Source organism: Chitinophagales bacterium (genome assembly GCA_040877935.1).
In the GTDB taxonomy this organism is placed as follows: domain Bacteria; phylum Bacteroidota; class Bacteroidia; order Chitinophagales; family CAIOSU01; genus JBBDNB01.
Genome location: JBBDNB010000045.1, coordinates 1 through 57671 on the forward strand (window position 1 = coordinate 1; position 57671 = coordinate 57671).

Below are 57671 nucleotides of genomic sequence, written 5' to 3' on the forward strand. Positions count from 1 at the left end.
TTATATCAACATCTTTTTTGTTGATATCCAACCCTTGATTCGCATTAATAATAAAAATAGGCATTCAAAAATACCTTTGTGGCTATTTGGATTTTTGTATTGAATGTTGTGTAACATCTGAGCCAAAAGCCATTCGACTTATTAGACCGTCAGAATCAGAAGTGAATTTTTCTATTCAATATCTGTTTCAGTTGATTCTTGTTGCTTTTCCCCTTTAGAGAAATGGATTAAATACAGAAACATAAAGAAGTCGAACAAAAAGTGGGCAACAATGGCTGCATGTATTCCAAAATTATCAAACAAATAACCCAGCCCGGCACTTACTACCACCATTAAAACTCCGTATAGCATCAAGGCCAGGTTGCTGAAACTGAGATAACCGTGCAATACAATAAACAAGATCGCTGTAGGCCATATGCCGAGGTGTGGCTGAATGGCGCCCCGAAATAGTATTTCTTCGCCAACTCCAGCACACATTGAATAAAAACAGATTTCAAGGATATTGGGCTTTAGTTTTTGGATCATGTTGCCAAAAAAATCCTTTGAGTGCCCCAGCCATTTCATATTGATCAGCCAAATGGCATTGGCCACTGCCGTGATTCCAAAAAGACTTCCGTAAAGCAACTGCTTGTGAATAGGCGCACCGGCACTGAGAACGGTAAGCGGATCAACATCCAGGAACAGGTAGATCAGCAAAAAACCAACACCGCTAAAACCAATCAATGTGAGCAGGCTCAGGAGAAAAAGATTCCTTTTGTTCAGTTGCATGGCGCCAAAGTTAAAAGATTGAGGGGGCATTCTTATCTTTACCCCATGTCAAAAAAAGAAGAAAAACGTACCGAAGTAAATGAACTGGGCGAATTTGGCCTGATAAAGGTGTTGACCAGCCGCTTTAAAAACCAAAATTCATCAACCCTTACAGGTGTTGGAGATGATGCCGCAGTAATTAAGTGTAGCAAAGATAAAGTTGCAGTAGTGAGTACCGATATGCTGATCGAGGGCATTCATTTCGATTTGATGTACACTCCTTTAAGGCATTTGGGCTATAAATCAGTGGTTGTTAACCTCTCGGATATTTATGCGATGAATGCAGTCCCTGAGCAAATCACTGTTTCCATAGGCATATCCAATCGTTTTTCTGTGGAAGCCCTGGAAGAATTTTATGAGGGGGTGAAAGCCGCCTGCGATTTTTACGAGGTAGATTTAGTAGGTGGAGATACCAGCTCTTCTATCAAGGGCTTTATTGTTAGCGTGACTGCTATTGGGCAGGCAGAAAAGAAAGCACTCTGTTATCGCAATGGAGCTAAAAAGGGGGATTTGATTTGTGTGAGTGGCGATTTGGGCGGAGCATTGCTGGGTTTGCAACTTTTAGAAAGAGAAAAACAAGTTTATAAGGAAAACCCTGAAATTCAGCCAGACTTGAACAATCAGAAATATATTGTTGGCCGGCAGTTAAAGCCCGAAGCCCGGAAAGATATTATCGAACTCTTTAAAAAAGTGGGCATAAAACCTACTGCAATGATGGACATATCAGATGGGCTTTCTTCTGAGCTGATGCATATTTGCACGCAATCCAGGGTAGGCTGCTATATCTACGAGGACAGTGTGCCTATTTTAAATGAGGTGTATGAATTTGCACTGGAAATGAATCTTGAGCCGATTACCTGTGCCATGAATGGGGGAGAAGATTATGAGCTGCTTTTCACTATTGATCCCAAAGACCGCGAAAAACTTGAAAATATTCCCGGTATTGCAATTATAGGAGATATTAGACCCGAAGATAAGGGCTATTATATAGAAAGCAAACAAGGCAAAAAACACGAAATCAAGGCGCAGGGCTGGGATAGTTTTTTGAAAGTATTGAAATCCCGGGATTGATTTCTAAGTAAAAAGCCTTATTTATAAATGCTGCTGAAACGTGAAAAAATAGCCAAAATGCCCTGTTTACAAGCTTTCAGGAAAAATATTACAATAAAATATCCACATTTTATAAACTAACGATCGTTAGGATGTTTTTTATAAGTTGCTGGTTATCAATATGTAGTGAGGTTTTGTTGTTTTGGAGATTCCTGTAAGCCTTAGTTATCAACACTTCCGCTCAATTTAAATTTTGTTTAATTCAGCGATCGCTCTAAATTTGTTTCCACACGATGAAATTATTTTTTAATTCATAAAACTCAATTGACATGAACAAAGGAGATTTAGTAACCAAAATTGCAGAAGATGCAGGTTTGAGCAAAGCTCAAGCAGGAGATGCTTTGAATTCAGTATTGGATTCAGTAGTAAAAACATTGAAAAAAGGAGATAAAGTAACCTTAGTTGGTTTCGGAACATTCTCCGTTTCTAAAAGATCTGCCAGAACTGGCCGTAACCCACAAACTGGTGCAGAGATTAAAATCCCTGCTAAGAATGTAGTGAAGTTCAAAGCTGGTAAAGAATTTGCTTCTGCTGTTTAAGTAAAGCAATTTTCAAAACAAGAGCCGTATCATTCATTTGATGCGGCTTTTTTTTTGTTGGGATTGAACTTCAGCAATTCGGTTTGGTCAATCCACCGGAACAAGCACCGGAATTTTATACCGTTTTACCTACTTTTTTTACTTTCCAAAGTCCTTTTCCCAACGGTATAGGCATAAGCAGCAGCGGGCAGGTACTGAAAAGTTTTGTCTTTGTATTCCACCACTCCTTCCCTATCTATAGTAGTGATTAAGGGATAGTTTAAATCGTTCTCTACGCAAAATTTGTAGAGGCTTTTTAGTTCATTGGGTTTATCAAAATATCTATTGGACCATTTGATTTCCAATGCCCAGGTTGGTTTTAAAGAAGATTCGCTAATCCCCACCATATCAACTTCTCCGCTTGTCCACCTGGCATACCACGGAGTAAACCAGTCCCTGTGCATCCACTGGGCGTAAACAGCGGTTTCCACCATGTTCCCAATCATTTCATCGGTGCTGGTAATGGGTGAAAAAAGTGCACTTCTAAGAGAAGGATTGGTTAAATAAATCTTAAAAAAATTATCGCGCTTAAACCTTTTCCCGCTTTGATCTACCCGTTTCACCTGCCTGATCAAATAAGCAGCATCAAGGTATTCTATATACTTCTTCAAAGTGTTTTTAGGCACCTGGGATTGTTTGCTCAGTGCCTCAAGTGAAAATTCCCCTCCACTATTGTAGGCAATACTTGTAAAAAGGGAATTTAGCTCCCTTGTATCGGAAATGCCGTATAAACTCGGCAAATCCCTGAGCAGCACCTTGTCAATAATATCCTGCCTAATGTACCTGCCCGGATTGGCCTGTATTTTCTCGGAAAATATCACTTCTGGATAACCGCCAAAATTGATATAATCTATAAAATGTTTGTTCAGCTCATCGAGGTGGGTAGAGGTGAAAAATTCAGCATTTTTACCTTTCCATTCCAGATTTATGGGTTTGATCAATTGCCCCAATCCTTTCAAGGAAATATATTCGTTGAAAGTAAGGGGTGGCAGCATAAAATCAGTGAATCTGCCGGCACCACTTTCCGTACTTGCAAATTTCAAGGCAGCGGCAGCAGAGCCGGAAACAATAAACTTATCTTTTCTATAGCTATCTACCAGGGACTTCAAATGCACTTCCCAATCCCTGCAATATTGAATTTCATCGTAAATGATATACCAGCCATTCTTGTCATCTAGCCCTGTAGCTTCTTTGGCATAGGAGAAAAGTTGTTCCAGGGAAATATTATTGTAAATGGGGTTTTCAATGCTTATGAAAATGATTTTTTTCGGGTTCACTCCCTTGCCGATCATGTCCTCTACCATATGATAGAGCATTACTGTTTTCCCAACCCTTCTGGGGCCCATAAGCACAACGGCTCTTCTGATATCCGATTCATATACCAATGGCTTGAACAGGTCGAAATATAGTCGTCTGGGCATTTGGCTAAAATCATCTTCAATCTTTCCGTCTATCCACCAAGGATTTTCAAACCTTATGCGGTTTAAAACTTGCTTTTTAGAAATTTCTTTGATCATTATTTTCTTATTTCAGCAATAATACTAAAATAAGATTAAATAGTTGACTTTATTTTGGTTTTAAATTCCTTTTAAAAGATTTAATGGATTATTAAATACCATTTCAAATTCTACAACTTATAGATTTTGCGAAAACATTCTTTCGCTTCTACTTAAATATTAATGAGCCCAAGCCTCGGAACAAGCACAAGACTTTATTGATTTTTTGTACCAACAGCATGTAAGTAATAAATCCTCATCCAAAGGAAATTCAATAGCTGAAAATGATTTTTTTGGTATCTGGAAGGATAGAGCTGAATTTGCTCATAGTAGCGAATGGGTGAGGGATATAAGGAAATCTCAATGGGTCATTTGACAAAATGTTGTTTCTCCTCAATACCCACACTCCAACTCAAAACTAAAAAAAAACCTTGTCCATAGACTGTAGCAAAGCAATGCGCTGCGCGCCTGTGGAAATGTATAAATTGTGCTTGTAGACTTAAATCCTTAATCCCTATGCGCTGGACATCCTTTAGGCTATGGATAGTTTGTGGGTGTTATCAATTAATGAATATGAGGAATAAATACCCGATTTCAGTTAGTGTTAGAAGTACAGCACTTAAAATTATATAAAAATTGTACTCATTCATTTTTGATAATGAGCTTAAATCTTCTTTTTCCCAATTTTCTAATTTATAATATGCTGCTCCCAATATTCTTAAACCATAAAGTTGATAAATTAGAATTAATAATACTGTACAAAAGGGAAGAATGTTCAATATTTTGACGTCAAAGGATTTTATATCTAATTGAAATAAAACTAAATATGTAGCGCTCAATAATGTATTTAAGTTGAATAGTTTATCAAGTAAGCTTTTCCTTAGTTCATCACCTTCCTTCATTATAGAGTCTTGTAATTTATTTTTTTCAAGTTCTTTATTTTTCATTCAGTTGATTTAAAATTCAATCCTAATAATTCTTAAATTATCTACTAACTTGCACAATATAACTGAAAAGTTCAGTTTAATTTATTCCTTATTTTTCAAAGAGTAGACGGTTTTTGTCAAATTATACATAATTTACTTATATGATGGCGTCACATTTATATATCACATGCCTTTTTTTAACTTAATGTATTGATAAGTAAATGGTTATGGCAAGTGCGGATAATGAAAGCAGCTTCTAACAATTATAAGAGGTTTTATAGCAGCATGAAGATAATTTTTTTTAATCTGAAAAAAAACTTGTTAAGTGTAGCGTGTTTTATATGTTTCCTAGTTTTGCAACTCTCCATGTCGCCCCCTACTATATCCTTAGTCTTTAGCTGTGCGACTATGGAATCAATACTAAGAATGGTTTGTATAGATTGTGATTGTAGACTTAAATCCTTAGTCCTTATGTGCTGGACATCCTTTAGGCTAATGATAGTCGGGGGCTGCCTACTCAATTGTATCCTGTTACTTAAAAGTTCGATATGTTAGGAAGTTTCCACCATCCAGAATTCCAGAAAGTTCGTTTGTTCCTTCTAATGGGTTCGCTGGAAGGACTAGCCATTCATCATCTCTCTTGGCTTTTGCTTTAGATTCTTCAAACCCCTCAAATTGAGAAAGATAAGTTTGAACATCAATCAGTAAGACTTTGCAAAAATCTAAGTTCCTGAATTTTAGTAAAGTTGGGTTGTATTTTCCAGCATAAACTCCTTTGTCTAAAGGCTCTAAATTCAATTTAGGAATTTCAATTTTGAGAATCGCAAATAACCAATGCTGTTCAGGTCCATTTGAGTATATCTCTGAAAATGTATCCAGTTTTCCTTCTAATCCATTTGGTTCACAATGAATTCCAAATCTAAATGCGGTATTTAGATCAGTTGAGAAAGATAAAAAATGAGTAGTTACCCAATCTTTGGAAACATGCTTGTCAATCAAATCAATAATTGGTTTTTCTATCATTCGACCATCTCCACCAGTTATTAAGTTAGATTGGATTTGGTAATGGTGTAGATTGTATTTTAATCCTCTTTTCCCTTTCGGGTCACTGTCTCCTCTATATAGGTAATCTGGGATCATGGTGAAAATGGGCTACAACGTTCCGGCTCGTATGTTTACATAAAGTAATAATAAAGGCTAAAATAACTAAATTGTCATAGAATAATAGTAACCTCTATCCATAGTCTATAGCAAAGCATGAATGAAAATGTATGATAAGAATTGTTTAGTATAAATTTCGTTTGTAGGCTTAAAATCCTTAGTCTCTATGCGCTGCCCATCCTTCAGACTAAGGATAGTTTTGGGTGTTGGTTTTTTTATTTTGTATATCTTCCCAACAATTTGAAAATAAGTAGATGTTCGTTCTATATTGTTGAAGAAAATATCAGCATGTTGATTCAGTATGAAATAGTTAACTTTACATTACCTTTAATAGTGAATAAATAAAAATATTAAAATGCATAAACTTCTAAAGATTTTACTCTACATTCTCGCCATGTGTAGTATGAATATATCTTATTCCCAAACAAATTTCCAGAGGACATTCGGAGGGGTTGGTGAGGATAATGGTGGGAATTGCATTCAAAAAACGGTTGATGGGAATTTTATCATAATAGGGTTAACAGCAAGTTTTGGAACTATAAATCCAAATGGTTTTAATTTTAACAACACATATGTAATCAAGGTGAACTCAAGTGGGGATACCATTTGGACAAAATCATACGGAAGCCCTAATAATATCGATAATGATAATGGATTATTTATAACAGAGACCTTAGACAGTGGTTTTATATCAACTGGTTACACAAGTAGTTTTGGTGCAGGAAAAAGTGACGTTTATTTAATAAAGACTAATAACGTAGGTGATACTTTATGGACAAAGACTTATGGGGGAACTGAAGGTGATATAGGAAGTTCAGTTCATCAAACTAGAGACGGTGGATTTATAGTTTGTGGTGGCACAAGTAGTTTTGGTGCAGGAAAAAGTGACGTTTATTTAATAAAGACTAATAACGTAGGTGATACTTTATGGACTAAAACTTATGGAGGCACAGATACAGAAAGTGGAAAGTCTTTAATTATAGATTCAGATGGAGGATTTGTTATTATTGGTAATACTTGGAGTTTTGGTACAGGTAGTTCAGATGCGCTTGTGTTAAAAACTGATTCTTTAGGAAATGTCCAATGGTCGAAAACATACGGTGGTAATTCATATGAGGAAATGTCATCTGTGTACTTAACATCTGACGGAGGATATTTATTTGCTGGTGAATCTTCAAGTTTCGGAGCTGGAAATGAAGACATATTAGTTTTCAAAACGAATTCATTAGGAAGTCTTGAATGGTCAAAAACTTATGGAAACAACGATAGCGATGGTTGTAACATTATAAAAGAAACAGATGATGGCGGAATTTTAATAGCAGGTTATTCTTATAGTTTTGGAGCAGGTAACAGAGATGCATATTTAATTAAGACTAATAATATAGGTGATACTTTGTGGACTAAGTCATACGGTGGAACTGGGTCGGATAACGTAAATGACTTTTGCGAGATGGAAGATGGCAGATTTCTAGTATTAGGAGAAGCTAGTTTTTTTGGATTAGGCTCAACAGATGTTTATTTATTCAGTATAGACTCATTAGGAAACAGTTCATGTAATCAAAGTTATGGTACTACTATAGTAGGAACACCTAATATCATTGAAAGCAACCCTAACATTAACGTTAGTTATGGTACAATTATCGGTAAAACTAATTTTGTTACAAGTACTACTAACACTCATGATAGTTTAATTTGTGAGGACTGCACTAAACCAATTGCGAACTTTGATTTTGATTTAAATAACTATGACTTAATTGTATTTGACTCATCACAAAATGTTAGTTTAAGATTATGGGATTTCGGAGATTCCAGCTCAAGTAATCAATATTCTCCGACACATATATATACCGACACAGGTTCTTATAAGGTTTGTTTAACCGTTTATAATGATTGCGGAATAGATTCTACTTGTAGAATTATAGAGGTAGAAAACATACCGACTCATATTGACAGAAAAAACTACTTATAAAATATTGATATATACCCTAACCCATTCTACATATCTACCAAAATTCACTACAACAATCCAAATGGGTTACCTTATGATCTATTAATTTATAACATCCATGGTGAAACCATAAAAACCATTAGAAATATAAAATCTAATGTTATTTCTTTAAATAGAGAGGGATTAAGTTCTGGAATTTACCTAATAGTGATAAAAAATTCAGACGAAATTGCATTCAAGTCTAAACTTGTAGTTAAATAACTATTAAAAAAGGAAAATTAAGATTGTTGCAATTGTTGCAAAACCAAAAATACAACCAAACACCTTATACCTAAAGGGTTAAATGGTGTCATGATTACAGTTTCGCTACAAGGTTTCAAATACCAATACACATACTTTTTTGTGCAGAGCTATTACATTGCCTTAGAGCTAGTAAGCTCAGTAGTACCTTAAACGGCTTGGCTATGAGCTGTAGCAGCCCATAGGGTTTTGTTGGGCTCAGTTTTCTCCTTTCGTTTGATCTTTATCTACAAAGGATTCAAAAGAAAAAGATATATTATGGTTTTCTCCTGACACTTTTTCAGAAGAAGTCAGATTTAAATTAATAAACCGCTCTTGACCAAATTGTTCGAGGTGAGAGTTATCAATTAGAAGTGGGGCGATGGGATTGTCCACTTTGTTTCCTTGTAAATGTTCGTCAGGTTTTCCAAATGGGAGAGCAATTTGGAATTGATAGCTACTGTAATAAAATATGAGTTGATAGTATGGGATCAGTTCATTACTCAGTTCAGGTTTCCTTTTAAATAGTTGGACAAAGGGCTTATTAAACTTTGGAGGTCCTGGGATGAAATATCCGAGTATTCTCAAAACTCCAAAGTTTTCAAAACGCTTTTCTTTTTCGGTGTTCAATAAGAACTTTCTTGTTATTTCGTAATCTTCAAGTTCTTCATCCAAGAGCATTGAGAAGCCAATCTTAATTAGTGTTTTGGTGACGTGAAGTGGTATGTATCCCGGCCTTTTAGTTTTTAGTGTGAATGATTTGTTCTCTTTATCAAAATCGAAAACATCTGTTCCTTCTTGAAATATCATTTTGAGACCAGTCTCCGATAGCTCTATTTCCAAGCCAGTTCTAGGGTCTTTATATTTTGGAACTTTGTTCCCTTTTCCTTTTATCTGTGATACTGTTCTTGATACTCCAATGAAGTTCGCAAAAGAATCCTCGTACTTTGAAAACTGTTGATTACATTTATCACATTCGAAATAAGAAAGGAGCTTATGGCTGCCCATTAATTCAGGTATAATATGTGCATCCATTTTGAATGTCACATCTGGTTCCTTTCGATTACAAAATCTACATATTCTGTCGTTTTTGTTGCCAAGAAAAAATTTCGATTCTGTATCTCCAAGCATCGAAACCATGTCATACTTGCTGAAAAAATTCAAAGCTTTACCATGTTGAATTTCGTTCAAGTTTAATGTAATATTTGTTGTCATAGTTTTCGATTAGAAAGTAATTTAGTCCTACGGTTTGCATATGGCTTGTAGCGGTTTCGAAGCACGTTCCTGCCCAACGAAACCAAAGCTGATTACGGAGCGAAAACCTTGAGGGCAAAAGCTCACCCGGTATAAGCTATATGGTGTATAAACAATACATACGTTTATACACCATATAGCTTTAGTTTAACTAAGATTTTGAAATTCAATTGTTTATGTTGATTACAATTGGTCAAAATTACTTTTAACATTTGTCAGAGATTTTTTCAGAAGTATGAAGATAAGTTTTTTTAAATTTGAAAAGCTAACTTGTTATGTATAGGGTCTTTTATTTTTTTTCACAACCCTCCAAGTCGCTCCAAATCCAATCAAGTAAGTTCGTCTACCCTCACTCAACCTCCCCCAAAATCACACCGCTCAACCTCAACAATTCAGTTTCGGCTTCCAGGGCATTGTAGAGGGCTTCCAGGTTATTGCTGGCAATGCGCAGATAATCGGTCTGGATATTGCGGAAATCCAGCGAATTGATGCTGCCGTTTTTAAGCCGTTCCTCCGCCATTTGCAGGTTGAGCGCAGCCGATTGTTCATTTAGGGCAGTAACGGCCAACATGGTTTTTTGTGTAGCATAGAGCTTCAGTGCCTTTTCAATATTCACGTTCATTTCCTGCTCCATTTCATCCACCTGAATTTCGGCAATGCGCTCCTGTACTTTGGTATTTTGTATGGCCCTGCGTACTTGCAGATTATTAAAAATATTAAAGCTCAGCGTAAAATTGGCATAATAATTCAGCGTACTGCCCGATGAATTGATGGTGGTGGTCTCCCCCTGCGGTATGGTCGGATCGCGCAGGTAGGCGGGAAACTGATCGGTATAAAAATAATTCTTGTTGTAAGAAACGCCCCCGTTCATATTCAAGCTGGGCGATTGCGCCCTTTTGGCCAGTGCCAGTTCTTTCTGGAAAATCTGTGCATTGATGTATTGATTGCGCAGCGTTTTGTTGTTGTTTTTCAATTGCGATTTCAGCAAATCCAGCTCATATTCCCGCCCCTGAAATTGCAGGGAATCGCTCAGCGTAAATTCCGCTTCCTCCTCTTCGGCCATAATCAATTTGAGCTGCAAGAGGCTATTGTCATAAGCCACTTTTTGCGAGAGATAATTGGCAGAATCGCTCAAAAAAGCCGTTTGGAATTGCAGCGCATCAAAGGAAGTGGAAGCGCCCAGTTCTTTGCTTTCCTCGGCATAGCGGTAGCGATCTTTGGACAATTGTAGCACAGACTTCTGAACTTCCAGCTTTTCCTTTTGCAGCAATGCCTGATAATAAGCCAGCAACACCGCCTGGACGGTATTTTCCACCACTATGGCAGCATTGCCCTCGCTTTGTTGATGCAGCAATGCCAGTCTATCCTTTTCGGCATACACGCGCAAGCCATTAAACAAAGTCCAGTTCAGTTCTACCTGTCCGCCCACATTGGTGGTTCGGGTCGGGAAATTCTGAAAGGGATTGATGGGGTTATTGGGCTCGGAATAATTGATACCGCCACTGCCCCCTGCGCTCAGCGAAGGAAACATGCCCGTTGCCAGCCAGGAGTTGTTGCGGTCGGTAATTTCCGTCTGCGCCTGCACGATATTGATTTGGTAATTGTTTTGCAGGGCGCGCTGAATGGCATCTGCAAGCGTCAGGTTTTCCTGGGCAAAACCCGGAAAATACCAGAATAAGAAAATTCCCAAAAAGAGGCGTTTACAATTCCAATTCATTTTCTATAAATCTTTTGCGTTCCTGCCAGGCCGGCTCCACTTCTTCGCGGCTTGGCCATTTACCGTACCAAATGCGGTGGATAAATCTTCTAAAATCATTGATGATCATAAGAAAAGCAGGGAAATAAGTCAGGATAATAACGGTGCCAAAAAGAACACCATAGGCTACCGAAATGGCCATTGGCACTAAAAACTGTGCCTGTGTGCTTTTTTCCAAAATCAGGGGATACAATCCCGCAATGGTGGTAATGGAAGTGAGCATTACGGCACGAAAACGCATCACTCCTGAATCAAATGCAGCTTCCCGCACTTTTGCCCCATTCCTGATCAGTGAATTAAAACGATCGAGCAGTACCACCGCATCATTGATGATTACACCGGACAACGCAATCATGCCGTAAAAGCTCAGAATGGAAACGGGTTTTTGCTCAATGCCATGTCCTAATATGGCGCAGATAACACCAAATGGTATCAGCGAAAGAATCAGAAAAGATTGCGAAAAGGAGCGGAACACCAGCGCAATCAAAATAATGATCAGGATTAAAATGATTGGGAAAATTTTCATCAGCGAAGCACCCATTTTACTGCTTTCCTCTTGCTGTCCTTTGAATTCATAAGTAACACTGCTAAACTGCTTTTGAATGGCGGGCATGATTTCCCCTGATATTTTCGCCAGAATATCCGGCACGGGTTTGTTGGGATTGTCCAGATCGGCAGAGACGGAAATTTCACGGCTGCCATTGAAGTGATTGATGGTAACAATACCCCTTTCTATTTCAAAAGTCACCAGGTCTTTGAGCAGGTATTCGTTGCCGTTCAGTGTTTTGATGCGCATTTTCTCCAGCTTGTCAATGCTGCTTCGGCCTTCCTGATCGTAGCGAGTCCAAACTTTTACTTCATCGGTGCCAATTTGCAATCGCTGTACTTCATTGCCGAAAAATCCATTTCTAATCTGCTTGGTAATTTCACCATGATTCAGTCCCAGTAAATAAGCCTTGTCTTTGAGTTTTATGTGGATTTCGCGCTTGCCCAGTACATCATTGTCACTGATATCCCGCAGGTCGGGAAATTCTTCCAGTTCATTTTTCAGCATTTCCTTGGCAGCATTCAGCTCCTTGAGGTTTTTGCTGCGCAGGCTTACATTCACAGGTTTTCCAAAAATAGCCCTGGTCCCCACCAGCAGCTTTTGCGCTTCGGGAATTACACCAATTTTGTTGCGAATGGCAGAAGTGACTTCATAGGCACTTCCATTTCTCTTTTCACCATCCAGCAATTTCACATTCAGTGTTGCAGCATGTCCGCCTGTTTCACCTCCGCCACTACCAATATCTATCTTAGTGGCCAGGATCATGTCCATGCTGTCGGGCTGATCGAGCTTCATTTCCTCATTGACCTGCCATACTTTCTCTTCTATTTCCTGCAAAATTTCAAGCGTAACATTTTCACGAGTTCCCGGAGTCAAAACCAGTTCCACACTCACATCATCGCGGTCGATGGGTGGAAAAAAAGTGTTTTTGATAATGCCACCATTGAACATGCCCATTACTATGAATGCAAAAAAGAAACCGGTGGCCACTGTAATGGGGTAATAGCGGATACATATTTTCAAAAAGCGGCCATAGATTTTATGACGCAAAAAGTCCAGTGCATTGTTCAGTGCCGATCTTATTTTTCCCGGTTTTTTCTGTTCCAGTCCACCGGAATAAGCCAGGTGGCTGGGCAGGATAATCAGTGCTTCTACCAGTGAAAAACCCAAACAGGCAATGGCAACAATAGCCATTTCGGTAATAAATTCACCGAGGGTGCCGTCCAGAAAGAATATAATGGCAAAGGCAAGCATAGTAGTACTTACAGAAGCAAAGACTGGTCCGATTACTTCCACACAGCCATCTATTGCTGCTTGTACTTTGGACTTGCCTTTTTCAAAATGGGCAAAGATATTTTCAGCCACCACAATGCCATCGTCCACCAAAATACCGATCACCAAAATCATCCCGAAAAGGGAAATCATATTGATGGTGATGCCGGCCAAGGAACCGATGAAAAACATGCCCAAAAAACAGAAAGGAATGGCAAAAGCCACCCATGCCGACAGGCGCAAGCTCAAAAACAGCCCCAGTGTGATGAGCACCATGACCAAACCAATTGTACCGTTGGTTACCAGCAGGTTGAGCCTTTGCTTGAGAAAATCCGACTGGTCATTCATGATATAGAGTTCGTAATCCTCATTATCAGCATTGAAATCTTTCAGGTATTCTTTGATGTAATCTGAAATGGCCACGACATCTTCCTCGGCCAGTTTATTGACTTGTATAGCCACCGCATTTTTTCCGTTAAACAGGGTTTGGTTGGGCGTTTCGGAAAAGCGCAATTCCACATCTGCCAAATCTTTCAATCGAATAATGCTGCCGTCCGGGGTGCTGCGCACAATGATGTTTTCAATTTTCTCAGGGTCAATTTTTCGGGCATTGGAGCGGATCAATATTTCCTCATCACTGGTTTTTATGCTGCCACCCGATATGTCGCGATTATTCAGGGCAATGGCATTGCTGATTTCCTCAAAGCGGATTTGATAGGCCAGCAATTGTTTTTCTTTTACATTCACCGAGATTTCCAGTTCGGGAATGCCTCTTAATTCTATCTGGGAAATCAATCCTGAGGCCATGAACTCGTCCTCAATTTTTTCGGCCATTTCCTTGAGCTTGATCAGTTCCCTGTCCCCACTCAATATCAGCGAAACAGCGCGGTCGGTTCTTTTTTGCAGATAGACCACCGGCTTTTCGGCCGCATCGGGAAAGCCATTGATCTTATCAACTGCATTTTTTACCTCGGAAAGGAAATAATTGGCATCATAACCCTTTTTGGCTACTGCTGTAATGGTGGCCGTATTTTCAAAAGACCGAGAAGTGACCTCTTCCATGCCCTGGATGCCCTTGAGCGATTCCTCCACTTTGGTGGTTACGCCCTCTTCCATTTCCTGTGGGGAAGCACCGGGCTGTATCACTTCAATGACTACTGAGCGGGATTCCAGTTCAGGGAAAAAGGATTTGTTCAAGGAAAAATAACTACTGAGTCCCAGCACAATTACCAGAATAATGACTGCATTGGACCAGACCGGATATTTCACAAAAAAGCTTACGAGTGATCTCATTCTTGCTGCGGGCTGTTTTCTTTTTTAGGCAAATATTTGTTTTCCTTTCCCGGATTCATCAATGCTTCGCTAACAACCCAAGCCCCTTTTTCCGGTCCGCGGATCAGTGCTGTTTTTTCGTTGGCTTTTATAATTTCCGCAGTTTTTGGTTGAAGCAAGGAGTCTTTCAAAACATATATCTGGTTTTTGTTGAAAATTGCAGCGCGCGGAATTTCAAATACGCTGTCAATTTCAGGGCCTTGCAGGAGTACATCTACATACATACCTTCGTAAAAATGTCCCGGGTTTTTGAATTGCAAATAAACATTTACCGATTGGGTGCTGGCATCCAGGAATGAAGCCATGCGTTTTACAGTTGCCGGGTATTGCTTGCCTTTGCTGTCAATGATTTTCCCTTTGGTTCCGATTTCTACCCATTGGATTTCATCCGTAGCAAGCGGCATTTCTATTTCCAAATCGGCACTTTCTATAATTTCGGCAATCTGTACACCGGGGTTTACAATGGTTCCCGCCTCTAACATTACCCGGCTGAAAGAACCTGAAAATGGGGCGAAAAAGCTGTATTTCTCTATGCGTACTTCAGCACTTTTGATGTTGTAATACAGGCTCAAAATATTTTTGACCGACAAAAGGGTTTTTAGTTTTGAATCCTTGAACGATGGCATTTCTGCTATTTTTTTATCTATATCGATGTCATCGAAATAGGACTTCCATTTGGGATAATCATCGGGATAATCTATTTTAATATCCGGCAAAATTCCGGCCAGGGCAGTTAGGAAATTGCTCTTTTCTGCTTTCAATTGCAGACGGGCTTCGGTATCGTCAATTTTAAAAAGCAACTGTCCTTTCCTGAAACTTGCACCTTCCTTCAGGTTGACATCGCCTTCCATGAGCAACCCCTGCACTTCGGGAGAAAGGATTACGCGCTTGCCTGCCTGTATCCTGCCGTTTCCCGGTATGGTGCTCGCTTGTGTTGAATAGCTGACTTTGGTTACTTTGGCATATTGCTGCATTTCGGGCAGGCTTCTTTTGGGCGGGTCTTTTTTCAGGCTGCTCAAATATTTATTGGCAAAAAAACCGACTACTAAAATGGCAATGGCCACTGCGGTAATGATGATTTGTCTTTTTTGCATTTTCTATTCTGTGGTTTCGAGATTTAAGGCATTATTTGAATTGATCATTACAGTGCGCAATACATTTTTACAGGTTTCAATATCTTCCTCATTTTGACCTTTCAGAGCAGTTTGAATGGTTTTATCAACCTGATCGAGGAGTTTTTGTTGAAGGTCTTTGGCCGTTTTTGTAAGAAAGACGCGCTTGTTTCTTTTGTCGTTGCGGTCGGTTTTGCGCAGTAGCAATTTTTTTTGCTCCAAACCGGCAATGATGCGTGCGGTGCTGCTTTTGTCCTTTCTGCAAAAAACGGACAATTCCTGTTGGGTACTGCCGTCATTTTTATAGAGCCCCACCAACACCACCCATTGGTCGATGCTGATCTCACAACCGGCTTCCTTGAAATTGCGCTGCAATAGTGTGGAAAGCGAGCGGTAGGATTTACCGATAAGCGCACCAATAGCATGTTCTATTTCTTCAATGTGCAAGGCAGAAAAATTTTAGTTGTTGCATCAACCATTCAAAGGTAGAAAGGAAAATCGAAATGACAAATTGTGGGGGTAAATATTTGAAGGAGAAGTGGTCAGACTCAAAGTCCCAATACAAAAACCGGAGACGAAAATTTTCACTCGCGAGATGTGAGCGTAGGCTAAGAATTTAAACCAAGCGGTTAAACGGAATATTGATATATTCCCAAGTGATTTTATGTTTCAACTCACAAAAAAAGAATGGAGTGTGATGTCATCACAAATTGTGACGACATACCCCATAAAACGACCTAAAAGCGCATTGCCATTAGCTTTCAAAAAGTATGGAGTGACTATGCTGCATTATGATTTGGCCGAGTTGTATGAAACTGAAACTAAATACATCAAAAGAGCTGTCAGGAATAATATCAAAAGATTCCCTAAAGACTTTATGTTTGAATTGACCAAAGATGAATGGGAAGCTTTGAGGTGCAATATTAGCACCTCAAACAAGAAAGGAGGAATCAGATACATGCCATTTGCATTTACAGAACAAGGTGTAGCTATGCTTTCTGGGGTTTTAAACAGCGATAAAGCGATTGATATGAATATATTAATCATGAGGGCTTTTGTGATTATGAGGCAGTTTGCATTATCACACAATGAACTTTCATCCAGACTAAAAAAATTAGAAGAAAAGTACAACAGAAACTTCGAGGATGTTTACGAAGCCATCAATTACCTTTTGGAAAAAGATAAAATTGAAATAGCCCAAAAAGAAAGAAGAAGAATTGGATTTAAATAATCAGACGACATTGAATTACCTAACCAGTTTGTAGTTACTATTTATTTTCATCTCCTAAATCTAGTTCATCAAAGCCATCCTCTTCTGATTCTTTCTTCCCAATATCATTTTTGATTCTTTCCAGCACACGCCCCAGTATATTCCGGATAATACGGTTTAGCTCTTCATCGCGCTTGTCCTCTTGTATAGCCTCTTTTTGATCTTCTGTAAGTGCTGAATCCAGCGTGGTGTGAATGGAATCTTCTATCAGTTTCCCGGTATCTTCGGCAGTAACTTGTTTGAACATACTATCGATCAATTGATAAGTGATATCGCTAAGCGAAACGGAAAGCGTTTGGGTGATTTGCTTGCCCACCAGTGGAATTTGCTCTATTTTCTTCATTTCCTCGCTCTGTTCAAAACCGTCTTTTACCACCGTATCTATACGGAGTTTAATCTCGTCCTTATAGCTCTCATAATTGTTTTTTGCAGTACGCTGAATCCTTTCCGAAAGTAACTTTGCCAATTGTTCCTGATCTGGCCTTACTGCTTCTGCCAGCGGACTGCCCTTGCTTTCCGGGCTGCTTTCCTTGGTTACCTCACGCTGTATGCCCGATACCAAATTGATCAAAACCTTGTCGGTAATCCGGTCGGTAAATGCTTTGTACAGGCTGTATGCATTTTTATAAAGTATATTCTCGCGCAAATCGATCACGCCCATTTTGTGCAGGCGCAGGAGCATGGACAGTACCCTGAAAATCCTGAGCCAGCGGAATACACCCAGCGGAATACAGCCCAACACATCATACCAGTGGATGAGCGGGTAAAACCACCAGCGGCTGTAGATTTTGTTTTTAATGGCAAAGCCCCAGCTGATCAATAATTCTGAAACAAAAATTACCACAAAAATCAGATCGTAAAGTAGAAAGTTGGGATGGATTTCATCGCGGTAAAATTCAAAGAAAGCCGGAGAAATATTATTGAGAAAATTCTGAAAAAAACGGAAATTAAAATGCCAATCGAAAGTGATAAACATCAGGTTGAGCACCACTGCCAACAGCATAAAAATATCATCGGCTAGCTTCAGAATGCCACGTCTTTGCCTTAAATCGGACCAGTCTATTTTTTTTGTCATGTGTTGAGTTTAGTATAGAATAAAACTGAAAATTAGATTACAACTGATTTTTATAAATTAATGAGTTGTTTGGAAACTACAAAATTTCGGAATTAAATTAGCCTTAATTTTACAACATGCCCTACCATATCACCATCTCTGGAGCGGGAATAGTCGGATTATCTACTGCCTATCAATTGCTGCAACAAAAGCCCGATTTGGAAATTGCCATTATCGAGAAAGAAGCGGATGTTGCCCAACACCAAACCGGGCGCAATAGTGGCGTAATCCATTCAGGCATTTACTACAAACCGGGAAGTCTGCGGGCTGAAAATTGCATTCGCGGCTATCGCTACCTGCTGGATTTTTGCTATAAACACGAAGTGGATTACGAAATCTGCGGAAAGGTCATCGTGGCCACTGAAAAAAGTGAAGTACCCGTATTGGATGAAATCCTGAAAAAGGGCAAAGCCAATGGGCTGGAAGGCATTCAAAAAATCGATCGAGCGGAAATTCTGGAGAAAGAACCACACTGTGCAGGCATTGTCGGTATATGGGTGCCTCAGGCCGGCATTGCAGATTATAAGGGCATGGCGCAAAAGCTCAAATCACTTTTGCAGGAAGCGGGTGTTGCATTTTATTTTGGAGAAAAAGTATTGTCCGTAGAAAAGCAAAGTGGCGCAAAAGTTCTGACCGACAAGCAAAAGCTTGAAAGCGATTTGTTTATCAATTGCTCGGGCTTGTACTCCGATAAAGTGGCCAAAAGCAGCGGGGCCGATGTGCCTGTTCAGATTTTACCCTTTAGGGGCGAATATTTCAAAATCAAAAAAGAGCGGCAGCATCTGGTCAATAACCTTATCTACCCGGTTCCCGATCCCGATTTTCCATTTTTGGGCGTGCATTTCACCCGCATGATCGAGGGCGGAATAGAAGCAGGACCCAGTGCGGTATTGGCTTTTCAACGAGAGGGCTACCACCGCAGCGATGTAGATGCCAAAGAATTGATGGAAATCCTGAAATATCCCGGTTTTCAAAAGCTGGCTTTTAAATATTGGAAAAAAGGTCTGGGAGAGCTTTACCGCTCTTATTCCAAAGCGGCATTTACCCGAAAACTGCAAAAACTCATTCCCGATATTCGCCAAGAAGATTTAGAACCCGTTCCTGCCGGAGTCCGTGCCATGGCCTGTAGTCCCAATGGCGAATTGCTGGACGATTATTTATTTTTGGAAGATGAATTTGTGCTGAATGTCTGCAACGCCCCCTCCCCTGCCGCTACTTCTGGATTGGCAATTGGGGAAAGTGTGGCGGTAAAGGCTTTGAAGAGTTTTTGAACTAATTTCAATTGTCTATTATTTATTCAGCTATGTACCATATATTTGGTACTATAGAATAGTAAAGCTAAATTTGTAATAACAGTACACACCACGCTACATCATAAGAACAACGTCCCAGGGTGTGTCTTTTGCTTAAAATATTTTGATTTACCCACATACAAAGTGGTTTAATGGAATAATTTGAAGTGAAAATATCTAATGATTTGTTTTATTGTTGAAAGCTGTAAGCCGTTATGATAGAATTAAAGAACAATAAGAAACCAAGTTACTATATGAGAAAACCCAATTTTTGGGACGGTCTTGCAAGTTTATTTGATTTGTATAATGCCCGTAGCATTAAATTAGACCTCTCATTTGATGAGGATATCAAAGCAATGAAATCAGATTTTGATATGGTCGGACACGACTTATGGTATGCGGTTAAAAAATTTGATCACCTTAATGAAAAGTTGTTAAAATCAAAAGGCGATAAAATTCCCACAGTTTAAAACATCTGCTGCGTTATGAATAAAGCTTTTAATAAAGGTGAAGATAGCTCGCAAAAACTTAAAAAGCGAGATTCAGAAGACGCAGAAATATCCGAGGTTGTTCAAGACCTCAAGAAAAACCCGAAATTTAAGGATTTCACTGATGAGCAATTAAGGGCAGTTGCAGAGACAGCTGTTGTTGAAGTACGTCAGGAATTTTTAGAAAGCAGTTTTTCTGGCCCACTTCCTCCTCCTGGAGTTTATGCCCAATATGAGCAGATTCTCCCAGGAGCCGCAGACCGTATTTTGGTCATGGCGGAAGAAAATGCTCAAGACAGAAAAAAGATCAACACTAAAATAGTAGATGCTGATATTAAGCGGTCTTTAACTGGACAAATTTTAGGTTTTATATTGTCAATTTTATTTATTGGTGCTGCAATCGTCTGTGCTTACTTTGACCAGCCGTTTCCTGCCAGTGTTTTAGGAGTAGGAGGATTTTCATCCATAATATCAATCTTCGTTCTAGGTAAAAAGTGAAATCAACTTAATATTTAATCATTGCTCCAGAAAATTCATTTACTCCGAGATTGAAGGCTTTATTTGAGAAGTACCCAAATGTAGATCCAAAAGCATTGGGAATGAAAGATGAATGGCAAAACGAGCCGCTTTGGCTGAAATAGCATAAATAAGCTTTTCATTTACAACACCACTATTTACCTTAACTTTGCGCACACATGAGCGGGCAAAGAAAAAAAGATCATATTGAGCTGGCGTTTCAATCGCAAGTGCTGAATGGCGAGTTGGACCAAAGGTTTTATTACGAGCCGCTATTGTCCGCACATCCCAGTCAAGCTTTGCCAAAATTTGAATTCCTGGGCAAGCAAATGCACGCACCAATCTGGATTTCAAGTATGACGGGCGGAACTGAAATGGCAGCCAAAATCAATCAAAACCTGGCAAAAGCCTGTGCGGAATTTGGGCTTGGAATGGGGCTGGGCTCCTGTCGTCCGCTATTGGATAGCAATAAGCGCTTTCAGGATTTTAATCTCAGGACTATTATTGGAAATGACCTTCCCTTTTTTGCCAATCTGGGTATTGCGCAAATAGAAGAGCTACTTTCCCAAAACCGGGCAGAAAAAATTTCGGAGTTAATTGGGAAATTAAAAGCAGATGGATTGATTATTCATGTCAACCCGCTGCAGGAATGGTTGCAGCCCGAAGGCGATCGTTTTAAAAAGGCGCCAATAGCGACCATTCAGGAATTGCTGGAAAAAACAGATTTCCCCATTATTGTAAAGGAAGTGGGGCAGGGCATGGGCTACAACAGCCTGAAAGCACTGATGCAATTGCCCCTGGCGGCCATAGATTTTGCAGCAAGCGGAGGTACTAATTTCTCCAAACTAGAGTTATTGAGGGGATCAAATGAAAACTCCAGCCAGTTTGAAGCCTGGACTAACATTGGCCATACAGCAGAAGAAATGTGTTTGATGGTAAATGAAATCAATCGAGAACTCGGTTCCGCTGTACAATGCAAGGAAGTGATTGTTTCCGGTGGAGTGAAAAACTTTTTAGAAGGCTATTACCTTATTAAGCTGCTGAATCAGAATGCAGTTTATGGCCAGGGTTCTGCTTTTTTAAAACATGCCAGGGAAGATTATAAAAGTTTAAGCAACTTTGTAAAGCAACAAATAGAAGGCCTGAAAATGGCCAAGGCATTTTTGCAAATAAAAACCAACAGACCATAGCAATGGATTCTAAAACCAAAGCACAACAATTTGTAGAGGGCTTTTCCAAATTGTCCAAAACAGAAAAAATCAATTGGATCGTCAAGCAGTATTTTGATGGAGATCAGCAGGTTTTTAAAGAATTTGAGAATTATTGGCACAAAGATCCCAGTCAACAAAAGCTCTACGATGAATTCAGTGAAAATACACTGACCAATTACTATATGCCTTTTGGTGTAGCACCTAATTTCCTGATCAATAATGAAGTATATACTTTGCCTATGGTGATTGAGGAAAGTTCTGTGGTAGCAGCTGCTTCAAAGTCAGCTAAATTTTGGCGCGACAAAGGTGGTTTTCATGCAGAAGTGCTCGATATACAAAAAATCGGGCAGGTGCATTTTATGTATTCCGGTGACAAAGCCATTTTGCAGGAATTTTTCAAAATGCTCAAACCCAAATTGATTAGGGATACGCATTCTATTACCCGCAATATGAAAAAGCGCGGTGGTGGAATTTTGGATATTGAGTTGATTGACAAAACCAATGACCTGGAGAATTATTATCAGCTTAGGGCTTCCTTTAATACCTGCGATTCCATGGGTGCTAATTTTATCAATTCCTGCCTGGAAAAATTTGCCGAAGTCATGAGGGCTGAAGCGGGTGAATTTGCTCCTTTTGATATTTATAAAGAACCTGTCGTAGATGTGGTGATGTCAATTTTGTCTAATTACACGCCCGATTGTATAGTTCGAGTAAGCGCTTCCTGTACTTTGGAAGAATTGGTGGATGCTGTACCCGGAATGGGCGGACGTGAATTTGCCGACAGGGTGGTGCGTGCCGTAAAAATTGCGGAAGTAGATCCATACCGGGCAACTACGCACAACAAAGGTATTTTCAACGGAATCGATTCCGTGATTTTGGCCACAGGAAATGATTTCAGGGCAGTGGAAGCCTGTGGGCATACCTATGCAGCAAGAAATGGAAAATACAGCTGTCTTTCCCATGCAGATATCAATGGAAACATATTTACTTATTCTTTGGAAGTGCCGCTTTCTGTGGGCACGGTTGGTGGTTTGACCAATTTGCACCCGCTGGTGAAACGCGCCATGAATATGTTGGGAAATCCCAATGCCGAAAAGTTGATGATGATAGCAGCTACTGCCGGATTAGCCAATAATTTTTCAGCCATAAAATCGCTGGTTACCGATGGCATTCAGAAAGGACATATGAAAATGCATTTACTCAATATTCTGAAAACTATGGATGCTTCCTTTGAAGAAGTAGAAGCTGCCAAAAAATATTTCACTGATAATGTGGTTTCTTACCCTGCGGTGCGCAATTTTCTTATTTCCGTAAGAAGCAATTCCTGAAAGGCAATGGATGTAAAAAAACGCAGATTTTATGCCCACGGTAAATTGTTGCTCAGTGGGGAGTATGTGGTGTTGGATGGAGCTCGGGCACTTGCTTTGCCAACTATACAGGGACAGATTTTGGAAGTGCTGGATTCCGATTTGCCGCAACCTACGCTTACCTGGATAAGTCACCATCCCAACAAAAAAGTGTGGTTGAAGATCATCTTTTCACTGCCCGATCTTGAGATTATTGGAGAAGAAGACCATCGCGCCTTGCGATTGCAGGACATTCTTAAATCTGCACGGAAACTCAATCCCGGTTTTTTAAAGGAAGAAAAAGGTTATGTGGTACATACCTTTTTGGAATTTCCGCTGGAATGGGGTTTGGGAAGCAGTTCAACGCTTATTGCTTCTTTTGCACAGTGGGCGGGTGTAGATCCTTATCAGTTGTTGGAATTGAGTTTTGGTGGTTCCGGCTATGACCTTGCTGCTGCCGTGGCAGACGGGCCCATATTTTTTCAAAAAAGATCAGGTGAAAACCTGGTTGAAGCTGCTCCCTTTGACCCTCCCTTCAAAGAGCAATTGTTTTTTGTTTATCTGAATCAAAAGAAAGACAGCCGCGAGGGCATTCGCCTTTATAAAAAAAGAAAAATGGGCAAGGAAGCTATTGACCGGATTAGTGAAATTTCAAAGGCTTTCACAGAAGCAGAAACTTTAAAGGCATTTGAAAATTTAATAGACGAACACGAGCAAATTATTTCAGATCACCTGAATTTGCAGTTTGCAAAAGCCTTGTATTTCTCTGATTATTGGGGAAGTATCAAGTCACTGGGGGCCTGGGGCGGAGATTTTGTGCTGGCCACTTCCAACAAAAGTGAGCTGGAAACCATCAATTATTTTACCGAAAAAGGATTTAAGTCTATCATTCCTTATAAAGATATTATCTTTGCAGCTTCAAATCAGCGCGGATGACACAGGCAGGTGGCTTTAGATGGCAATGTCCTTCAAATATAGCCTTGATAAAATACTGGGGTAAGCATGGAAATCAATTGCCCGCCAACCCTTCTTTGAGTATTACATTAGATACAGCCCATACTATAACTACATTGGCATACAAGCCTGGCAGTGGCCTTAGGTTTTTATTTGAAGGAAAGGAAAATCCTGCCTTCAGCTCCCGTATCGAAAAATTTTTAAAATCACTTTCTTTTGAAGAAATGCCTTTTTTAAAGGATTTTGAATTAAAACTGGAAAGTGAGAATTCTTTTCCGCATTCTTCAGGTATTGCAAGTTCTGCATCAGGAATGGGAGCATTGGCACTTTGCCTGGTGAGTATGGAGGAGGAGTTGGGTTTATTGAAAGGTAATTTTATGCAGCGCGCATCGCATATTGCCCGCCTGGGTTCAGGAAGTGCATGTCGCTCGGTATATGGAAATATGGCACTTTGGGGAAAGACAGAAAGCATTCCCGGAAGTTCTGATCAATATGCTGTTGTGGTAAATGATAATGTAAATCCAGCTTTTTCAAAAATTAAGGATTCCATTTTAATTATAAGTAAGGGAAAAAAACCGGTGTCTAGTACAGCCGGACATGCCTTGATGGATGGACATGCGTACGCTGAATCGCGTTTCACTCATGCAAAAGATAACCTTGCAAAGCTTTTAAATGTTATTCAAACTGATGACTGGACTAGATTTGGGCAAATTGTTGAGCAGGAAGCGCTAAGTCTGCATGCTATGATGATGAGTTCTGCTACACCTTATTTACTGATGGAACCAAATACAATAGCTGTTATCAGGGCGATTTGGGAGAAAAGAGCAAAAGAAAACTGGCCGCTTTATTTCACGCTGGATGCCGGCCCCAATGTGCATTTGCTTTACCCTGAAAGCATTGAGAAAGAGGTGGAAGTTTACATTAATGAAGAACTTGTAGTATATTGTGAAAACAATTATTGGATTTCCGATAAAATCGGTAATGGTCCTTTAAATTTGAAATATGGATATTAATAAAAATTTGATTGAGAATGCCTTTCATTCGAAAATTTTGTTGTTCGGTGAATACGGTATTATCCAGGATGCGATGGGTTTGTCAATTCCATTTGAAAGTTTCAATGGTAAACTCTCTTTCAGGGAGCACAGTGTTAAGCCCGATGAGGAAAAAATCAAAGCCTCCAATGAGAATTTGAGGAAATATGCTACCCATCTTGAAAATCTACAGGAAAAAGCTGGGCTCAATGTGCAGTTTGACCTCAAGAGAATGAAGGATGATCTGGACAGCGGTATGTTTTTTGAATCTACTATTCCACAGGGTTTTGGTGTGGGTAGTTCGGGAGCGCTTTGTGCAGCTATATACGACCGCTATGCTAAAGATAAGCTGCAACCACAGGAGCTCAAAAAAAAGAAGCTTAAAGAGTTGAAAATCATTTTTGCCCAAATGGAATCCTATTTTCACGGTACAAGTTCAGGTATGGATCCATTGATATGCTATATCAATATGCCTGTACTGATTGAATCTAAAAATGATATTGATACGGTAAGTTTGCCAAAAGATCAAAAAGAAGGCCGCGGAGCCATCTTTTTGCTTGATTCAGGTACGCCCGGAAAAACCCAACCCCTGGTAAAATATTTTATGGAAAGGTGTAAGGAAAAAGATTTCTTGGAAAAATGCAAAGCAGATTTCATCCCTTACAATGACAATTGTATCAGGGGATTTTTGAAAGGTGAAACAAAAGCACTTTTTTACAACTTGTATTTTCTTTCCAAGTTTTTAATAGAAAACCTAACGCCCATGATTCCACATATTTTTCACCGCTTGTGGAAAGAGGGGCTGGATACAGGTGCATATTATCTTAAGCTCTGCGGCTCTGGTGGCGGAGGTTTTATCCTTGGATTTACTGAAGATTTGGAGAATGCCAAGAAATATTTGAAAGGGCATCAAATTAAAGTGATCCAACGGTTTTGAAATTAGTCAGAAAAAATGATTAATTTAGAACCTTTCTAAATAAGGAAGGTTTGAAAAAAATTGAAATTTTAGTTGCAGATAATAACCTTTTAATCAGAAGGGGCTTGCAGAATTTACTTTCTTCGCAGGCGGAATTTCATATCATAGGCGAGGTTGATTGTTCAGAACAATTGATCAAATATGTACGCAAGCAGAAACCTGCTGTAATCATCATAGATATTTTTGAAACAGAGCATTTTAAAGTAGACGATTTGGCTACAATTCATGCTTTTTCTCCCGAGACAAATGTGGTCATCATTACCAACAATACTTTTAAAGATGATGTGCTCAATGTGCTGAACAAAGGCGTACAGGGATTTATCCTGAAAGAGTGTAGCGAAGAGGAAATTATCAGCGCGGTATTTGCTTCCTCAAAAGGGGAGAAGTTTTTTTGCGGAAAAGTAGTGGATTCCATTTTAGAGAAAAAATTGCCTCAAAACTGTGAACCACTGGTTTTAACCGACAGGGAAATTGAAGTCATTCGCCTGATCGCAGAAGGCTATACTACGCAGCAAATTGCAGACAATCTATCGCGCAGTGTGCATACCATCAATACCCACCGGAAAAATATCCTGAAAAAACTCGGTTTGAAAAAACCTTCAGAACTGATCATGTATGCTGTGAAAAAGGGGCTAGTGAATCAGTAATCTATTCTAGCGGAGCAAAGTAACAGAGCCTTTTATTTTTTCCACTTCACCATCATAATAAATCAATTGTGCAGTATAAACATATACTCCTTGAGGCATAATATCACCGTTAATTCCGGCCCCATCCCAACCGCTTTCAATATCTTCAGTTAAATAGATCAGTTCGCCCCAGCGCGTGAATACGCGCATTTTAAAGTTTCTGATACCTGAAGAATAAATAGTAAAGAAATCATTTGTGCCATCACCATCAGGTGTGAAGGCAGTTGGCTGATACAGGATTTTTTCTTTTACCAAAACAAGTACACTGTCCAGTACGCTACACCCTTGATTGTCGAACAGTTCAAGTACATATAATGTGTTTTCTACAGGAGTGGCTTTTACTTCAGAGCAATCAGAGCAATTTAAATCTCTATGAGGTGACCACGAAAGAAGGTTTTCTCTTCCATTTTCATGAAATTGTGCTTCTATTTCAGCAATACCACCATAAATTATTTCAATGGTATCTTGTTGGATAAGCAGGCCGAGTGAATCAGGTTCGCTAATTGTAGCATTGGCACTTGTTTCACAATTATTGGCATCCACTATATTGACTTCGTAAAATCCTGTATCTACTCCGGTTCTCACTAATTCATCGCTCACACTGTCTGACCAGTTAATGCTATAAGGTTCTGTACCACCATTCAGAACCAAATCTAAAATCCCGTTTTCTTCTCGATAGCATACCACATCTTCTTTGCTCAGGCTTGCTGTCAGTTCATCTGGTTCGGTGATCTCTATGGAATCAATAATTTCACAACCATTGCCATCTTCTATACTTAATTGATAAATTCCGGCAGAAAGGTTGTCGATATTGTCAGTATTTCCTGCATTGTTTGACCAATTGAAATCATAAGGAGCTGTACCTCCGCCTATATCTGCGCTAATGCTTCCGTCAGAAGCACCATTACAGGAAACTCCCCAGCCGCCATTGTGTTCAAAAGCACTTAATTGTCCTGATAGTGTATCGGGAGCTACGAGCTCAAAAGTATCGTAGAACACGCAATTGTTTTGATCCGTTATTTCCAGGCTATAAGATCCTGCGGCAAGATTGCTTAGGTCTTCAGTATTGAAACTTCCATTGTTCCAGTTGAAATTGTAAGCTTGTACTCCACCTTGTGGAGTAATATCAATATTACCATCAGTAGAAGTGGCGCAGGAAACATTCCATCCACCATTGTATTGTGAAATTGTTGATATAGCAAGCAATTGGTTTGGTTCATTAAGTGTGATAATTGAATCCAATTGGCAATTATTAGAATCTGTAAGTACCATTGCGTAGCTTCCTGCTTCCAGATTGCTGAGTGTACTGTCGGTAAATTGCCCGCTATTCCAATCGTATTGATAAGGAGGAGTCCCGCCCGTAGTAATAAGTGTGATTTCTCCGTTTTCTTCTCCAAAACAAGCTATTTCAAAACCATTATAATCCGAAAGCTCTACTTCAATTTCAAGTGGTGCGGGCTGATTTACTGTATTTGAAATTATATCAATGCAAGTATTTTGATCCTCTATTGTCAAAGTATAATTTCCTTCGGCAAGATTATCAGCTATAGAATCATTGGTACTATTGCTCCAATCATAAGTGTATGGTGTTGTACCACCTGTTATTTGCGGGTGAATTTCCCCATCATTGCTTTCAAAACAAGTGAGATCATATGCCTGGATTGTAGCCTGTGGTAAAGCAAAAACACTATGGGATATTGAGTTGGTGTCACTACAGCCATTGTCATCAATAGCTATCAATTCGATTTGATAAGTGCCTGAATCCGGATATTGATAATTAAAATCAAAGTCATTACTTGTAGTGTTATTGCCCCTGTCCCAATTCCATTGGTTTATGTTCCCGTCTCCTGGAGTAGTTAAATTTTCAAATTCAGAATCTTCATTAAAGCATACATCCGGAACCGATAATTGTACATCAGGATGCTCGTAAACAGTAATGTTTTCTATAGCAATGTCTTGACAACCAAGGTGGTCAGTTGTGGTAAGTGTTACTTGATAATTGCCGGGGGCTGTATATAAATGCTTTGGATTGATATTTTGCGCATCAGGGTTAGAATTGGTATAGCTATTACCGTCTCCAAAATCCCATTCCATTTCATCTATTAAGTTAAAGTTGAAATTTGCAGCACATGCATCAATAAATATAAACGAAGCAGAATCTACAAGACATATATTTTGTTCTTCTATCTGAAAAGCAGTAGCGAGTTCATATGTAAAATCAGTATAGGTTACCTGGGGTTGAGAGTAATTATAAAAACCAAATCTTCCGGCCTTGAAACAATCATCTACATCGAATATCAAGTTTCCATCTACAAATATTTTGATGTTGGTAGGTGTGTAAATACAACGAAAATCATGATCAACACCCTGTACCCAACCCAATCCGGCTCCATAATGGGTGTCTAATACTTCAAGTGGCGGAATAGAATTGGCATGGCCCCAAAAATACTGTGCATAAACTGGGACCGATACAGGTATATTCCCTTGAACCCTTGAAAGTGTCATTCCAGTAGGAGCATGGTTTCCAAGGTAGGTCTGGGCAACTCCTTTCCAGTCAAAGAGGATATAATCGTGGTCTGTGTTGTTTCCTATAGGATCATTGAATCCAATTACGAAGCCCATAAAATCATCATCGCCATTATCGGTTCTGAATTGTCCGGTAATTTCAACATTTATTAGATCAAATGAACTTAGAAAATAAGTGGGTTGGCCATTTATAGATTGATATATTTGGCTACCACCGGATTGTACAGTCCAGTTTCCATTAGCAGGGTCACCTGCCTGATTCCAGTTGTTGAAATCAACATTAGTGATGCATTGAGCAGTAAGTTTAGAAAGGTTCAAGGCAAGAAATAGAAACAAGAAACCTAATACACTTCTATACATTTTTAGAATGCTTTATTGATTTAACTATGAAATTAAACATTTCAAGCTTAAAATCAATAAAAATGTATAATATTACTCCGCTTTACTTTTAACCTGCTCTGGTCGCATTTGCGGAAAGAAAAGCACTTCCTGAATGCTGCTTTTATTGGTCATAAGCATAGTGAGCCGATCTATTCCAATACCCATTCCTGATGTGGGGGGCATTCCGTATTCCAGTGCTCTTAAAAAATCCTGATCGATGAACATAGCTTCGTCATCACCCTTTTTAGAAAGTTGCATTTGCTCCTCAAATCGCTCTCTTTGATCAATTGGGTCGTTCAATTCGGTATAGGCATTGGCAATTTCACCTCCGTTGATCATTAATTCAAAGCGCTCCGTCAATTCAGGGTTTGTTCTATGCTTTTTACACAAGGGAGACATTTCTACTGGGTAGTCAATAATAAATGTGGGTTGAATAAAATGCCTTTCACATTTTTCACTAAACAGTTCATCAATGAGTTTGCCTTTCCCCATGCTTTCATCAACATCAATTTTTAAGTCGTGGCAAATGTTTCGCAACTCATCTTCACTTTTCCCGCGAATATCAATACCGGTATATTTTTCAATAGCTTCCTGCATGGTTACACGGGGATAGGGTGCTTTAAAGTCAATTTCATTCGTCCCAATTTTCACTTTTGTTTCACCGTGTAGATCCAATGCAATCTTCTCAATCAACTGCTCGGTAAACTCCATCATCCAGAGATAATCTTTATAGGCCACATAAATTTCCATAACCGTAAATTCCGGATTGTGGCTGCGGTCCATACCTTCATTTCTGAAATCTTTGGAAAATTCATAAACTCCGTCAAAGCCACCTACAATCAACCTTTTGAGATAAAGCTCATTGGCAATTCTCAGGTAAAGTGGCATATCAAGTGCATTGTGATGCGTAATAAATGGCCTGGCAGCAGCACCACCGGGAATGGCCTGTAGAATAGGGGTTTCTACTTCGAGGTAGCCCCTTTCATTGAAGAAATTGCGCATGCTGTTCATAAGCTTTGTGCGCTTGATGAAAATATCTTTCACTCCTTCATTCACAATTAAGTCAACATAGCGCCTTCTAAACCTGAGTTCAGGATCTGTAAATGCATCGTGTACATTTCCTTCATCATCTATTTTTACAATTGGTAGGGGGCGAAGTGATTTGCTCAATACTTTTAGGCTTGTAACATGCACACTTATTTCGCCCACTTTTGTTTTGAACATATAGCCCTCTATGCCAATGAAATCACCAATGTCCAGTAATTTTTTGAAAACAGTATTGTAAAGGGTTTTATCTTCATCAGGGCAAATTTCATCTCGGGTTACATAAAGCTGAATTCTACCTGAATGGTCTTTCAATTCAGCAAAAGAGGCTTTTCCCATAATTCTGCGCGCCATTAATCTTCCGGCAAGCACAACTTCTTTTCCTTCCTCATAATTGGATTTAAGGGCTTTGGCAGTGGCGTTTACCGGGAATAATTCAGCCGGATATGGATTGATTCCAAGCTTTTTTATTTCTTCTAAGGCTTCTCTTCTATACCTTTCTTGTTCTGTAAATTCTTGAGACATTTCTTGTAAGTTTAAATAAGAAAGGCAAAGTTAACCCGTCTTGGTTTAAATCAAAACTTTACAGACAGCCTGGATAAATGATTATTGCTTCATTTATCTGCATGAAAGTCTTAGATGAGCATGGAATTTTCTGTTTTTCCGGATGTGTCAATTTTTCCAAAAAGGTGATTCATTTTAACAAAAGATAATTTTAAGTTGGATCGCTGTGTTTTTGATGTAATTATCTGCAAATTTGAGCGCTGTAATTTTAAGCAATTTTAGATATGATATTCAAATCAATATGAAGCAGTTTGAAAATGATATATTAAAAATGGAAGTGCGGGAAGGAATATTGATCTCAGAGCATATAGCAAAAGAAATTATTGATCTTAAACAGGCAAAAGAGACTTTTGAATTAAGGTTGAAACATATTGGCGATTACCCTTACCCGATATTGGCAGATGCTACAAAAGGAAAGGGCGCTACACTTGAAGCACAAAAATATGTATTGAAAGCAGATGATGAACTCGGCACTCCTGCAATTGCAATTATTGTAGATTCACTTGTAAGTAGGATATTTGGCAATTTGGTGATCAACTTTGTGCAAAACACCAAAATGAATATTCGGCTTTTTTTGGATCGGGAAAAGGGTATTAGGTGGCTGAAGAAATATGTGCAAGAAAGCTAAACCCGCATTATGCAATTGAAAAGTAATTGCATATTCCGGTTAAACCAAAAACAATTCACTGACTACATGATCGGCCAGGAACAAGCTCTTTTTTGTAAGTGTCCATCTATTGTCTTTTTTTTCTAACAATTCTTTTTCGCCAAGTTTATAAAGATTGCTCAGAAATAGCTGTTTTTGTTTATTATCCTTAAACAAAGCATTGAGTTCCTCATAGTTTATTCCTTCCTTTTGCCGTAAACCGGTCATTAGTTTTTCATTGAAGCGGTCAGTATTGCTCAGGGTTTCGCCCTTCCAAAACCCGCTACCCGTTTTTATGCCTTTGATATATTTTGAATTATTGGAAATATTCCAGAAGCGTTTATTTTTCCCGTCATAGGAATGAGCAGCGGGTCCAAGCCCAAAATATGGAGTGCCATTCCAGTAGCTGCTGTTGTGAATTGCCCTCTGGCCATCGATAGCTATATTCGAAATTTCGTAATGGTCCCAGTTTTTTTCTGCAACTTTTTCAGTCAATAATTCAAAATGTTTTGATGCAAGTGCTTCGTCAGGTGCAGGAGATTTGCCACTTTTCACAAAGTGATTTAAAGCAGTATTGGGTTCTAATGTGAGCGCATAACAGGAAATATGATTGATTGGCATTGCCGCAGCATGTTCTAAATTCTCGAGCCAGGCACTTTCGCTCATCCCCGGAACTCCATAGATCAAATCTATACTGATTTGTTCAAACCCGGCTTTTTTTGCCAACCACACAACATCAAGCGCTTCTTTGGCATTATGCGCCCTGTTCATATATATCAGATCCCGATCTCTGAATGATTGAATGCCAATACTCAGCCTGTTTATACCTGTGTCTTTTAGCTCCTCAAGGTATTTTTTATTTAAATCATCCGGATTGGCTTCCAGTGTGATTTCTGCATTTTCACTCACATGGAAATTGCGCTTAATTTTGCCGAATAATTGTTTTAATTCTAAATTGTTGAGTAGTGAAGGTGTTCCTCCCCCTATGTAAATACTTTTGAACTGTGTATTTTGCCATTCGATTTTTCTCAAATCAATTTCACAGGCAATAGCATCTAATAATGCTGTCTTATTTTTGAGCGAAGTGCTAAAATGAAAATTACAATAATGACAGGCTTGTTTGCAAAAAGGAATATGAATATAGATGCCTGCGTCCAATTTATAAGGATTTTGTATAAAGTTCGTTTTCAGCTTTGTGTATTGTCAAGTTTTAGCAAAATTATGCGTTTTATTCTCCCCTTTTTTCTTTTAATACAGTTTTCTCTTGCTTTTGCCCAGGATGATGAAGAGCAGAAAGTAAAGCACTATATTCTACAACTGAATATTCCCGAAAGTGCAGAAGATATTGGCAAATTAAAATTCAAAGAAAAGCTTTCCGATCCGCTACAAGCCAATCAGGAACTAGAGAAAATATTGATAGAGTTGCGCGGAAAGGGTTTTGCCGGAGCCTCAATAGACTCTGTAGTAAAGGAAGGAAACGAGTTGACCGCTTATTTGTATATCGGTCAAAAATTTGAATGGCTGCTTTTGAGGCCTGGCAATCTGGATGAGCAGGTATTAAGTCAGGTTTCCTACAAGGAAAAATTTTACAGGGAAAAACCATTTCGTTATGATCAGTTGGAGCGGCTGCTCAGGCAGGTTTTGGCATATTATGAAAACAACGGATACCCCTTTGCACAGTTGCGTCTTGATAGTTTAGCTATGCAGGACAACAATGTTGAAGCAAGTTTACAGGTAAATAAAAAAGATTTGATATATTTTGACACTTTGACAATAAAGGGGGAAGATGTCAAAATTGAAAAAGGTTATTTGTACAACTACCTTGGCATAAAACCAGGAGAGCCCTATGATGAATCTGCTATAAGAAAAATTTCAAAGCGGATCAGAGACCTGACTTTTTTGGAAGAGACTGAAAGCCCAGAGGTTTTATTTGTAGGAGAAAAAGCGAGAATAATCTTGCATTTGCGCAATAGAAAAGCCAGTCAATTCGATTTTCTGGTTGGTTTCTTACCGAATAATGAAGTTACCGGACGCTTATTGATTACCGGAGAAGCCAATATTTACCTGGAAAATCCATTTGGCACAGGCAAAGTAATCCGCCTCAACTGGCAGAAGCTTCAGGATGCTACTCAGAATTTAGAAGTGGGTTTTGAATATCCTTATGTTTTGGGTTTGCCGCTGGGGACTAATTTTGAAATGGAGCTCTACAAAAGAGATACACAATATATAGATATTCAATACACGCTGGGAGTTCGCTATTTGTTGGATGGTCGGAATTATTTTGAAGGATTTTATAATGGGCAAATTACAAACCTCATAAAAGTTGACACTAATTTAATTAAGAGCAATCGCAGTTTGCCACCCAATGTAGATGTGCGCAATTCATTTTATGGAGCAAAATATCATTTTGAAAATTTAAATTACCGGATTAACCCAACAAGTGGATGGGTATTCGAACTAAGTGGAGCAGCCGGTACCAAGCGCGTAAAGAAAAATCTTACTATAGCACAAATTTCAGATCCCGAAAATCCGGGAGAAACATTAGAGCATTTATATGATAGCTTGAGTGACAACAGGCTGCAACTCAAAGCGCATTATATACTTGAGAAATACTGGCCTATCGGGGGCAGATCAACTGTGAAAACGGCTGTCCGCGGAGCCGCAATTTATGGAGAAAACCTTTTCATCAGTGAATTATTTAGAATTGGCGGTACAAAGATTTTAAGAGGGTTTGATGAAGAAGATTTATTTACTTCTCTATACAATGTGCTCACATTAGAATATCGGTTTTTACTTTCCGTAAATTCGTACTTCAGTTTGTTTTTTGATGGAGCGTATGTGGAACAGAGACTCAAAGATTCCTTTACCAGTGATTTTCCATTTGGGTTTGGAGCTGGTTTGAGTTTTGAAACAGGTGTGGGCTTGTTTAATGTGAGTTATGCACTTGGAAGGCAGCAGCAAAATAAAATAGATTTCAGATCGGCAAAAATACACTTTGGTTACATCAATTATTTTTAGTGCTTTTAAAAAAAAATAAAATACTGCTATTGATGCTGTGTGCTGCTTTCTCCTTAGTAGCACAGGGTTCGACTATTGCTGAACTAAATCCAGATTCAACTTCTGTAGCTATAATTGATTCTTGTGCATTTGAAGATTCTTTGTTTCCACAACAAGCACTTGAAGAAAGCGAAGTGGAAATAATTAAAAAACAGGAAGACAGAAGAAAGTCCTGGTTTTTTTACATCATTTTATTTCAATTACTGCTTTTGGCATTGGTTAAAACTTTTTTTTCAAAAAATATTGAAACTGCTTTTAAATCATTTTCAAATCTTAATCTTGCAGCTTATCAGTATAGAGAAGAGAGAGGAGAGGGTTCGCTTTTTAAAATTCTGCTCAATATAAATTTTATATTATCACTTGGACTTTTGAGCATCAATGCAATGGATTATTATAATTATGAGCCGCTTCTAAACCATTTCGCGCTATTCTGTCTTATTGTGCTTTTTATCAGTTTACTATACTTGCTTAAATATTTGCAATATCTGCTTACAGCTCTTGTTTTCCCAGTTGAACAAATAGCTCAGTTTTTTCAATTTGTGTTTTTTGGAATTATGAGAATGCTCGGTGTAGTGTTTATACCCCTCAACTTATTGCTTTATTACAGTAGTCAAGATATTCCCACAGTGCTTTTTTTCTCTGTTTTAACAATATTTATACTGTTCTTCCTTTTTCTGATAATGAGAGGTATTAACATAAGTCAGCGACAAATCATTGAAAACAAAGTACATTTTTTTCTGTATATTTGCACCCTTGAAATTGTACCGGTATTGTTGCTGGTGAAGTTTATGAATGCGTTTTTCTAAGTAAGCAAAAATTGAGAAGTTTCATACCGTATGTCAAAGTCAAAAGGTAAAATAAAGTCGATGCTCATCTCACAACCTGAGCCTGAGAATGGGAAATCGCCCTACTACGATATTGCTAAGAAGTACAATATCAAGGTGGATTTTCGGAAATTTATACAGGTAGAAGGAGTATCTACAAAAGAATTCAGGAAATCGAGAATTGTATTGAATGATTATTCTGCAGTGATTTTCACAAGTAGAAACTCTATGGATTATTTCTTTTCTATTTGTGAAAGCATGCGCGTAAAAATGTCGCAGGAGACAAAATATTTTTGTAAATCAGAAGCAATCGCACTCTACCTTCAGAAGTATATTCAATACCGCAAACGCAAGGTGTTTTTTGGAAGTGGTAGAGAAGAAGACCTCAGGGAAATATTGATGAAGCACAAGGAAAATGAAAAGTTTCTTTTACCTTGTTCCAATGTGTCAAACAGTGCCTTGCCAGATTTTCTTGAAGAAAAAGGCTTTGATTTTAAGCCGGCAGTTATGTATAAAACGGTAAGCAGTGATTTATCTGATCTGGAAAATATTTTTTATGATATAATTTTGTTTTTCAGCCCACACGGTTTGAAATCATTGTTTGAAAATTTCCCTGATTTCAAACAAAACAACACAAAGCTCGGTGCATTTGGCGATACTACTGCTCAAGCTATGGAAGATTATGGGCTTAGCGTAAACATAAAAGCACCGGCTCCTGGAGTGCCCTCTATGACTATGGCAGTTCAAAAGTACTTGGATAAGTACAACAAATAGTAATCAGCATTTTGCAGAGTAAAATTCTTTGAATAATAAAATAAACTATCGACTCTTTCAGTTTTGAAGCTGATTTGGAATAATAACCTGAGTTCGGAAATTATTTATTGCTCAGAATACCTGAAAACAGTGGGATTCGACTGGAAATACTGATGGAATAGCGGGCTATTTTGAGGTATTTCCGGGAAGAAGATTGCTGTTTTCTGGTATTTGAAATCCATAAAACACAATTTGCTGCGTTGCATTTGCTCGGTTTATCCCGATAGACCTTCTCAAATGCGCCTTGCCTATTGCATTTTAGTGAATTTCTGAGCTCTTAAATAATTATTGAGCTCAGGTTAATACCGATATCAAGAAACTTTTATTATCACAGTTGAGTAATGTTAAGTGTCTGAACCATAATTCAACCAAATGTTTTTGTTTGGGTTAGCCTTAGACTTTCAGTATATTTATGCTCAAGAACTAAACAATGTCACGTTTCACGTTTGCTTTATTAATACTCTCTACTTGTTTCTACCAGGGGTTTGGACAGAATTTTCCTCATTTCAGCCAATTTCCCTTTCAGGGCATGCTTTATAATCCGGCTGTTACAGGCTCAAATGATGCGATAGAAATAGATGCGCTATACAGAAGCCAATGGTCAGGCATTCAAGGCCAGCCAAAAACGCTTGCTATAGCTGCACAATCGCCAATAAATCGACTTCAGTCTAACTTAGGGTTGTTCTTTATGCACGATAGGTTGGGGGCTGAAAAAAATAATTACATTCAATTTGCTTATGCATGGAGAACACCTCTCAAATTCGCAAACTTAGCCTTTGGATTAAGTGGAGGAATTGTTCAAAAACAAATTGACGGAAGAGAATTGAGAGCGCCTGAAGGAGAATATCGCGAAATTTTCACGCACAATGATGATTATATTCCCGAAAACTTTGTCAGCTCAATAAGTGGGGATATGAATGTTGGGGTTTATTTGAATAATGAAAAATGGTATGCCGGAGTAGCTGTAAATAATTTATTGGGGAGTGCCCATAGTTTTACTGACAGAGGGCATGATATTAACATTCGATCCAGTCGATACTTAGCTGTACATGGAGGGTATTTAATAAAAATCTCAAAAAACTTTGACTTACAACCAAATGTTTTAGTACTTTCGGATTTCAATAATTATCAGGGGTTGTATAACCTTACAGTTTATTTTAAACAAAAGCTTTGGCTTGGAATGGCATTTAGAGGTACCAGTGTAAATACTAAAGAGTCAATTATTCCGTTTTTAGGTTTCAAAGTTGCAAAACAATTAAAATTAGGATACAGTTATGATGCGGGAATCTCTGAAATTAGAAATGTAAATGGCGGTTCTCACGAAATTTTTGTGAAATATTTGATCGATATTCGTAAATTTATGCAGTCAGGGAAGATTATTTACAATCCAAGGTTTATGTAATGGTCTTTACTCTATAATTAAAAGATGAATTTTCAACTTGTATCAATCAATTTTTCATTTTTATTGAAATAATTCTATTTTTACGGGCTTTAGACAAAAAGCGTGTTGTAAAACATTAACAATTATGAAAAGCACAGTTCTCAGTTTTGGGTTATTTTTAGTGTTATTAGTTAGCGGCTGTGGTGCCGGTTTCAATGGCCAACTAATTGGAGTACAAGATCGTCCGGGTTGGAATAATGTTATACCTTATGGTATGGTTTATGTTCCCTCTGGTAATTTGCATATTGGTCAAAGTGGTCAGGATGTAAATTATTCTATGGTTCAAAGAACCAAATCTATCTCCATTCAAGGATTTTTTATGGATGATACAGAAGTCACTAATAATGAATACAGACAATTTGTTCATTGGGTTCGTGACTCAATTACCGCTTTTACTATGGGCGGTGACTTCATAGAAAATGAAGGAGAAGAAGGTGAAAAAGTGAATTGGGAATTCATGAGTGATTTCAACTACAATGATGAAGAGTACAAAGAATCTCTTGAGGGGCTTTACTATCCTGAAAATGAACAAATGTGGGGCAAACACGAAATGGATGTAAGTAAATTTGTGTTTGATTACTACTGGTTAGATATTAAAGAAGCTGCGCGTGTTTCAAACAGAGGTAAGCCCAGATCAGAATTTTTTAAGTCAGGTACTACACCTGTTTATCCCGATACATTAGTATGGGTAAGAGATTTTTCCTACTCTTACAATGAACCAATGACAAGAAATTATTTCTGGCACCCTGCCTTTGACGACTATCCTGTAGTTGGAGTTACATGGGATCAAGCCAATGCATTTTCAGCATGGAGAACAAAGTTTTGGGGAGACTACAGGGCAGCCAGAGGTGAGGTCATTAATGACCCGTTTAGGTTACCGACTGAACATGAGTGGGAATACGCAGCTCGTGGAGGAAAAGCCAATGCTCCTTATCCATGGGGAGGCCCTTATCTTAGGAATTCTAAAGGTTGTTTATTGGCCAACTTTAAACCAGGTAGGGGAAATTATCCTGAAGATGGCGGTTTTTATACTGTTAGAGCTGATGCTTATTGGCCTAATGATTATGGCCTGTTTAATATGTCTGGAAATGTTTCAGAATGGACGTCTACAGCTTTCTTTGAAAATGCATACTCCTTTGCTCATGATATGAATCCGGATGTGAGATATGATGCAGCAGAAGATGATGAAATCACTATGAAGCGCAAAGTTGTTCGCGGAGGCTCATGGAAAGACATAGGCTATTTCTTGCAAACAAGCACAAGAAATTTTGAATATCAGGATTCTGCCAAGTCATATGTGGGATTCAGAAATGTGCTCACATTCCTCGGAAGGTCTATCAATGATTAATATTATTTTAAGTAACCGAAAATATTTTTTTTAATCACCACAAAAGTTTAGCAAATTATGAAAGGATTAGTCGTTTTTTTTGAATCTCCAAAAGGCCAACAAATCAAAAATCTTATTATTGGTTTAGGAGCTTCAGTTGTAATTATGGGGGCTTTGTTCAAACTTATGTCCTGGCCAGGAGCAGGACTTATGCTCATTGTAGGCTTGGGAACAGAGGCTTTTATCTTTGCCTTACTTGGAATTCTTCCCCCACATCCCGATTTGTACTGGGAAAAATTCTATCCAGGAGTTACAACCCCACCTCATTTAGATGAAATGCACAATGAAGGAAAACCTATTAATAAACCTTCTGTTACCGATCAATTGAATGATATGTTGGAGAAAGCCAATGTAGAAACACGTTTGATAGAAAGATTGGGTAATAATCTGGGTAAGTTGGGTGATACAGCTGAAAAAATCTCTGAATTGGGAGATGTTGCCGCTTCTACTTCAGATTACGCAGCAAAAACTAAAGAAGCTTCAGAAGCTTTGGTTGAAATGAAAAATGCTTATGCCACTGCCACTGCAAATGTTACTGCATTGGGACAAACTACTGAGGATTTCAAAGCATATCAGGAGCAGATCGAATCTGTAGCTAAGAACTTAGCTTCTCTTAACTCTATTTATGAAGTAGAACTTTCAGATACTACCTCAAATTTAAAAGCACTGAACCAAAACCTAAGCAGCTTGAATGGAGTGTATGGAAATATGCTTTCAGCTATGGGTGGTAGTCGTGCCAACTCTTAAGTTGAGCTTAGAATTTTATTTTAATTAACATTAAAAATCAGAGAAGCTAATGTCAATTCCTAAGGAACCGAGACAGTTAATGATCAATATGATGTATATCGTATTGGTCGCACTACTGGCACTAAATGTTTCTGCCGAAGTACTGAATGCCTTTCAGTTGGTCAGTAACGGTATGAAAACCAGTAATACTGCTTTAGACAATAAAAATGCGGCAACAATGCGCGCCCTTGATGCCGCTTATAAAAATGACCCTAAAAAGGTTAAAGCGTATTTAGAAGATGCCCAAAAAGTACAGGCCAGTGTAGATGAGTTTGTTTCTGAAATCTCTGCTTTAAAAGCGCAATTGGTGAAAGAAACAGGAGGCTGGGTAGATGGAGAAGTAGATGGTAAGTTGAAAAACGATAAAGACTACGATACACCAACCAGAATCTTGATCGATAAGAAAAAGGGTAAGGAACTGCACGATAAAATTCTTGCATTGAAAGAAACAGTCCTAAATGTACCTTCTCTTACAGAGGAAGAAAGAGAGAATTTGGCAAATCAAATTACACTTAGTGTAGATTATGATAAAGATGCTGCCAAAAGGCTGGGTAAAAAATCATGGCAGGAATATTTGTTTGACCACGTACCAACTGTAGCAGTTTATACGCTGTTAACTAAGATTCAGGGTGATGCTAAAAGTTCAGAATCGATGGTCTTGGAAAAATTGCTTGGAAAAATTGGCGCGGAAGACTACAAGTTTGATGCACTTTCAGCAAAAGTAATCGCACCATCCTCTTATGTGCTTCAAGGTGAAGAATATCAGGCAGATATTTTTGTTTCAGCTTTTTCCAGTACACAAGATCCAGAAGTTTTTATTGGTGAATTTGATCCAGCTAAAGTCACATGGGAAAAAGGTGATCCTTTACCAACTAAAGTACCGGACAATCCATTGAAGCCTGGTTTTGAAACCGTTGAGGTTAGTGGTGGAATAGCGGATTTTAGAGTTCCAGCAAGCTCAGTTGGGGTTAAGAAAAAAGAAGGTGTGATTAGAGTGAAACAACCTCAGGGCGATGGATATGATTGGTTCCCTTTCAAATTAGAATATCAGGTTGCTCCACCAAGCGTTGTAGTTTCACCTACTAAAATGAACGTGTTTTATATTGGAGTTGACAACCCTGTAGATATTTCTGTAGCAGGATTTCCCGCTGATAGAGTTAGAGCTTCGCTTACTGAAGGTGGCTCAATTACAGGGTCAGGTGGAAATTATATCGCAAAAGTCAAAAAAGTTGGCAATACAAAGGTTAGTGTATCCGTTGTATTGGACGATGGTTCTGTTAAGAATATGGGAGCCCAAGAGTTTAGAATGAAAAGAGTGCCTGACCCGATTGCCGTTATTGGCGGAATGACAGGCGGAAATGTAAAGGCTTCTACTTTTAAAGTACAGCGTGGTGTTATAGCTGAATTAAAGAATTTCGATTTTGACATTCGTTTTCATATAGTTGGTTTTGAAATGACTTATGCAGCAAAAAGACAAGATTTGGTAACAGCAGATGCTTCAGGTCCTTCTTTTACACCAAAAATGTTAGACTTTTTAAATAGAGCCAAACCCGGTGATGTCTTTTACTTTGATGATATTAAAGCTAAAGGCCCTGATGGAATCACCAGAAAGCTTCCGGGTATTGTGTTTAAATTGATATAAAATATAATTAGTATGAAGTATTTAAATTTTCTATTAGCAGTTTTATTTACCCTTAGTGGTTATGCTGCTTTAGCACAAACAGTCGAAGAACCCCCTAGGGATGGTGCTTATGATAAAGTGACTGTAGAGCAAAGGGATATCCTTCAGTATGATCATATTCGTGAAGCAGATGTGTTTTGGTCTAAACGCGTGTGGAGAGTAATTGATACCCGTGAAAAGATGAATCATAAATTCAGGTATCCCAAACAATTTTTAGTTAATATCCTGAGAGATCATGCTATTGAAGGTGCAATTACTGTCTATGATCAATTGGATGACGAATTTCAAACTCCAGTACCTCCATCAGAAGTTGCTGCTTTGGGAGTTGGGTCTTCCGATACCATTAGGGTAATGGATCCGGTCACTTTTGAGGAGAAGATTGAAATTACCAATCCTGAATTTGATCCGCAAAAAATCAAAAAATTCAGATTGAAAGAAGATTGGATATTTGACGAGGAATCTTCTACAATGGTAGTTCGCATTATCGGTCTTGCTCCTATTATTGAGGTAATTGATGAAAATGGCAATTATCGTGGAGACCAAGTCCTTTTTTGGTGCTATTATCCTGAATTAAGACCAATATTGGCTCAATACCGGGTATTTAACCGGCACAATGATGCGACTACAGTTTCCTGGGAGGATCTTTTTGAAATGCGATTTTTTAGTAGTTATATAATTAAAGAATCTAATGTTCAGGATAGGAGAATTCAGGATTACACTGCAGGAGTTGATGCACTTTTAGAAGCTGATAAAATTAAGTACGAAATCTTTAATTTTGAACATGACCTATGGTCTTACTAATCTTTAAAGTGCTGAACTAATAGCTCAGTTTTTCGCTGACCAATTAATGAAACGAGTTCCTCTTTAGGAGCTCGTTTTATTTTTTTATAGGATCGATATTCCTTCAATAATTTTTCAACAGTTTCTTTTCCTATTCCTTTGATCTGGTCCAGCTCAGTTTCCATCGATTTTTTACTTTGTTTTTTGCGGTGAAAAGTAATTGCAAAACGATGGGCTTCATCTCTGAGGTATTGCAATAATTTTAAGCTTGCTGAAGCCTTGCTTATGTGAAGAGGAACCGGATCATTTGGAAGGTAAATTTCCTCTAATCTTTTTGCAATTGAAGCTACCTGAATGGTTTTATACAAGTCAAGTTCCTTTACAGCTTCTACAGCAGCATTTAACTGCCCTTTTCCGCCATCAATGAGGATCAATTGGGGCAATTCTTTTTGTTCCTTTAAAAGCCTGTTATAACGTCTGTAAACGATTTCTTTCATTGAAGCAAAATCGTCAGGTCCTGTTACTGTTTTAATATTATAATGACGGTATTCTTTTTTTGCAGGTTTGCCATTTATAAAACAGACCATGGAAGCAACCGGGCTAGATCCTTGGAAATTGGAATTGTCAAAACACTCAATTCTATTTGGGTACTGCTTAAGACGTAGGTCCTCTTTAAGCTGTAATAATGTAGTTCGCTCCTTATACTTTTTCTTGTTTTTGTTTTTTCTTTCAATATACTGCTGTTTTTCAATAGCAGCATTTTTGTTGGAAAGTTGAAGTAGTTTGTGCTTATCCCCAATTACAGGTACAACTTGTTTGAAATCTGGATTTTCAATTTTAATCTCAAATGGAACAATCACTTCTTTTGACCTGCTTTTGAATTCTGATCTTAGGTGTGTAATGGCAAAAAGCAATAATTCTTCTTTACTTTCATCAAGCCCTTTTTTTAACAGAATATTTTTAGTCAGTACAATTGAGCCATTGATGATTTTTATATAATTCACAAAAGCCCGCTCGTCATATTCAATAAAAGAGAAGACATCTAAGTCGCTGATTGATGTACTTACAATAGTTGATTTACTTTGATATTTTTCAAGGTAGCTGATCTTTTCTTTAATATTTTCAGCCTTTTCAAATTGAAGCTGCTCAGCTGCTGTCTGCATTTCTTCTTTTAAAAAGCGTTTTACAGGAGCTATATTGCCTTTTAAGATCATCCTGATTTGCTCTATATATTTATTGTAATCCCTTTCATTTTGCAGTCCTTCACAGGGGCCCAAACAATTGTCTATATGATATTCAAGGCAGACTTTGTATTTTTCTTTTTCAATATTTTCCTTGCTTAAATTCAATGAGCATGTTCTCAGCGGGTAGAGTTGCCGAATAACTTGCATAACTGTTCTAACCTGAGTAACAGATGCAAAAGGGCCTAGATATTCCGAGCCGTCTTTCACTATTTTTCTGGTTAGAAATACGCGGGGAAATTGTTCATTTTTTATAACTACATAAGGATAAGACTTATCATCTTTGAGCTGGATATTGTATTTGGGCTGATGGGATTTTATCAGGCTATTTTCAAGTAATAATGCATCTTTTTCAGTATTGGTAACTGAAAATTCTATTCGCCTTATTTTCCTTATTAAAAGTTTGATTCTGGCACTGTCGTATTTTTTATTGACAAAATAAGAGCGCACCCTTTTTTTGAGATTTTTTGCTTTACCTACATACAATAGGCAGTCTTCTTCATCGTAGTAGCGATAAACACCAGCATCATTAGGGATATTTAAATTTAGATTTTTGAATTCTTCGGGGCTCATCTTGCATACAACTTCTGTAGGTCAATCCTTATTCAAATTCACTACCGTAGAAATTGTTTTCGTCAAAATTTTCCTGGTCTGAATTTTGGTATTTAGAACAGTCCAGTTCGATATTTAATTTCCTTTCAGGACTTTCAAATTTTTTATTGGGATCAAGACCTAACTTGGTGTATAAAGTGTCGTTCTCATATAGTTTTTTGAAAAAACCTGCCCATATAGGTAGTGCAGTACTTGCCCCCTGACCTTCTCTGAGACTTCTAAACCTGACAAAGCGGTCCTCAGCACCGACCCATGTTCCGGCTATAAGATCGGGGGTAATGCCCATAAACCAACCATCTGAATGGTTTTGTGTAGTTCCTGTTTTTCCGCCTATATCCAGATAGTTCAGTTGATAAGGGTAAGAAGGTAGCCAAACCCTTTTGCCTGTACCGTTTTGAATTACATCCCGAAGCATTTCCACCATTACCCAGGCTGTTTCTTCACTGAGCACTTCTGTACGCTCAGAAGTAAATTCCTGTATCAGATTACCATTTTTATCTTCAATACGGCTAATATAAGTTGGTTTTGAATATACACCTTTGTTTGCAAAAGCAGTATAGGAGCCAAGCATTTCCATAACTGAAATACCTGGTGTTCCAAGGGATATTGATGGATAAGGGTCAATTGGACTTGTAATACCCAGTTTCCTTACTAAATTAATTACAGGTTGCGGACCGATTTGTTTTATGAGATAAGCAGAGCATGAATTTATAGAGTTGGCAAGACAGTATTTAAGGGTCATTTTTTCTCCACTGAATTTCCCATCGGAATTTTCAGGCTGCCAATTGTCAAAATTTTCGAAAGTAACCGGCACATCTAATACTTCAAAACATGGTGAATAACCATTGTCTATTGCTGTAGCATAGAGAAATGGTTTGAAAGTAGATCCAATTTGTCGTTCTGTCAAAACATGATCGTATTGATAGTACTTGTAATTGGCACCTCCTACCCATGCTTTGATTGCTCCTGTTTTCGGATCAGCTACCATAAAACCTGTTTGTAAAAACATCCTGTGATAGCGAATAGAGTCAATAGGAGTCATGACTGTATCTTTTTCCCCTTCCCAGCTAAAAATAGTCATTTCCTTTGGGGTATTGAGTATGGTTTTTATAGAATCCTGGCTAAGCCCTCTGGCAACAAGTGCTTTGTAATGCGGTGCATTTCTTATAGATTTTTCAAGTTCATTTGGAAAGTCTTTCCATGGATCTCGTCCTTTCCAATGTTCGAAAAAATCTTTTTGAATTTTACTCAGGTGTTCTGTAGCCACATTTTCGGCAATTTTTTGCAGACGGGAATCAATGGTAGTGTATATCTTCAATCCATCTTTGTATAAATCATAATTTGTGCTGTCTACTTTTAGATTTGCTTTGCACCATTTTTTGAGCTCCAAACGTAGATGTTCCCTGAAGTAAGTAGCCAGTCCTTCAGAGTGGGTTGTTTCTTTAAATTCAAGTGCTATTGGTTTTGTTTTAAGGGAATCGTAGGCTTCATTAGAAAGAAAATCATATTTGTTCATCTGATACAAAACAATGTTTCGCCTGTCCATAGATTGCTCAGGATGAATCCTGGGATTAAAGGCATAGGGTGCTTTGAGCATCCCCACCAATACAGCAGATTCACTTACATTTAGTGAGTCGATAGGTTTGCTGAAATAAGTAAGGGATGCAGCCTTTATACCAAAGGCATTGTCACTGAATTCTACAGTATTGAGATACATGGTGAGGATCTCTTTTTTTGTATAGCTTTTCTCAAGACGTGCTGAGATAATCCATTCTTTTAGTTTTTGAATCACCCTTTCCAGTTTTGAAGAAGGCCGGTCGTGAAAGAGGTTTTTTGCCAACTGCTGTGTAATTGTACTTCCCCCTCCTCTTTTTCCGCCAGCGGCAATAGCTCTTACCAAGCCTCTTAGATCAATCCCTGAATGTCTGAAAAATCGAATGTCTTCTGTGGCGATCAATGCGTTTACCAGTGATTCAGGCAATTCCTCGAAATATGCATTACTTCTGTTTTCACTATAATATTTTCCAAGTAGTACACCATCAGCAGAATATACTTCAGAGGCGAGAGCATTTTTGGGATTTTCCAACTCCTCAAATGTAGGCAGATTGGAGTATGATAATTGATAAAACAAAAATATTATAGCAGCAACCCCAATTATAAAAAGACTCCAGAAAATGAAGGCGAATTTAAGCTTGAATGAATAAAGCGAGTTTTCTTTGTTGTTGTTGTCCTCCATTTATTGAGTTGGTATTAATCTTTGTAGTTTTTTTCAAAAAATTCAAGGTAAGAATTTATTTCCCGATTGATAACTACTTTATTGAAATTGATATCGGTGATAAAGTAAAAGCTCAGTGAATTATCCGGGAAATTCTTAAAGGCTTCCTCCTCTTTTTTTATTGAGTTGAAGTAGTTGCGTACTTTCTTCTCACCCTCAAAATATTTTATAACTATAATAGATTGTTCGGGGCTAAGAATCAGAGTATTTGTTTTTAGCTTTTCTAAGCTGCTTTTTTGCTCGTTGAATCGTGAAATTGCCAGGCTCAGGTCGGTACTTTTAATATTATTACTGTTGTAAACTACAAGTACATAGTGTAATGCATCCATCTCGCGGGTGTATTCCCTGATATTGATTTCTTTTTCGTAAACCTTATTTTCACTCTCTTCCAAAATAGTCAGCATTTCTTCAGCTTTTTCCGCTTCAAGTGTACCTGGATATTTTTCCTGAAGTTCTTTCAGGGCATCTATATATGCACCCAGAGAATCCGTTTTTGCCCTGCTGATTGCTGAAAGCAGTGCGAATTTTGGAGCCAAATGATTGGTTTCAAAAAGGCTGTCGGCCTGGGCTGAAGCTAAAAGCACTTGCCTGTAGTTTCCGGAAGTAAAGTGGGCATAGACATTTTCATAATAGCGGTCTACCTCTTCTTTGTTGTCTTTTTGCTTGTCGAGATAGTTAGGGTCGAGTAGTATTTTGGCAAATTTACTATTAGGGTATTCGTCTAATACAAGATTTTTGTATTGTTCCGCTTTGCTGTTGTTGTTAATCTCTTTGTAGAGTAAATGAAGGTTATAATAAACTTCTACCAGGTAATTATTATTCGGGTATTTTTCTAATAATGTTTCAAATGTTTCAATGGCTTTGGGAAGGTTTTCAATTTCTGATTTGTAAATATTTCCCAGTTCAAAATAGGCTTCTACTACTTCTTTTTCAGCTTTTTGTTTTTCTGCCTCATCTCTCGGTATTGTAGCTAAAAGTTGTTCTTTTACTGCTAAATAATCAAATTCTTCTTCAATACCTTCTTCTTCTGCCTGACCTGCAACTTCTTCTAAACTGCCAGAGCTCTCTTTGTTAGACCTCCTCCAATTGTCTTCCAACTCGCGTTTTCCCCAGCGCTGAACAAATTCATTGTAGCCTCTGCTTTTACTTCCTGTATTGTAAAAATACCAGGAGCCGCTACTTCCCCCGCCACTATCTCGCCCTGAAGTATTTCTATTGAGCATAGCTGCAGGTTGAGATTGATTGGCCTTGTCTATTTCAGCCTCAATTTTACTCACTTCAGCCTCAATTCGCTTATCGAGTTCATCTTCTGGTAAATTTGCTAAAACTAAAAGGCTGTCTTTTTCTTCAATAATATTGATTTGTTTAACCAGGTTTTGAAGTGCATTGTCTCTTTTTTCAATTTCTTGTTTTTTTGGGTGTTCCTCATCAATATTAGCTCCAGCATTTTCATAACCGGGTTGTGCTTTTACATATTCTTTATCGGAATAGTAAAGTTCGCCTTGCTTTAAATGTGATTTTGCCAATTGCTTTGTGTTCCCCATTGAACTTTCTATAGATTTGCTTAGGTATTCTATAGCTTTTTCACGATTGTTTTGGCTCAATTCCAGTTCTGCCAATGCATAATATATCTGATCGTAGAATTCTTCATTTTTACTGTCTTTAAGCAGTTTAGCAAGCAGTTTTTTGATTTCGCTATAGGAAGACCCGTCACCTCCTGCTATACGTGCCAGACTCATCTTTGCATTGAATTCCATTTTGTAATCAGGTCTTGCACTTAATACTTCTTTATATTTTTCAACAGCATTGGTATAATCCTTTATCCGCTCGTAAATTTGAGCCATTATATAGAGGTAGCGGATTTTTTTCTTCTTTCTCTTAATGTTTTCATCCAGTACTTTCAAAGGAGGGATAGCTCTTTCAAGGTTGTTGGTAGTGATATATAAATCGGCCTTGGCTTTTGCAACATCATTTGCCAGATAGCCCGGAAAATTTTCTTCACCTTCAATTACCGTAAGTACCGTTTCGGCCTCCTTATATTTTTCCATAGCAGCGTAGATATTGACCATCAATACCATAGCTTCAGGTCTGGAGAATTGGTGAGTAAGTATTTCTTTAAATGATTTTTTCCCGTCCCAATCTTCCTCTTCCTTTTTTTTCTCCTCTTTGATCTCTTCAATTTCTTCTTCAATCACCTCCTCTTCCAGCTCTTCTTTCTGGGCAGCAGTCATGGGTTTTTTTGATTTGCGTTTTTTCTTCTTGCTTTTCTTTTTTTTCTTTTTCTTTTTTGAAGATTTACTCTGAGGAGTTTCTTTAAATTCTGTACTCAAAAACTGTAGGGTTTCAAGGGCAGTTTCAAAATCCCCTTTCATATAATAGGAAAAACCAACAAGCAAATAGCTGTTGTCGCTAAACTTGCTGGGCTCGTGCATTTTTATTGCCCTTGAACATTTTTTTATGACTTCGTCAAAAGTACCGGAATAGGTTTCTGCCTCTTCGGGTATTTGATCGGGATAAACAGCTAATATTTCATCATAATCATCCTGGTGACTGGTCTCAAGGCTGCGCTGTGTTTCTTTAAGTAATTCTGTTGCATTAAAATAGGCATTGTTTCTGGCCGTTATATTGTGGTATATCATTCCCACTGCTCCCGGTTTGCCTGATTTTTTGCTAGAAGAACAGGCGGATAGGATCAAAATGAAGGAAAGGGATATTAATAATGATAACTTTGACGCTAATTTCAAGATATTTGTCTTTCGAGAATGAAAACTCTGTTTGTACAAAAATATTTTAAATTTCCCAAAGAAAGTAAAGCTTTACAATTAAGTGGCTGAGGAAAAGAAAAAGAGGCGGTTTGTAGAGAAGCTTAAAAATAAGTATCGCCTTGTAGTGCTCAATGATGATACTTTTGAAGAAAAAGCCTCATTCCGTCTTTCACGTTTTAATGTATATGTGTTTGTATCTACGGTACTATCCATATTGGTAGTGCTGATTTTCTCTATGATTATTTTCACTCCTTTAAAAGAGTATATTCCGGGTTATGCAGATGTAAAAATGCGAAGAGATTTGATTGATTTAAAATTTTATACCGATTCACTGGAATCTGTTGTTTTAAATCAAAGTCTTTGGCTCAATAATGTGAAAAAGATATTAGAAGGAAAAACGGATAGTGCAACTGTTTCCAGCAGCGACAGAAATATTCGTTATGATACAATTAAGTTGAGCAGAATACCAATTGAAGATGTATTGTTGAGAGAAGAAATTGAACGTGAGGATAATTATGCACTGGTATATGGTGATCAAAGAAATTCAAACAATGAAACAGAGGTTCTTTCAAATCTTACAACTCCCCTCAGAGGTTTAATTACACAGCGGTTTAATGCAGATGATGGTCACTTTGGAATTGATGTAGTAGCTCCAGAAAAAACCCCAGTAAAATCTATTGCGCCCGGAACCGTTATAATTTCTGAGTGGACTTTAGAAACAGGCCATACAATTGCAGTACAACATGATAACAATTTGATTTCTATATACAAGCACAATTCTGTTTTGTTGAAAAAAGTTGGTAATTTCGTGAAAAGCGGGGATGCTATTGCCATTATAGGAAATAGTGGTGAATTAAGTTCCGGTCCGCATTTGCACTTTGAATTGTGGCAGGAAGGTTCAGCTGTTGACCCTGAGCAATTCATAAGTTTCTAAAAATTAAGATCATGTTTGGCAATAAAAACTCTGAAGAAAGAAAAGACAACAATTCTAAAGGTTCTAAATCTTTGAATCAGTTTGGTGAAGGGACTGTTATTACGGGTGAAATTAAGTCAAAAGGAGATATCCGTATAGATGGTGAAATTAATGGGGCTGTTTATTCTGAGGCCAAACTTGTAGTAGGTCCATCAGGAAAAGTGGATGGAGATGTAAAGTGCAAAAATGCAGATATATCCGGTAAAGTATACGGGCGTTTGATTATTGAAGATTTACTATTTCTTAAAAGTTCTGCAGTTATAGAAGGAGATATTGTTGCTCAAAAAATGGTGGTAGAATCCGGTGCAATGTTTAATGGAACATGTAGCATGGGGGAATCTATAAAAGCGAACAAAAATGAAGAAAAATCAGCCGCCAAACTCAAAAAAGAAGTTGTTTGATAATTATCTGAAATTTTCTGCCATTGGATTTCAGATGGTGGCAGTAGTGCTTATTGGATTTGGTATAGGTTGGTATATAGACAGCAAATTAAATACTGACAAACCATATGCAGCTTTAGCTTTTACCCTGATCTTTGTCTTTATAGCTATGTACTTGGTGATTAAAGAGCTACAAAGCATGAACAATAAAAATGATTAAATACAGACAATTTGCAGTTCGTACATTGATGTTAGCCGTTCCGGTCTTTGTCATTTTAGGGGTATTGAGTTTATTTGATTTTTTTCGAGCAAATTTATTATTTGTGTGGTTCTGCTATGTCTTTTTTGTGGCAATGACATTGTTTACTGGGTATTATAATTTGCGAAGTGTAAACAAACCAATATTCGGAACAATTTATTTTGGAACATCAGGTTTAAAATTGTTGCTTTCTTTTAGCATCATATTTTTATACATGCATTTCTTTAGCCCGCCAAAATGGGTGTTGATTCCTTTTGTACTGCTCTTTTTGATTTTTAAAGTTTTTGAACTGGTTGTATTGTTCAGGCAGGTCAAAGATTGAAAAAAGACATAAAAAAAACCACCAGGCGGAAGGGGTGGTTAAGGGTATTCAGAGTTGGTGTCAGGTTATGAAAAGGTGTTCCGCCTGATGGTTTTTAAATTATTCGTATCGCTTTCTTTTAAGCAACAATTCAAAGATACTTTACATTCATCCTGCTTTTAGTTAATAAAAGGTTAACCGCTGTTAAACTCTGTTAAGCAGAAACATGTGCCGCTATTATTGAGTTAATTTCGAAGTATGAACAAGCAAATTGTTTACGGCATAGTCGTTTTGATGGCCATAGTGCTCATTGGCATGGTTACCATTCAGATCTATTGGATAAACAATGCTTTAACCCTTAAAGAGCAACAATTCTACCAAGATGTAAAACATGCTCTAAAGCGCGTGTCTTTTCGTTTGGAGCGACAGGAAGCTATGCGCTTATTTTCCGGCAATGGTTTTGTAAATAATTCTAACATCAATTATAATAATTATTCTGTCAGAAATGAAGATCCTGCGCTTGTTGATAGTGCTCAATACAGTAAAGAAGATGTTTATTCAAGTGCCTTCAGCAGTTTTTTTTCAGCATATAACAAGGTCTGCCTCGATACTAATATCTCTGTAATTTGTGATAATAAAAGAAAATATCGTGGTGAGATTTTAGTGCATATTTCTGATTCAATTCAGCGTATAGTTGTGGAGCACAACAACGAAAACGAATTGCACAGAGCAATGCAATCACAATTGGCCAAATTGCACTACAAGCAAAGTATGATCGATGATATCTTTTTGCAGTTCTTTCGTGCCAGTACAAATCTTACAGAGCGTATTCCTACAGCAGAACTTCAAAAGATTGTGCGCGAAGAATTAGATCGTGTAGGCATAAAAACGCCTTTTGAATATTTACTGGTCAATGATTTTGGAGTATTGATTTCTAAAAGCCGGGATTTTGACCCGGAAAATGCCCGCTCGGCACATCGGATGGCGCTTTATCCTAATGATATCTTTGGGGAGCAAAATCACCTGATCGTTTATTTCCCAAAACAGCGAAATTATATAATAAGTAGTCTTAGTATGATGTCCACCTCTTCAATGGGCTTAATCTTAATTATATCTCTTTGTTTTTCATATGTGGTTTATACAGTGTTTCAGCAGAAAAAGCTTTCTGATATGAAAACCGATTTTATAAACAACATGACCCACGAGCTTAAAACCCCCGTAGCTACTATATCTCTGGCCAGCGAAATGCTTAAAAGTAAATCTATTGCCGAAAATTCAGATCGAAGAGACAGATATGCCCAGATAATTCATGATGAGAATAAGCGTTTGGGAAACCAGGTAGAGAAAGTGCTCCAGATGGCGGTAATGGAAAAAGGAGACTTTAATCTGAAAATTCAAAAAATTTCTGTGAATGAATTAATATTAAAAGCATTGGAAAAAGTAAACCTTCAAATTGAGTCTAAAAATGGAAGTTTACAAACAAACTTTCAGGATGAAGAGTTGTATATTGAAGCAGATCAATTACATTTCACAAACATAATTTTTAATTTGCTCGACAATGCTATAAAATATTCTAAAGATGTTCCGTTTATAAAGGTGAGTAGTAAAGACTTGGGAAATAGTATAGCTATATCCGTCACTGATAAGGGAATAGGTATGGATAAAGAAGAAAAAAAGCGCATATTTGAGAAGTTCTACCGAGTACCAACTGGAAATATACATAATGTGAAAGGTTTTGGTCTTGGATTAAGCTATGTAAAAGCAATGTTGGATGCACATGGAGGTACAATAAAATTATTGAGTCAGCCCGGGAAGGGCAGTACCTTTACGGTGATATTTCCTAAAAAACAAAATCAACAAAATGTCGGATAAAACTAAAGTATTACTATTAGAAGATGACCCAAACCTGGGCTTTGTGTTGCAGGAATTTTTAGAACATGAAAGTTATGAAGTAAAGCTGTGCGAAGATGGCGAAATTGGGCTCAGGGCTTTTAACAATGACAATTACGATATCTGTATTGTAGATGTGATGATGCCCAAAATGGATGGATTTACCTTTACCAAGCAGGTCCGCAAGCAAGACAAGGAAACGCCCATTATTTTCCTCACGGCCAAATCGATGAAAGAAGACAAGCTGGAAGGTTTTAAACTAGGTGGCGATGATTACATCACCAAGCCCTTTAGCATGGAGGAATTGGAAATGCGTGTAAGTGCGGTGCTGAAAAGAACCAAGGGCAACCATGAGGAAGAGGAGAAAAATCAATTCGAAATCAGTGCTTTTTTCTTTGATTATCCGGCACAGGTGCTAAAAATAGGAGAGGAGCAACAAAAGCTTACTACCAAGGAAGCAGAACTTTTGAAGCTGCTGTGCCTTAATGTCAATAAGGTTTTGGAGAGGGAAATTGCTTTAAAATTGATTTGGGGGAATGACAATTATTTCACCGGAAGAAGTATGGATGTGTTTATCACCAAGCTGCGCAAATACCTTAAGAAAGATTCAAAAGTGGAGATTGTAAATGTGCACGGCACCGGATATAAATTGATGGTTCGCGAGGAATAAAGCTGGTTTTTTATCTCGATTGATTCTTATTGCACTAAACAGATAAGGGCATAAATTTGAAAATATTTGTGCAGCTTAAATATTGTTTTAGCACATAAAACTAAACTGCTTATTTCCCCTTTTTATAATCGAAATAATAAGCAATAACCACGGCAATCAAAACGATGACCAAACCTATTTTTACAATATCTGCTGAATATTCATTTCCCATTTTTATAGAATTGATTGATAGAAATTAATCCATTGTTTTTTGATGTTTGCGATGCTGTAAAGTTGCTGAAATCTTTTGAATCCCTTATCGGCTAATGAATTTTGTAAATCTTTATTTTCAAGTAAATCCCTGAGATTTTTTTTAAACTCAAGAGCCGTATCAGCAAGTAGCAAATGTTCTTTGTCTTTTAAATCAAGCCCCTCGGCACCAAGGCTTGTCGTCAGTATTGCCAAGTGATTCGCCAGGCCTTCCAAAATTTTAATGCGAATACCACTACCGGCAAATAATGGAACAAGCATAATGGCATGTTGTTTTAAAAATTCCTGCGTATTTTCTACTTCTCCAATAATATTTACTCCTGGAAAATCCCAATTTAGAATAGACTGTGGCGCACCCCGGCCAGCAATATTGAATTGAGCATCGGGGAACTGCTGATGTATTTCAGCCCACACATTTTTAAGAAACCATTCCAAGCCCAGTTGATTGGGATACCAATCTAGGGCACCGAGATAGCAAATGTTTTTTTGAGCTTTTTTATCTGTCGGTAAATCTGCTTCTAGCCCAAAAGGAATTACTTTAGTTGGAACAGAACTATTATTGGAAATCCACTCCGCATCAACTGGACTGATGGCTGCAATGAAATCCACTTTTTTAATAAAAGCAGTTTCAAATTTCTTTAGCCTTTTTGCCAATAATTTGATGTATAGCTTTTTAAAGGGATTTGAGGTAATCTCGTAATTGGTCTCCCAAATTTTATGCTCCAGATTGTGCGCCCGATAGACAATCTTTGCTTTTGAATGTCTTCTGATCAATTTCAGATAAGGCGCTACATACAAGCTCTCCAACTGAATGATATCAAATTTTTCGTTTATTAATTTTTGCTCAATGAGCTGGGCAAAATCACTGTTCCAAAAGCGACTGATATTGTAGGATTCGGAACTGAATAGATTTAGTAAAGCTTCTAAGGGCCTTACTTTTATATCGACAAAGTGGCTGTCAAAATTGGTGTTTTTTCTGTAAGCTTCCGTTTGCAAATTTTCATCCACTGGGTGCTTAAAAGTCTCAATGGCCAAAACCTGAACATTTATATTTTGCTCCATTAAAGTTTCCGTAACCTGATGCATGGCTTTGCAACCACCATCAATAGGAGGGAAGGGCGGTTTGTGGCAAATTTGCAGGATTTTCATTTTTTATGGATGTGCCAAAAAATAATAGTGAATGCCATTATAGAATTGCTGGCAAAAATTTTCTTTTTCCAATGCAGGTTTTCCGCACAAGTATGCATCTAAATTAGAGATTTTCAAATCACAAGCAGAAATAAAGTCAAAAAGCATTTCGGGTTTTGTGCCATAGCAATCTGCTGCTCCCAGGCCGTGCTCAAAAATGATGTGTGGCTGCCATTTTTCAATGGTTTTTTTTGCGCCCTGCAACACGCCAAGTTCGCCACCTTCTACATCTATCTTGATAAAGTGAATGGGCAGGTCAGGATCAATCAGATCGTCCAGAGCTGCTTTTTCCACTTTTATTTTTTCGGTTTCCTCTTTATTTCTATCAAATTTTCGCTTGCGAATTCCGCTGTATGCCGGGTTGGATTTTACATAGGTAAATTCCGTTTCGCCTTTTTCATTGGAAAGTGCATGTGGAAGGATGCTTATCTTACCATTGCTTTTGTACCGCTCTACCAGTCTCTTGTAAAAATTGGGCAGGGGCTCAAACCCAAAGTGATTTCCATTGGGAGAGAATTCAATTATTTTATCCAGAATTTCGCCTTTATGGCAACCGATGTCTATGCAATTAGAATTGGCATTCAGCAGCTTCTGCATCAGAGCAATGCTCTCCAAATCGTACAATCTATTATTTACCCTTCCCGAAATGGAAGAGCCATTTGTTGCCTTTCTGATAAAAGTGTGGAGTAAAATGCGCTGTTTAATAAATTTCAAGTTCTTTGCTTGATTTTGCTTTTATGTGATTTCTTGAGTTCAAAAAAACGAATTAATTCTCGAATCCCTATGATTGAATGTTTTTTTAGCGATTAGGGTTTATGCTATTTAACAAACAGTAATTATTATCTTTAGATAAATCGATAAATATGCGAACCATACAGCTCAATATTCCAGATTCAATTGACTTAAATGACAGGGATGCTAAAATGTTATTTGCTTCACGATTATATGAAATAGGGAAGCTCTCACTTGGTCAAGCCGCTGAATTGGTTGGGTTGAGCAAAGGTGCGTTTATGGAGCTGCTAGCAGATTATAATGTGCCTTTGATTAATCATCCTTCATCTGACTTGGACAATGATATAGAAAATGCAAAAGATTATAGTATCTGATACAAGTTGTTTAATTCTACTTCAAAAAATTGGTAGGCTTTCTTTATTAAAGCAGCTTTTTGGAAAGGTTAAGATTACATCTGTTGTTGCTAAAGAATTTGGGGCTGAACTCCCAGATTTTATTGAAATTGAAAATCCTGAAAACACACGATATCAAAATATTTTAGAATCTTTTTTAGATTCTGGTGAATCTAGTGCCATTGCTTTGGCAATTGAAAAACAAGATGTACTGCTTATAATTGATGAAAACAAAGCGCGTCAAAAAGCTAAGCAGCTAAAATTAAAATATACTGGCACTATAGGAATATTGATAGTAGCTAAGCAAAAGAATTACATTAATTCAATTACAGAAATTATTCAGCAAATCTTGCAAACTGACTTTAGAATTTCTAAGGCATTAATTGAAGAAGCTAGAAGAAGGTGTAATGAATAAATAATCAATACCCAGCCTCATAAGGATATCTTTGATAATAGACCTCTTTGATCATATCTATCATGCGGGTGCGCATTTCTTCGATATTTTCTTTTTGAAGGGCACTTACAAATACGGCATTGTAATCGGTTTTCTTCTGCCAGGATTGTTCTAAATTGGCAAACAACTCCTCTTTTACGTCCGATTGCAGCAATTCATCAAATTCCTGTTCCCTGTACAAATCCAACTTATTGAAAACATAGAGCGTTTGTTTTTCCTTTACGCCAATATCTTTCAGCGTTTCGTTTACCACCTTCATATGATCTTCATAGCTGGGGTGCGAAAGGTCAGTTACATGGATTAAAATATCGCTTTCGCGTACCTCATCCAATGTAGATTTAAAGCTTTCAACCAGATGGTGGGGCAGCTTTCTGATAAAACCCACCGTATCTGATAAAAGAAAAGGAATCCGGTCGATCACTACTTTGCGCACTGTAGTATCAAGTGTAGCAAATAATTTATTTTCCGCAAATACATCCGATTTGCTCAGCAGGTTCATAATCGTGGATTTGCCCACATTCGTATAACCCACCAAAGCTACGCGCACCATCTTTCCCCTAGCTTTGCGTTGGGTGAAATTTTGCTTTTCAATTTTTTCCAATTGCTTTTTCAGCTTGGCAATCTTATCGTTGATTACCCTACGGTCGGTCTCGATTTCCTTTTCACCGGCACCACGCATCCCTATACCCCCTTTGATTCTATCCAAGTGGGTCCACATACCGCGAATTCTGGGCAATAAATATTGGATTTGCGCCAACTCTACCTGTGTTTTGGCTTGCTGTGTTTTGGCCCTATTGGCAAAAATATCCAGAATCAACATGCTGCGATCCAGGACTTTACATTTCAGTGCTTTTTCGATGTTGCGCTGTTGTGAAGGAGAAATTTCATCATCAAAAAT

Annotated in this window: 49 protein-coding genes and 1 pseudogene (1 of these 50 running past the window's edge); 29 read left to right on the top strand and 21 right to left on the bottom strand. The window is 38.0% G+C overall.

Features of this window, described 5'->3' with window-relative positions:
• Window positions 1–171 precede the first annotated feature (171 nt).
• Window positions 172–768 carry a CPBP family intramembrane glutamic endopeptidase gene (locus WD048_12400; GenBank protein ID MEX0813011.1) on the bottom strand — a complete coding sequence of 199 codons (597 nt, stop codon included), beginning with the start codon at window positions 766–768 and terminating at the stop codon, window positions 172–174.
• A gap of 45 nt (window positions 769–813) precedes the next feature.
• Here WD048_12400 and thiL point away from each other — a divergent pair, with 45 nt between their 5' ends.
• Together thiL and WD048_12410 are read left to right on the top strand one after the other, a co-directional pair.
• Entirely contained in the window at window positions 814–1878 is a 1065-nt protein-coding gene (thiL, locus tag WD048_12405) for a thiamine-phosphate kinase (protein ID MEX0813012.1), read from the top strand.
• Between the two features lie 308 nt (window positions 1879–2186).
• Complete coding sequence (locus WD048_12410; GenBank protein MEX0813013.1) at window positions 2187–2456, top strand: HU family DNA-binding protein; 270 nt, start codon at window positions 2187–2189, stop codon at window positions 2454–2456.
• 125 nt (window positions 2457–2581) lie between these two features.
• Here WD048_12410 and WD048_12415 read toward each other — a convergent pair whose 3' ends face one another.
• The 3 genes from WD048_12415 to WD048_12425 form a co-directional block, all read right to left on the bottom strand.
• The gene (locus WD048_12415) at window positions 2582–4012 is read right to left on the bottom strand and encodes an ATP-binding protein (GenBank protein MEX0813014.1); all 1431 of its coding nucleotides are present in this window, start codon (window positions 4010–4012) and stop codon (window positions 2582–2584) included.
• Window positions 4013–4551: 539 nt separating this feature from the next.
• Entirely contained in the window at window positions 4552–4938 is a 387-nt protein-coding gene (locus WD048_12420; protein MEX0813015.1) for a hypothetical protein, read from the bottom strand.
• Between the two features lie 510 nt (window positions 4939–5448).
• A complete protein-coding gene (locus tag WD048_12425) occupies window positions 5449–6057 on the bottom strand; it encodes a hypothetical protein (GenBank protein ID MEX0813016.1) in 609 nt (202 codons plus the stop codon).
• Window positions 6058–6433: 376 nt separating this feature from the next.
• Between WD048_12425 and WD048_12430 the strand changes: the two genes are divergently transcribed.
• A complete protein-coding gene (locus WD048_12430; GenBank protein ID MEX0813017.1) occupies window positions 6434–8047 on the top strand; it encodes a PKD domain-containing protein in 1614 nt (537 codons plus the stop codon).
• 477 nt (window positions 8048–8524) lie between these two features.
• Here the strand turns inward: WD048_12430 and WD048_12435 are convergent, their stop codons facing one another.
• From WD048_12435 to WD048_12455, 5 genes are all read right to left on the bottom strand, one after another.
• Window positions 8525–9520 (bottom strand): HNH endonuclease, encoded by a 996-nt coding sequence (locus WD048_12435; protein ID MEX0813018.1) that lies wholly within the window; start codon window positions 9518–9520, stop codon window positions 8525–8527.
• A 388-nt stretch (window positions 9521–9908) separates the two neighbouring features.
• The gene (locus WD048_12440) at window positions 9909–11276 is read right to left on the bottom strand and encodes a TolC family protein (GenBank protein ID MEX0813019.1); all 1368 of its coding nucleotides are present in this window, start codon (window positions 11274–11276) and stop codon (window positions 9909–9911) included.
• The gene (locus WD048_12445; GenBank protein MEX0813020.1) at window positions 11260–14427 is read right to left on the bottom strand and encodes an efflux RND transporter permease subunit; all 3168 of its coding nucleotides are present in this window, start codon (window positions 14425–14427) and stop codon (window positions 11260–11262) included. Before WD048_12445 ends, WD048_12440 begins: the two co-directional genes overlap by 17 nt.
• The gene (locus tag WD048_12450; protein ID MEX0813021.1) at window positions 14424–15560 is read right to left on the bottom strand and encodes an HlyD family efflux transporter periplasmic adaptor subunit; all 1137 of its coding nucleotides are present in this window, start codon (window positions 15558–15560) and stop codon (window positions 14424–14426) included. The genes WD048_12445 and WD048_12450 overlap by 4 nt, the downstream gene beginning before the upstream one ends.
• A gap of 3 nt (window positions 15561–15563) precedes the next feature.
• The gene (locus WD048_12455) at window positions 15564–16025 is read right to left on the bottom strand and encodes a MarR family transcriptional regulator (GenBank protein MEX0813022.1); all 462 of its coding nucleotides are present in this window, start codon (window positions 16023–16025) and stop codon (window positions 15564–15566) included.
• A 175-nt stretch (window positions 16026–16200) separates the two neighbouring features.
• Here WD048_12455 and WD048_12460 point away from each other — a divergent pair.
• Window positions 16201–16809: pseudogene (locus tag WD048_12460) on the top strand (ORF6N domain-containing protein).
• Between the two features lie 37 nt (window positions 16810–16846).
• Here WD048_12460 and WD048_12465 read toward each other — a convergent pair.
• The gene (locus WD048_12465; protein MEX0813023.1) at window positions 16847–17923 is read right to left on the bottom strand and encodes a hypothetical protein; all 1077 of its coding nucleotides are present in this window, start codon (window positions 17921–17923) and stop codon (window positions 16847–16849) included.
• Between the two features lie 116 nt (window positions 17924–18039).
• On the opposite strand from WD048_12465, the gene lhgO reads away from it, so the two are divergent.
• The 3 genes from lhgO (at window position 18040) to WD048_12480 (ending at window position 20240) form a co-directional block, all read left to right on the top strand.
• On the top strand, window positions 18040–19233 hold the full coding sequence (gene lhgO / locus WD048_12470; GenBank protein MEX0813024.1) for an L-2-hydroxyglutarate oxidase: 1194 nt from the start codon (window positions 18040–18042) through the stop codon (window positions 19231–19233).
• 236 nt (window positions 19234–19469) lie between these two features.
• Entirely contained in the window at window positions 19470–19724 is a 255-nt protein-coding gene (locus WD048_12475; protein MEX0813025.1) for a hypothetical protein, read from the top strand.
• Between the two features lie 15 nt (window positions 19725–19739).
• Window positions 19740–20240: a DUF2335 domain-containing protein gene (locus WD048_12480; GenBank protein MEX0813026.1), complete on the top strand. Its 501-nt coding sequence runs from the start codon at window positions 19740–19742 to the stop codon at window positions 20238–20240.
• Window positions 20241–20279: 39 nt separating this feature from the next.
• On the opposite strand, the gene WD048_12485 is transcribed toward WD048_12480, so the two are convergent.
• Entirely contained in the window at window positions 20280–20564 is a 285-nt protein-coding gene (locus tag WD048_12485; protein MEX0813027.1) for a hypothetical protein, read from the bottom strand.
• Between WD048_12485 and WD048_12490 the strand changes: the two genes are divergently transcribed.
• Genes WD048_12490 through WD048_12515 form a run of 6 tightly spaced genes read left to right on the top strand, consistent with a single transcriptional unit; the run spans window position 20558 to window position 26423 of the window.
• Window positions 20558–21448: a hypothetical protein gene (locus tag WD048_12490; protein MEX0813028.1), complete on the top strand. Its 891-nt coding sequence runs from the start codon at window positions 20558–20560 to the stop codon at window positions 21446–21448. The genes WD048_12485 and WD048_12490 overlap by 7 nt on opposite strands.
• Before the next feature lie 2 nt (window positions 21449–21450).
• Complete coding sequence (locus WD048_12495) at window positions 21451–22797, top strand: hydroxymethylglutaryl-CoA reductase (GenBank protein MEX0813029.1); 1347 nt, start codon at window positions 21451–21453, stop codon at window positions 22795–22797.
• A gap of 6 nt (window positions 22798–22803) precedes the next feature.
• Complete coding sequence (locus WD048_12500; GenBank protein ID MEX0813030.1) at window positions 22804–23751, top strand: GYDIA family GHMP kinase; 948 nt, start codon at window positions 22804–22806, stop codon at window positions 23749–23751.
• On the top strand, window positions 23748–24782 hold the full coding sequence (gene mvaD / locus WD048_12505) for a diphosphomevalonate decarboxylase (protein ID MEX0813031.1): 1035 nt from the start codon (window positions 23748–23750) through the stop codon (window positions 24780–24782). The genes WD048_12500 and mvaD overlap by 4 nt, the downstream gene beginning before the upstream one ends.
• A complete protein-coding gene (locus WD048_12510) occupies window positions 24772–25737 on the top strand; it encodes a hypothetical protein (GenBank protein ID MEX0813032.1) in 966 nt (321 codons plus the stop codon). The genes mvaD and WD048_12510 overlap by 11 nt, the downstream gene beginning before the upstream one ends.
• 50 nt (window positions 25738–25787) lie before the next feature.
• Window positions 25788–26423, top strand: coding sequence for a response regulator transcription factor (locus WD048_12515; GenBank protein ID MEX0813033.1), 636 nt, complete (start codon window positions 25788–25790; stop codon window positions 26421–26423).
• A gap of 6 nt (window positions 26424–26429) precedes the next feature.
• On the opposite strand, the gene WD048_12520 is transcribed toward WD048_12515, so the two are convergent.
• Window positions 26430–29348: a PKD domain-containing protein gene (locus tag WD048_12520; GenBank protein ID MEX0813034.1), complete on the bottom strand. Its 2919-nt coding sequence runs from the start codon at window positions 29346–29348 to the stop codon at window positions 26430–26432.
• A gap of 72 nt (window positions 29349–29420) precedes the next feature.
• On the bottom strand, window positions 29421–30938 hold the full coding sequence (lysS, locus tag WD048_12525; protein MEX0813035.1) for a lysine--tRNA ligase: 1518 nt from the start codon (window positions 30936–30938) through the stop codon (window positions 29421–29423).
• Window positions 30939–31218: 280 nt separating this feature from the next.
• On the opposite strand from lysS, the gene WD048_12530 reads away from it, so the two are divergent.
• Complete coding sequence (locus tag WD048_12530) at window positions 31219–31605, top strand: hypothetical protein (protein ID MEX0813036.1); 387 nt, start codon at window positions 31219–31221, stop codon at window positions 31603–31605.
• Between the two features lie 39 nt (window positions 31606–31644).
• Here the strand turns inward: WD048_12530 and hemW are convergent, their stop codons facing one another.
• Window positions 31645–32781, bottom strand: coding sequence for a radical SAM family heme chaperone HemW (hemW, locus tag WD048_12535; protein ID MEX0813037.1), 1137 nt, complete (start codon window positions 32779–32781; stop codon window positions 31645–31647).
• 63 nt (window positions 32782–32844) lie between these two features.
• Here hemW and WD048_12540 point away from each other — a divergent pair, with 63 nt between their 5' ends.
• The 3 genes from WD048_12540 to WD048_12550 are packed head-to-tail and all read left to right on the top strand — an operon-like array spanning window position 32845 to window position 36278.
• Window positions 32845–34641 (top strand): hypothetical protein, encoded by a 1797-nt coding sequence (locus WD048_12540; GenBank protein ID MEX0813038.1) that lies wholly within the window; start codon window positions 32845–32847, stop codon window positions 34639–34641.
• Entirely contained in the window at window positions 34641–35486 is an 846-nt protein-coding gene (locus tag WD048_12545; GenBank protein ID MEX0813039.1) for a DUF4271 domain-containing protein, read from the top strand. The genes WD048_12540 and WD048_12545 overlap by 1 nt, the downstream gene beginning before the upstream one ends.
• A gap of 60 nt (window positions 35487–35546) precedes the next feature.
• On the top strand, window positions 35547–36278 hold the full coding sequence (locus WD048_12550) for a uroporphyrinogen-III synthase (GenBank protein ID MEX0813040.1): 732 nt from the start codon (window positions 35547–35549) through the stop codon (window positions 36276–36278).
• A 104-nt stretch (window positions 36279–36382) separates the two neighbouring features.
• Here the strand turns inward: WD048_12550 and WD048_12555 are convergent, their stop codons facing one another.
• Window positions 36383–36523 carry a hypothetical protein gene (locus WD048_12555; GenBank protein ID MEX0813041.1) on the bottom strand — a complete coding sequence of 47 codons (141 nt, stop codon included), beginning with the start codon at window positions 36521–36523 and terminating at the stop codon, window positions 36383–36385.
• A gap of 224 nt (window positions 36524–36747) precedes the next feature.
• Between WD048_12555 and WD048_12560 the strand changes: the two genes are divergently transcribed.
• The 5 genes from WD048_12560 (at window position 36748) to gldN (ending at window position 42413) form a co-directional block, all read left to right on the top strand.
• Window positions 36748–37719: a PorP/SprF family type IX secretion system membrane protein gene (locus WD048_12560; protein MEX0813042.1), complete on the top strand. Its 972-nt coding sequence runs from the start codon at window positions 36748–36750 to the stop codon at window positions 37717–37719.
• 124 nt (window positions 37720–37843) lie between these two features.
• A complete protein-coding gene (locus WD048_12565; GenBank protein MEX0813043.1) occupies window positions 37844–39106 on the top strand; it encodes an SUMF1/EgtB/PvdO family nonheme iron enzyme in 1263 nt (420 codons plus the stop codon).
• Between the two features lie 57 nt (window positions 39107–39163).
• Window positions 39164–39892, top strand: a complete 729-nt coding sequence (gene gldL / locus WD048_12570; protein MEX0813044.1) for a gliding motility protein GldL — start codon at window positions 39164–39166, stop codon at window positions 39890–39892.
• A gap of 49 nt (window positions 39893–39941) precedes the next feature.
• A complete protein-coding gene (locus tag WD048_12575; protein MEX0813045.1) occupies window positions 39942–41573 on the top strand; it encodes a GldM family protein in 1632 nt (543 codons plus the stop codon).
• Window positions 41574–41585: 12 nt separating this feature from the next.
• Window positions 41586–42413 carry a gliding motility protein GldN gene (gldN, locus tag WD048_12580; GenBank protein MEX0813046.1) on the top strand — a complete coding sequence of 276 codons (828 nt, stop codon included), beginning with the start codon at window positions 41586–41588 and terminating at the stop codon, window positions 42411–42413.
• On the opposite strand, the gene uvrC is transcribed toward gldN, so the two are convergent.
• Genes uvrC through WD048_12595 form a run of 3 tightly spaced genes read right to left on the bottom strand, consistent with a single transcriptional unit; the run spans window position 42410 to window position 49159 of the window.
• A complete protein-coding gene (gene uvrC, locus WD048_12585) occupies window positions 42410–44206 on the bottom strand; it encodes an excinuclease ABC subunit UvrC (GenBank protein MEX0813047.1) in 1797 nt (598 codons plus the stop codon). The two genes, gldN and uvrC, sit on opposite strands and share 4 nt — an antisense overlap.
• A 28-nt stretch (window positions 44207–44234) precedes the next feature.
• Complete coding sequence (locus WD048_12590; GenBank protein ID MEX0813048.1) at window positions 44235–46481, bottom strand: transglycosylase domain-containing protein; 2247 nt, start codon at window positions 46479–46481, stop codon at window positions 44235–44237.
• A 14-nt stretch (window positions 46482–46495) separates the two neighbouring features.
• Window positions 46496–49159 carry a tetratricopeptide repeat protein gene (locus tag WD048_12595; GenBank protein ID MEX0813049.1) on the bottom strand — a complete coding sequence of 888 codons (2664 nt, stop codon included), beginning with the start codon at window positions 49157–49159 and terminating at the stop codon, window positions 46496–46498.
• A gap of 187 nt (window positions 49160–49346) precedes the next feature.
• Between WD048_12595 and WD048_12600 the strand changes: the two genes are divergently transcribed.
• The 5 genes from WD048_12600 to WD048_12620 all read left to right on the top strand — a co-directional run bounded on the left by WD048_12600 (window position 49347) and on the right by WD048_12620 (window position 53758).
• On the top strand, window positions 49347–50219 hold the full coding sequence (locus WD048_12600; GenBank protein MEX0813050.1) for a M23 family metallopeptidase: 873 nt from the start codon (window positions 49347–49349) through the stop codon (window positions 50217–50219).
• Between the two features lie 11 nt (window positions 50220–50230).
• The gene (locus WD048_12605) at window positions 50231–50659 is read left to right on the top strand and encodes a polymer-forming cytoskeletal protein (protein ID MEX0813051.1); all 429 of its coding nucleotides are present in this window, start codon (window positions 50231–50233) and stop codon (window positions 50657–50659) included.
• The gene (locus WD048_12610) at window positions 50616–50858 is read left to right on the top strand and encodes an AtpZ/AtpI family protein (GenBank protein ID MEX0813052.1); all 243 of its coding nucleotides are present in this window, start codon (window positions 50616–50618) and stop codon (window positions 50856–50858) included. Before WD048_12605 ends, WD048_12610 begins: the two co-directional genes overlap by 44 nt.
• A 598-nt stretch (window positions 50859–51456) precedes the next feature.
• The gene (locus WD048_12615) at window positions 51457–53070 is read left to right on the top strand and encodes a HAMP domain-containing sensor histidine kinase (protein ID MEX0813053.1); all 1614 of its coding nucleotides are present in this window, start codon (window positions 51457–51459) and stop codon (window positions 53068–53070) included.
• Window positions 53060–53758 carry a response regulator transcription factor gene (locus WD048_12620; protein MEX0813054.1) on the top strand — a complete coding sequence of 233 codons (699 nt, stop codon included), beginning with the start codon at window positions 53060–53062 and terminating at the stop codon, window positions 53756–53758. Before WD048_12615 ends, WD048_12620 begins: the two co-directional genes overlap by 11 nt.
• 213 nt (window positions 53759–53971) lie before the next feature.
• On the opposite strand, the gene WD048_12625 is transcribed toward WD048_12620, so the two are convergent.
• Together WD048_12625 and WD048_12630 are read right to left on the bottom strand one after the other, a co-directional pair.
• Entirely contained in the window at window positions 53972–55156 is a 1185-nt protein-coding gene (locus WD048_12625; GenBank protein ID MEX0813055.1) for a glycosyltransferase family 4 protein, read from the bottom strand.
• Between the two features lie 3 nt (window positions 55157–55159).
• Window positions 55160–55909 (bottom strand): FkbM family methyltransferase, encoded by a 750-nt coding sequence (locus WD048_12630; protein MEX0813056.1) that lies wholly within the window; start codon window positions 55907–55909, stop codon window positions 55160–55162.
• A 149-nt stretch (window positions 55910–56058) separates the two neighbouring features.
• Between WD048_12630 and WD048_12635 the strand changes: the two genes are divergently transcribed.
• Both WD048_12635 and WD048_12640 read left to right on the top strand, forming a co-directional pair.
• Entirely contained in the window at window positions 56059–56301 is a 243-nt protein-coding gene (locus WD048_12635; GenBank protein MEX0813057.1) for a UPF0175 family protein, read from the top strand.
• Window positions 56279–56734, top strand: a complete 456-nt coding sequence (locus WD048_12640) for a DUF3368 domain-containing protein (protein MEX0813058.1) — start codon at window positions 56279–56281, stop codon at window positions 56732–56734. Before WD048_12635 ends, WD048_12640 begins: the two co-directional genes overlap by 23 nt.
• A 4-nt stretch (window positions 56735–56738) precedes the next feature.
• Here the strand turns inward: WD048_12640 and hflX are convergent, their stop codons facing one another.
• Window positions 56739–57671, bottom strand: partial view of a GTPase HflX gene (hflX, locus tag WD048_12645; GenBank protein MEX0813059.1) — the 3' portion only. The gene runs 255 nt beyond the window's last position; only the last 933 of its 1188 coding nucleotides appear in the window; its start codon lies off the right edge, out of view; the stop codon is at window positions 56739–56741.

What these genes read in the sequence shown, in the direction of transcription:
- WD048_12530 (MEX0813036.1), top strand. Translation starts at nt 31,219, where the DNA reads ATGAAGCAGTTTGAAAATGATATATTAAAAATGGAAGTGCGGGAAGGA.
- WD048_12575 (MEX0813045.1), top strand. Translation starts at nt 39,942, where the DNA reads ATGTCAATTCCTAAGGAACCGAGACAGTTAATGATCAATATGATGTAT.
- WD048_12415 (MEX0813014.1), bottom strand. Translation starts at nt 4,012, where the DNA reads ATGATCAAAGAAATTTCTAAAAAGCAAGTTTTAAACCGCATAAGGTTT.
- WD048_12495 (MEX0813029.1), top strand. Translation starts at nt 21,451, where the DNA reads ATGGATTCTAAAACCAAAGCACAACAATTTGTAGAGGGCTTTTCCAAA.
- WD048_12445 (MEX0813020.1), bottom strand. Translation starts at nt 14,427, where the DNA reads ATGAGATCACTCGTAAGCTTTTTTGTGAAATATCCGGTCTGGTCCAAT.
- WD048_12440 (MEX0813019.1), bottom strand. Translation starts at nt 11,276, where the DNA reads ATGAATTGGAATTGTAAACGCCTCTTTTTGGGAATTTTCTTATTCTGG.
- WD048_12500 (MEX0813030.1), top strand. Translation starts at nt 22,804, where the DNA reads ATGGATGTAAAAAAACGCAGATTTTATGCCCACGGTAAATTGTTGCTC.
- mvaD (MEX0813031.1), top strand. Translation starts at nt 23,748, where the DNA reads ATGACACAGGCAGGTGGCTTTAGATGGCAATGTCCTTCAAATATAGCC.
- lhgO (MEX0813024.1), top strand. Translation starts at nt 18,040, where the DNA reads ATGCCCTACCATATCACCATCTCTGGAGCGGGAATAGTCGGATTATCT.
- WD048_12565 (MEX0813043.1), top strand. Translation starts at nt 37,844, where the DNA reads ATGAAAAGCACAGTTCTCAGTTTTGGGTTATTTTTAGTGTTATTAGTT.
- WD048_12595 (MEX0813049.1), bottom strand. Translation starts at nt 49,159, where the DNA reads ATGATATACCACAATATAACGGCCAGAAACAATGCCTATTTTAATGCA.
- gldL (MEX0813044.1), top strand. Translation starts at nt 39,164, where the DNA reads ATGAAAGGATTAGTCGTTTTTTTTGAATCTCCAAAAGGCCAACAAATC.
- WD048_12640 (MEX0813058.1), top strand. Translation starts at nt 56,279, where the DNA reads ATGCAAAAGATTATAGTATCTGATACAAGTTGTTTAATTCTACTTCAA.
- WD048_12465 (MEX0813023.1), bottom strand. Translation starts at nt 17,923, where the DNA reads ATGACAAAAAAAATAGACTGGTCCGATTTAAGGCAAAGACGTGGCATT.
- gldN (MEX0813046.1), top strand. Translation starts at nt 41,586, where the DNA reads ATGAAGTATTTAAATTTTCTATTAGCAGTTTTATTTACCCTTAGTGGT.
- WD048_12620 (MEX0813054.1), top strand. Translation starts at nt 53,060, where the DNA reads ATGTCGGATAAAACTAAAGTATTACTATTAGAAGATGACCCAAACCTG.
- WD048_12435 (MEX0813018.1), bottom strand. Translation starts at nt 9,520, where the DNA reads ATGACAACAAATATTACATTAAACTTGAACGAAATTCAACATGGTAAA.
- WD048_12625 (MEX0813055.1), bottom strand. Translation starts at nt 55,156, where the DNA reads ATGAAAATCCTGCAAATTTGCCACAAACCGCCCTTCCCTCCTATTGAT.
- WD048_12430 (MEX0813017.1), top strand. Translation starts at nt 6,434, where the DNA reads ATGCATAAACTTCTAAAGATTTTACTCTACATTCTCGCCATGTGTAGT.
- WD048_12635 (MEX0813057.1), top strand. Translation starts at nt 56,059, where the DNA reads ATGCGAACCATACAGCTCAATATTCCAGATTCAATTGACTTAAATGAC.
- WD048_12590 (MEX0813048.1), bottom strand. Translation starts at nt 46,481, where the DNA reads ATGGAGGACAACAACAACAAAGAAAACTCGCTTTATTCATTCAAGCTT.
- WD048_12605 (MEX0813051.1), top strand. Translation starts at nt 50,231, where the DNA reads ATGTTTGGCAATAAAAACTCTGAAGAAAGAAAAGACAACAATTCTAAA.
- WD048_12555 (MEX0813041.1), bottom strand. Translation starts at nt 36,523, where the DNA reads ATGCAACGCAGCAAATTGTGTTTTATGGATTTCAAATACCAGAAAACA.
- WD048_12425 (MEX0813016.1), bottom strand. Translation starts at nt 6,057, where the DNA reads ATGATCCCAGATTACCTATATAGAGGAGACAGTGACCCGAAAGGGAAA.
- WD048_12475 (MEX0813025.1), top strand. Translation starts at nt 19,470, where the DNA reads ATGATAGAATTAAAGAACAATAAGAAACCAAGTTACTATATGAGAAAA.
- lysS (MEX0813035.1), bottom strand. Translation starts at nt 30,938, where the DNA reads ATGTCTCAAGAATTTACAGAACAAGAAAGGTATAGAAGAGAAGCCTTA.
- WD048_12410 (MEX0813013.1), top strand. Translation starts at nt 2,187, where the DNA reads ATGAACAAAGGAGATTTAGTAACCAAAATTGCAGAAGATGCAGGTTTG.
- WD048_12510 (MEX0813032.1), top strand. Translation starts at nt 24,772, where the DNA reads ATGGATATTAATAAAAATTTGATTGAGAATGCCTTTCATTCGAAAATT.
- WD048_12420 (MEX0813015.1), bottom strand. Translation starts at nt 4,938, where the DNA reads ATGAAAAATAAAGAACTTGAAAAAAATAAATTACAAGACTCTATAATG.
- uvrC (MEX0813047.1), bottom strand. Translation starts at nt 44,206, where the DNA reads ATGAGCCCCGAAGAATTCAAAAATCTAAATTTAAATATCCCTAATGAT.
- WD048_12610 (MEX0813052.1), top strand. Translation starts at nt 50,616, where the DNA reads ATGAAGAAAAATCAGCCGCCAAACTCAAAAAAGAAGTTGTTTGATAAT.
- WD048_12560 (MEX0813042.1), top strand. Translation starts at nt 36,748, where the DNA reads ATGTCACGTTTCACGTTTGCTTTATTAATACTCTCTACTTGTTTCTAC.
- WD048_12520 (MEX0813034.1), bottom strand. Translation starts at nt 29,348, where the DNA reads ATGTATAGAAGTGTATTAGGTTTCTTGTTTCTATTTCTTGCCTTGAAC.
- WD048_12540 (MEX0813038.1), top strand. Translation starts at nt 32,845, where the DNA reads ATGCGTTTTATTCTCCCCTTTTTTCTTTTAATACAGTTTTCTCTTGCT.
- WD048_12450 (MEX0813021.1), bottom strand. Translation starts at nt 15,560, where the DNA reads ATGCAAAAAAGACAAATCATCATTACCGCAGTGGCCATTGCCATTTTA.
- WD048_12550 (MEX0813040.1), top strand. Translation starts at nt 35,547, where the DNA reads ATGCTCATCTCACAACCTGAGCCTGAGAATGGGAAATCGCCCTACTAC.
- WD048_12400 (MEX0813011.1), bottom strand. Translation starts at nt 768, where the DNA reads ATGCAACTGAACAAAAGGAATCTTTTTCTCCTGAGCCTGCTCACATTG.
- thiL (MEX0813012.1), top strand. Translation starts at nt 814, where the DNA reads ATGTCAAAAAAAGAAGAAAAACGTACCGAAGTAAATGAACTGGGCGAA.
- WD048_12615 (MEX0813053.1), top strand. Translation starts at nt 51,457, where the DNA reads ATGAACAAGCAAATTGTTTACGGCATAGTCGTTTTGATGGCCATAGTG.
- WD048_12480 (MEX0813026.1), top strand. Translation starts at nt 19,740, where the DNA reads ATGAATAAAGCTTTTAATAAAGGTGAAGATAGCTCGCAAAAACTTAAA.